A 57,671-nucleotide genomic window follows, 5' to 3' on the forward strand; every position below is an offset into this window, starting at 1 on the left:
AGCTCCTCCTGAAAGGTTGCTTCCAACAATCCGTCACGCGTCCGTTCCACCACCAAACCGAAACCGCCGCGTTAGCGGCTTACTTGAACCAGACGATGCACGCGAGTCGCCGAGTTGATTTCATTGAAGTGGTGAATCGTTCACGGCGACCACGTGATCGTTAACGTTATCCGATTGAGCGAAGACCGTGCCAATCAAACGAACATTCACGCTGCGTTCTCTTGCTCTGTTGATAGTCGCTTCGGCTGTGGTGTGTGTCGCATTGCTCCCAACAAATAACGCTAACCGATTTTGCAATAGCTTTCACAGAGAACTTGACAACAACCATCTTGCTTGGCTCGATCATGAACTCCAAGCACAAATTCTAAACGAGACCGATCGGTTGCAACTTGCTCCGGACACCTGCTGTTTCTATGAAGCTCATTTGGAGCCAGCGACCATTTCCGATTTAGTTCGCTTTCGGCGACGAATTCGGATCGAACATGGTGGTAACTGGGCCATCCGACAACCGCGTAAAGGAGACACAGCGGATCGCACCGAAGATGACGTCTTCGATGACCTGCTCTATGATCGCTTAAACGTCTTGATTGGCGTAACACCGTATGGTTTCAAAGTGATCTGATCCGCGATCGTCTTTGCTGCAATCACGACGGCGGATAACAACGCCGTGAACCGGAGGCGCGTGTCAAGCGTTTTGGCAAATACTAAAATCTCTCGACGCGACCCGGTTACGGCCAGCGTTATGTCGCTAAGCCCCCGAACCGAACACCGCTGCAAAAGGAAACTCGATGACCATCGTAATGAGTCCATGTCCGACGTGTGACAAACCGACCCATCACAAGTCGGCGGGTGTCGATTCCAAGCAAACCGAACCTGATGGTCGCGTCTATCAAGCCATGGATTGCGCGATTTGCGGAACATCGACAAAGGTCTACTTCACTGAAGGCACTAACGAGTTTCAGGAGAACTTAGACACTCCAAACGATTCTGACGCATGAAAGATCATTTCTACTACAAAACGCGTGTCGGTACATTCTGGATCAAACCGCAGCCCCAGTCGCCGGGGCGATTCTGGCTCGGCATTGATGACACCGCGCTTGGCTCGTATGCCTCGGCAATGATGGCTGCCGATGATATGTACATGCATGCCACAGGGTGGGACGACTGGGATTCACTTGATGGCACTGTCGATGGACCCACCGATCTAACTGAATGGCATCGCGGAATTCCTGATCTGTGATTCCGCACGACAAACCCATTATCGCGACATAACCATCGCGTGCACACGGAGCGGCGGTGGCGCGTTTTCACAAACGGTTACCTGGTTTCCGCCGCCCGGTGACGCGTGACGTTATTTGACTGAAGATCCATGCTCGATTGGCTAAAACGCGTCTTTACGCAAACCACCGATCCGTTCGCGGATCTACCTCACCCTTGCCGGGTTTGGCTTTGTGTTGAAACTGCGTCGATCGCCATTCCGCTTTTTAGCAAGCACCGACCCGATGTTCCCAAGCGACAGCTTATTTACCTAAACGCTGCTCATCGCGAAATTCGCAAAGCCCTTGTAACGCCGAACCCACACCTAAAACGATTACGGCGTATTGAACGCAACGGCATCATGTTCGCTGGTCACGCCATCCGACACGGGTGCCCCCGGGCGTCTACAATTCCAAAACTGACCGGTTGGGCTGGGGCTGCACTTCTAAAAGGCGCAGAATCGTCTCAGAACTGCGTCGACGAATGCGCATCGCTTGCGTATGATGCAACGGTGAATTTTGAGTCGCCCGAAATCTGGGCTGCAATCATGGAGCGTGCGAACGAAATTCAGCATCTAGCGGCTACGCACAACTGGCTGGACGACTCTATCCTTCCGGAATCTCTAGTGTTAGCTCAAAATGGCAAATAACAATCGCGTGAACCGGAGAACGCGAGCCACGCGATCTGGCCGTTAGAAACTTTCTCGCGCGTTCCCGGTTACGCGTAGCGTTATTCGATTGACGAACGATCAAAGGGGACGGAGGTAAATTAGCCATACCACGGCACCAGAGAACTGCGGTAGCGTTCTTGCTAACGGATCGTTCGATGCTGCTAGTCAGCAACGTTCCGGTCTGGTTGAGTGGAACGAAGGTAAGTGCTGTCATGCAGAATCCGTCGCTCCGCTGCGATCCGGCCTGCGAAGGGGGGAACTGCTTGTGCCAATGTGGGGCGACGTGTCCGGAATGGCGGACTAGCGTTTGGCGAAGGCTCGTTTGAGTTCGTCGAGGCTGGTCAGTCCTCGCGCGACCGTGAGGACGGTTTCAGATTGGACGGGGCGGAAACCTTCGGATTTGGCGATTGCGGTCAACTGGCCGGCATCTTGAGACTAGGCCAATGCCGCTTTGAGTTGCGGGCCTGGTGTCAGCAGTTCGTACAGCCCGATGCGACCGTGGTAGCCTCGTGAGTTGCAGACGGGGCACGGTGTGATTGGCGCAGGCCGCCCGTCCCCTTTGATCTCGCCCTGTGCCGAGCCAAACCGATTGTCTGATCGGCCGACACTGTTGGCCGCCCGACCGCCTGGCATCTATCCAAATTGTGTGGCTCATCTTTCCCTTTCGCGAGCGGTATCACCGGGAGTGCCGTCGTTGACCGGGGTGTGCCTCACGGCCGTTCCATTGGGCGATTTCGTTTGACCGTCCGAGCCACGGGAATGTCCAGGTTGAACAAAACAGTTGACCCGCGGAAAAATGGCTGTATAGTGCAGGTAACTGTTTGTCTGCAACTCGACCGTGATGAGCGACGAGCCGATGCTTCCTTCTTCCAACTGCGGAGACTGATTCAGGTGATTCAACCAGAAACCCGCCGCGTTCGATTGCCTCGACTTGCGCTGGTCGTGCGGCTGTTGTTTGCTTTGTTCCTGTTTGGCAGCGGGATCATGACGATGAGTCTGGCCATGCGAGGTTTTCCGGCGGATAAGACGCCGGACGAGGTCGGACGATTCATGATCGCGTTGGAACAAACGGGCTACCTGATCTTTTGGGTCGGCTTTTTCAAGACGGTCACTGGCGCGTTGATGTTCGTGCCGCGAACGGCTCCGTTGGCGGTGCTGATGTCGCTGCCCTACGCGTTCAACATCCTGCTGTACGTGACGTTCTTTGCACATCAATTTCTGGTCGTGGGGATCCCTGACTTCGCCGCGTGTGCGCTGCTGATCTATTGCTACTTCGATTGGTACCGGCCGCTTTTCCAAGGCCCCACGCCACTCGAAAACGCGACGACGCCCGAAACCGAAAGTGCACCGGAGGCCGCAAATGCACTTTGACAGCGAATCAACGCCGGGATTCGCGATCGGTCGGGTCGCTTATCTGATGCGAACCCGGATGGCCGCGGTGCTCAAGCAGGCCGATTGGCCATTCACACCGGAAGAGACTCAGACCCTGGTCACGCTGGCCGATGTGGGCGAGCCGCTGAGCATGAGCGATTTGGCGTCGCGAATGGTTCGTGATCCGACGACCGTCAAGCGGCAGTTGGACCGATTGGTTGAACGCAAATTCATCAAGCGAAGTGTCTCGCCCAAGGATGCTCGGATCGTGATGGTTGGATTGACCGCTCGCGGCGAACAACAACTGCAAACCGTCCTGCCGTTGCTCGATGAGCTTCGCAAATGTGCCCTGCAAGGCATCACCAAAACACAGGTGACCGAGATACAGAAGGTGCTTCAGAAAATGCAATCCAACCTCGCGAACCACAAATTGAAAGACTGATCAAGTGGCTCCGAACAACTGCCTCTTCGCTGCACCCACGTGGTGTTCCCCCGACCTTTCTACCCCACCCCGCCTGGCCAATCGGATCGATCCCATTGCACTTGGCGACACGATGGATGCCCGAATGATGGAGACTCGCGTTGGCTGACAAAACTCCAAATAAGATCCTGCAAACGCTCAAGCGATTTGGCATGCGGTCACTGTTCATTCCGCCGTTGGTCGCGGGCATCTTCATCGCGATCTGGATCGTGGGGAACCGCCCGCAACCGCAACGGGAGGTCGCCGACGAAGCATCGCGAATGCTGCGTGTGATCGATGTTCCCGTGGTCGACGTCGTTCCAAGCGTCGTCGGCTACGGCACCGCTACGCCCGGCCAAACGTGGCAAGCCGTCGCTGAGGTGGACGGCCGAATCGTCGAGGTCCATCCGGAACTGGAATCGGGATCGTTCGTCAACAAAGACCAGTTGCTGCTAAGGATTGATCCGACCGAATACGAGTACGCGGTCGCACAATTGGAAGCCGAGATCAAACAGGCCCAAGCGTTGATCGACGAGCTGACGCGGACCGAAGAAAACTTGAAAGCCTCGTTGGCGATCGAACGCGAGGCGTTGACGGTCACTCAGCGGGAGATGGAACGGTTGCGACAACTGGCATCGCGTAGTGCCACGTCACAATCGGAATTGGACGCACAGCAACGATCTGTCTTTACCCAGCAACAACGCCTGCAGGACCAGACCAGCGCGTTGAACTTGTTGCCCGCGCAGAAACAAAGCCAAGAAGCCAACCTGGCACTCAAGCAAGCCCAGTTGGCTCAGGCACACTTGGACCTCAAGCACACCGAGATCCGTGCTCCGTTTCACTGCCGAATCGGCACAGTCACGCTGGACGTCGACCAGTACGTCGGCACGGGGCAAGACTTGTTCGAGGCTTACAACATCGATTTGGTCGAAGTCGAAGCCCAGGCTCCGATGAGTGAGGTGCGGCGGCTGATTCAAAACGAATCGCAAACGGCCTCGCTAGAAGAATTTTCGATGCAGCGTGTGCGTGATGTCTTCAACGTCCGCGCCGTGGTCGAGATGGCATCGTCGGATATCCCTGCCCGCTGGGAAGCCCGGTTCATGCGAGTCCGTGAATCGCTGGACCTGCAAACTCGCAGCCTGAGCATGGTGGTCGGTGTTGACGATCCGTATGAACAAGTCATTCCCGGTATCCGTCCACCGTTGCTGCAGGGCACGTATTGCCGCGTCACCTTGATCGGGCAAGCTCGACCGAACCAAGTCATCATTCCGCGACACACGGTTCACGACAGTCATGTTTATGTGTTGGACGACGAACAACGTTTAAGAAAGCAGCCGGTGGATGTCGCGTTCGTGCAAGGAGAGTTTGCCGTCATCCGCAGCGGGCTGACCGGAGGCGAGAAGTTGATTGTTTCCGATCCAGCGCCAGCCGTTGAGGGGATGTTGATCGATCCGGTTGCCGACGACGAACTGCTCGATCGAGTGGTCACCGACGCCAGTGGTGTCGTTGCTGTTTCGTCGACGCCATCTTCAGAGTCACGTAGGACGGACTTCCAAGTCCGTCCATCTGCCGAACAGGAAATGCTTGACGGACTTGGAAGTCCATCTTACCCAAAGGATCCCAAGGGAAAGCAGCCCGTAGAAGTTGGAGGCAGCGATGATTGATCAGTTCGCTCGCCACCCAACGCTGGCCAATCTGTTGATGCTGTTGTTCATCATCGCGGGCGTGTTTGCGCTTCCCAAACTCGAACGTGAGACCTTTCCCGAGTTCACCGCAACAGAAATCCAAATTCAAATCTTGTATCGCGGCGCGACGGCAGAGGAAGTCGAAGAGGCGGTTTGCCAACGGGTCGAAGACGCGATCGACGGCGTCGAAAACGTTAAAGAAGTCCGCTCCGATGCCCAGGAAGGCGTTGCCGTGATCACGGTCGAAATGCGGGACGGTGCCGACATTTCGATCTTCCAAGACGACATCGAATCCGAAGTCGAAGCGATCACGGAGTTTCCGGTCGACGTCGAAGATCCCGTGATCACGCAACTTGGACGCACCGAAGCGGTGATGGTTCTGCTGGTCAACGGCCCGATGGAGACGGGCGACTTGAAGATCTACTGCGAAGACCTGAAGGACCGCTTGCAACAGGTGCCGCAAGTATCGCTGGTCGCACTGAGCGGATTTTCCGATCGCCAACTTCGCGTCGAGCTGTCCGAAGAAGCCTTGCGACGTTACAGCCTGACCGCGTCCGAAGTGGCCCGAGTGATCGCACGACAAGGCATCGACATTCCAGCCGGTGCGTTGGAAACACGTGACAACGAAGTCCTGTTGCGTTTCGTTGAACAGCGTCGCACGCCGGAGGAGCTGGAAGACTTGATCATCAAAGGCACGCGTGGCGGAGCTGAGCTTCGCTTGCGTGACCTCGGCCAAGTCGTCGATTTGTTCGAAGACGAGGAAGTCAAAAGCTTGCTGGGCGACGAGCGGGCTGGCGTGCTGAGGATTGAAAAGACGAAAACGCAAGACGCGATCCGCGTGACCACGGCGGTCAACGAATTCTTGGAAGCCGAACGCGAACGTCAACCGAACGTGAACATCGCCGTCGTCAACGACATGTCGACGCTGATCAGCGATCGTTTGCAGTTGGTGCTCAAGAACGCGGTGCAGGGAATCATCCTGGTGTTCTTCACGCTGTGGATGTTCTTCAACCTGCGAATGTCGTTTTGGGTGGTGATGAGCCTGCCGGTATCATTCCTTGGCGCGTTGTTCTTGATGCCCACGTTTGGGCTGACTATCAACATGATCACGCTGACGGCAATGCTGCTGGCGACTGGAATTCTGATGGACGACGGGATCGTCATCGCTGAAAACGTCGCCAGGCATCTGAGTCTCGGCAAACCGGCGATGCAGGCCGCCGTCGATGGCGTCAAAGAAGTCGCTGGCGGTGTTGTTTCATCGTTCCTGACCACGATTTGTGTGCTCGGTCCGCTCGCGTCGCTGGCCGGTTTCATCGGGAAAGTGCTGCAGGTCATCCCGATCGTGTTGATCCTGGTGCTGGCGGTCAGTTTGATCGAAGCGTTCATCATCTTGCCTGCTCACCTGGGTCACTCGCTGGGGCATTCCGGCTTGGAAAGGTCCGGGCGAATGCGTGGAGCGATCGACACCGCGTTGAATTGGCTGCGTGAATCGGTGATGGGGCGGTGCGTCGATGCGGCGATCCGTTGGCGTTACCTGTTTCTCGGAAGCATGGCCGGTTTGTTCGTGGCCTCGTTGGCGTTGGTCGTCAGCGGGATCGTTCCCTTTCAAGGCTTTCCCACGACGGAAGGCGAAATCGTCGAAGCCCGCATTTTGTTGCCGCAAGGCACGCCGATCGAACGCACTGAAAAGATTGTCCAGCGGATCACGGCGGGACTGGACAAAGTCAATCAACACTTCACGCCGGATCAACCCGACGGTCGCGAGCTGGTTGAAACGGTTCAGGTTCAATTCGGGACCAACGCGGACGCGTTCGAATCGGGGTCGCACGTGGCAACGATCACGGCCGATTTATTGAGCCCCGAAAATCGATCGACGCGGATCGACGCCGTGGTTCAGGCATGGCGTGAAGAGGTCGGTAACTTGCCCGATGTGATCAGTGTCACGTACGGCGAATCCGCCTTTGGCCCGGCGGGTCGACCGATCGAAATCCGCTTTCAAAGCGACAGTCTTCACGATGCCAAAGCGGCCGCGCAACAGGGCTTGGCGTTCTTTGACCAGTACCAAGGCGTTTACAACCTGACCGATGACTTGCGGCCGGGGAAACAAGAGTATCGCATCCGTTTGGATGAGGGCGCCGTGGGGCTGGGGTTGGATGTGACCACGATCGCCGATCAAGTTCGCGCGGCGTTCCAAGGCACGGTCGCCGATGAAATCCAAGTCGGCACGGAGGCGTATGAGATCGAGGCACGATTGAAAACGTCGGACCGAGACAGCCTCGCTGACTTTGCCGATTTTCATGTTGTCTTGGCCGATGGCAGCCGCGTGCCGTTGTCGGCGGTTGCCAAAGTCGACGTCGCAACGGGCTGGTCGCGGATCGCACGGCTGAATGGTCGCCGCACCGTGACATTGATCGGTGAAGTCGACACGCGGGTGGCCAACACGGCGGCGCTGATGGGGTTGTTTCGTCGCGAAGCGATCCCTGAAATTGAAGAGCAACATCCCAATGTCCGCATTCAGATCGAAGGTGAATCGCAAGAGTCAGCCGAAACGGGGAACTCGATGCTGCAAGCGTTCGTGTTGGGTTTGATCGGTGTGTTCGCAATTCTCAGCTATCAGTTTGAAAGCTGGACCGAACCGTTGATCGTGATGGCAGCGATCCCGATGGCGTTGATTGGCGTGATTTGGGGACACCTGATCACGGGCAACTCGCTATCGATCCCCAGCGTGCTCGGATTTGTGTCGCTGGCGGGTGTGGTCGTGAACGACTCGATCCTGTTGGTGTTGTTTCTGAAACAAGAACGCACGGAGGGAACAGACGTGATCGAGTCGGCACGACAAGCCAGCCGACTTCGCTTCCGCGCGATCCTGCTGACATCGGCCACCACGATTGCCGGCTTGATGCCGCTGTTGTTCGAAACCAGTCGCCAAGCCCAGGTGTTGATCCCGCTGGCCGTCAGCGTGTGCTTCGGCATGCTTGCATCGACGGTCCTCGTGCTGATCGCCCTCCCCGCCGCCTACGTGGTCCTGGCCGACCTTGGTTTAGTGGCCAAGGTGGACAAGCCAGACTCCCACACGTAGCAGAGTCTCTCCGAGACTCTGAATCACAAAACGCCATCTTTCAAAGCCCACCGACTTCCGCAAAGAGAAGCGTCGCGCGATGTTATGTGTCCAACCGCAATTCCATCAGCCGATCGGCGTTAGCCGCGGTTTCGTAATACACACTTCCAAGGGGACGGTGACATGGAACGCCTAGCAATCCAAGAGGAAAAACCTGCACCGCCTTGCGGAGCGCGGTAGGTAGTGGACGAGGCGACGAGTCCTCGATGCACAAATCACGCAAGAGGATTCCTTGCGTCATCCACTACGATTCAATCCAAAAGCCACGCTGCAGTGGAGTGCTAGTCGACCAACAAGTCGATCGTCGTCCCGTCAGCGGTGGTGGCGTCCATTCTGCTGTAGTCCCAGCTTCCATCGGCTTTGGTTCCGATCACATGAACCGTCGCTGATCCGTTTGGTCCGCTCACCGAATAGTTCAAATCCGCGTCGCCGTCATCATTATTGAGTTGGATGTTTCCTTGGACCAGTGCCGAAGGCTCGATCGGTTCTCCGATCATGGTCTGCAATTCCACGTTGGATTGGGCTTTGGCGAGAGATTCGGTGTACGGTTCACTCGATTTGATCATCGCGAAGACACCGAAGACCCCGGTTCCAATCAAACCGCCGCAAACCAACAAAGCGACCAAGCAACCACCGCCCAAGCCAAGCAGGATACAGCCTGTGTTGGACCTCTTGGGTTCGGTGTACGCAGGTTGAGGTTGGAAAGGATCGGAGACTGGCGATTGAGACATCGGTCGACTGCAAAGAGGACGAGGATACGGGCTGTCAGACTGATAGGTTGATCCATTGTCCCATCGGGGCGCGCAAAAGCAAAAGGAACGACGACCTTCCGACTAACCTCTTCACGCAACATAGCCGAGAGGAAAAGAAGTGGGATAGGCTTCCAGCCTTTTACTACCCCACATCTCGAAACACCAAAGATTAGTGTCCAATCAGAGTGGATTAGTGTTCCGCCGGAGCGGTCAATGGAACACTAATCTCCGCTGATCGAACACTAATGGTTCTTGGACAACGGATGTTTGGCTTCGAACCGCTTGTATTCGCAACACACGCCGTCGGATGGTGCCACCCACCAAACCTTGGATGGCGTCGGATTGCCCTCGGATGGTGCCACCCACCAAACGTTGACTCTCGGATGGTGCCACCCACCAAACGTTGACTCTCGAGTGCCGCTGCGTAGGATCCAGTTGTCTTTTCAGTCGGATTCGAGATAGAGAGCACAGCCATGCCGCGGCCTCAGCGATGTGAACAGTTTGATTCCGGTGAAGTTGGGATCGTGCATGTCGTGCAGCGATGTGTCCGCCGAGCCTTTTTGGCTGGTGTCGATCACGCAACCGGCAAGGATTTCTCGTTTCGCAAAGAATGGATTCGACGGCGGATGGAGGCCCTGGCGTCGGTGTTCGCCGTCGACGTTCTTTCGTACGCGGTGATGAGCAACCACATGCATCAGATCCTCCGTAATCGGCCGGATGTTTGTGCTCAGTGGAGCAACGAAGAGGTGGCGATTCGCTGGCTGCGAGTCTTCCCCGGCCGACGTCTCGAAGAACACTTGGCCGAACCCACTGAAAACGACGTTCAGATGCTGGTTCGAGATAAGGAGCGATTGGCTGAAGTTCGCCGCCGCCTGTCCGACATCTCTTGGTTCATGAGAGCCCTGGCCGAACCGATTGCCCGGATGGCCAACAAACAAGACGAATGCACCGGCCGGTTTTGGGAAGGTCGCTTCAAATCCCAACGAATTGTCGATGAAGCAGGCTTGCTCGCGTGCAGCATGTACGTCGACCTGAATCCAGTTCGAGCGGCCATGTCCACCACGCCCGAGACCAGCCCCCACACCAGTGCCTACGACCGGATCGAAGCTTCCAAAGGAGAGCGAATCCCATCAGCCGCGTTTGATCTAAAACCGATCCCCACGGAAGAAGCCGGACGCGAAATTCGAGAGACGCCCGTCGAAGTCCTCCAGGAAAAACGCAAGGCAAAGCGACGCAATCCAACGGGCAAACGCATTCGTCGCGACGGATGGCTCAGCCCGCTGACGTTGAGCAAAACAACGCTTTCAGCAGAACCGGAAGTCCACACGAAAGGCATTCGCAGCAGTGACCGTGGGTTTCTCAGTATTCGCTGGAGCGACTACAAGCGGTTGCTGGACTGGACAGCGGCGCAGTCCGTCGCCGGTCAAGTTGCCGAGCTACCCAAGCGTCTGGCTCGAACGCTCTCGGAGGTCGGCATTGAGGCATCGATGTGGCGTGACCTGGTATGGGACTGGCAAAAGTACTTCGGCAAGACCAGCTGTGTAGGCCGTCCGGAATCAATGAAAGCCGACGCGGAACGAAACGGCCACAGACACCACCGAGGTCAAGCTCAAGCCTCGGCTTGTTTTGGCTGAGCGAACGGGGCTCATGTCTCTTTCAAGCTTTGAAAGAATGGGTGAGCTCCGCGACCATTTCTCAGCGTTTGGCGAAGGCTCGTTTGAGTTCGTCGAGGCTGGTCAGTCCGCGGGCGACCGTGAGGACGGCTTCGGATTGGACGGGGCGGAAACCTTCGGATTTGGCGATTGCGGTCAACTGGCCGGCATCCTGAGACTTGGCCAATGCTGCTTTGAGTTGCGGGCCTGGTGTCAGCAGTTCGTACAGCCCGATGCGACCGTGGTAGCCTCGTGAATTGCAGACGGGGCACGGTGTGATTGGCGCAGGCCGCCCGTTCTCGTCGACTTGCTGTTCGATCGGCGGTGGAATGAACGGCTTGTAAAGCAGAGGAACTCGACCTGCGGGGATGCCCAGTTGAGCGAGCAGCTTTGGAGGCGGTTCAAACCCGACTTTACAGTTGTCGCACAGGCGACGGACCAACCGTTGATGGATCACGCAGCCGAGGTTGTCAGCGATCAAGCTTCGGCACTCAGGGTATCGTCCAAGGAACGTGAGCAAGGCGGGCATGGCACTTTCGGCCGCCATCCGGTGGATGACTTGTCGGTCGGCCGCGACGACTTGTTCCAACGCAACCTTCAGTGATTCAGGCTGCGGCGGGTTGGGGAACATCAACACGTCCGGTTCGCGAAGAACCATTCGGTTGACCATCTCGAGTTCGGTTTTCCCCGTGTCTCCACCAAACAAGTTGGGCGAGATGTTGATGATCTCGGGTTCGGGTGATTCCGCAGGTTCGAACGATTGGAAGTCACGGACCAATCGGTCGGCGGCGCTGATGGCGACGTTCCAGAAAGTCGAAACACCTTCGCTTTTCTTGGCCGTGATGAGGACGATATTGCCCGAACCGTTCAGTTTTTCTTTGAACTGTTCGATCATTTTGTCCCGCATGCCGAGGTCGCCCAATTTCTTGAACGGCATCTCTTCGGCTTCCAGACGGCAGATCACACGTTCGCCCGTGGGCACGCCTTGTGATTGGACGTTGAATTGGTACTTGTCCTTGACCAATTTGACTCGCATGCCGCCTTTTTGGCTGCCGCGACGATCGGCTGGGTTCATCAGGCACAGTTGCTTCAGTGCGTACAGCATCGCGTCGCCGCTTTCGCGATCCAGCGGCGGAAGCTGTTCCCAGGCCCCATCGATTTGATAGCGAATCGCACAAGCGGACTTGGAAAAGTCCATCAGGATGTGCGTGGCTCGCGAGGAAATCGCATGCGAAATCTGGCCGCCGGCGATGGCATAGCCTGCGCCTTGGCGGGTGCTGATCAGCAACGCCTGCAGTTCGTTGTTGTCTTTGATCCGAGGAACAAATTCAACGGGAGCGACGGTTTGCCAGAGTTGTACTTCTTCGTTGGATTTGGCCACTTACAGAATTCCTGGTGCTTTCACGTCGATGCCCTTGAGCGCCATCTTCAGCGCGTCCTTGTTCGGTGCGACTGCGAAGGCGGTCGGCCGATCAATCAATTCGTCGTCGATCAATTGTTTCAAACTCATGGTGAAGTCTTGCATGCCGTCTTCGGCACCGATGCGAATCGCGTCGGGTAGTTTGTTGTCGTGGCCCTCGAGGACCAGTTTGCGAATCATCGGCGAGAATGTCATCACTTCGCAAGTTGGCACTCGCGAGACGCCCGGCTTGATGCTCTTGAGCAGTTTCTGGGCGACGATGCCTTTCATGTTGAAGGCGATGGCGCTGCGGATTGCCCCGTGCATTTCTTCGGGGAACAAGTCCAGAATCCGGCCGATGCAGGTTGATGCACTCGCGGCGTGGATCGTTCCGAAAACCAAGTGACCCGTTTCGGCGGCGTGAATCGCCGTCATGAACGTTTCTTCGTCACGAAGCTCACCGACCAGAATGATGTCGGGGTCTTCCCGCACCGCGTGCTTCATACCGACCGAAAAGTTGACCACATCTTGGCCGACTTCTCGTTGGTTGATCAGCGACTTGTCTTCCGTGAAGATAAATTCGATCGGGTCTTCGAGCGTCAGAATGTGTTTGCGGTAGATGCTGTTGATGTAGTTCAGCATCGAACCGATCGTCGTACTTTTTCCTGAACCCGTGACCCCGGCGAGCAACACCATGCCTTGGTCATAGTGGCACAGGTTTTCGATCGAATCGGGCAGGAACAGACCGCGGAAATCGGGAATGAAGTTGCTGATTCGACGAGCGACCAAACCGATGTTGCCGAGCGATTTCAGCATGTTGATCCGGAATCGCCAGCGGACGTCGTCGACTTCGCACTGATATGAAAAGTCAGCCCCGCCTTCTTCTTCAAAGATGATCAGGTTGCGTTCGTCCATCATCGGGAGCAGCAGCCGCACCATTTCTTCGGCTTCGATGGGGCCCCGATTCAGCGGTTTGAGTTCACCGCCGACCCGCACCAAAGGGGGTTGGCCGACTTTCAGGTGAAGGTCAGAACCCTCGAGTTTGACGAGAGCCCGAAAGATCTTGTCGACTTCCAGTTCCTTTTTTTCCTGCAGCAAACTGCTTTTCAACCGCGCCGCGACCGCATCGGGCGACATGTCGCGGGGGGGGCCTGCGGGAACGGGTTTCGCTGCGCCGTGTGCCATACGTTTTGCTCTCGCGTGACCGGGAAACGTTCGCCCAATCGGCGAAATTTCCCGTGAATCGGAGGAAGGAGGAAAAGAATCTTCAGGTTGAACCCGGGCCCTAGCTTAGTCGATCGCGGCCAATTGTCGAAAGCCAAGCCAGATGTTTGTAGGATGTCAGACGGTGGTTTTCCACCGGGCCTTGGTGCATCGCCTTCACGGCCCGTGCTCGCCCCGTTTGACTCTCTTTTCCTCCCTAGTCTTTCGCAAGGCAAGTGCTCGATGCTGACCGCCAATTTGATCCGCACCAAACGGGACGGAGGGGTGTTGGATGCCGCACAATGGCGTTTTCTGATCGAGGGCTACTGCGGCGGCGAGGTCACGGATTACCAAATGTCGGCTTTGGCGATGGCGATCTTCTTTCAAGGTTTGGATCGCCGTGAAACGGCGGAGCTGACCCGCTGCATGGTCGACAGTGGTGAACGTCTGCCTCGCGTCAACGATCGGCCGCGAGTCGACAAGCACAGCACCGGCGGGCTGGGTGACAAAGTCTCGCTGATCCTGGCTCCGTTGCTCGCGTGCTGCGACGTGGATGTGCCGATGATCAGCGGCCGCGGCCTCGGGCGAACCGGTGGGACACTCGACAAATTGGAAGCCATCGAGGGCTACCAAACTCAGCTGAGCACCGATCAATCCAGCCGAGTCCTGAAAGAGGTGGGATGCTTCATCGTGGGAGCGACCGAGTCGATTGCGCCGGCGGACCGTCGGTTGTACGGCCTGCGAGATGTCACCGGCACGGTCGAATCCGTCGGTCTGATCACGGCTAGCATCCTCAGCAAAAAGCTGGCAGCCAATTTGGATGCATTGGTGATGGATGTGAAAGTCGGGTCGGCGGGCTTCATGCCGACAATCCAGCAGGCAACCGAATTGGCGGACTCACTGCAAGAAGTCGGCGCGGAAGCGGGCTTGCCGACCATCCCTGTTTTGTCCGACATGGATCAGCCACTTGGACGAGCCATCGGAAACGCGAACGAGGTCAATGAATCACTCGACGTGCTTCGTGGTGGCGGACCGGAGGAAGTGCGAGCGTTGACGTTGCGATTGTCGGCGGAGTTGTTGGTGGCAACGAAGCAGTCCAGCGATTTGCACGCGGCCGAGAAGCTGCTGGCAAGCAAACTGGAATCCGGCGAAGCGATGGAGCGGTTCGAGCGAATGGTGCACGAACAAGGCGGCAAGCTTTCCGGTCATTTGCCGCTGGGCAAACAAAGCTCCACTGTGGCGGAGCGTTCCGGGTGGGTCGAATCGATCGACTGCCCCGCGATCGGTGATGCGATCATTGCGATGGGCGGAGGCCGCCGCAAGACAACCGATCCGGTGGAACCAGGCGTTGGAATGGACTTGCACGTTCGGGTTGGAGATCACGTCGAAGTGGGCCAGCCACTATGGACCGTGTATGAAGGTCCAACCGCTTGTCCGCCGATTACCCCCATTCGACTCTCAGAATCGAATGTCCCGGCTCGCCCCTTGATCCTGCAAAGAAAATCCGCTGACTGATTCATTGTCGTCAGTTGCTGTATCGGGCCGCTTGTTCAAAGTTGCCGGAGTTCTCAAAGAACTTTCGGTAGCCAAGACGCACACGAGGTGATCGAGGCTGCAACGAAGCCGCCATATCCAACCATGGTTTGGCATCGTCCCATTTGAACCGCAAGTAGGCTTCCGCCAATTGCATGTAGAACTCAGGATCAGGCGGGCGATTGCCCCGCTTACGCTCTGCTTCCAAAAGCTGGTTCAGTTGTCGGCGGGCCTGCAAGTACTTGGTGATCCACTGATTGGCCTGTGAAACGTTGCCTCGAAGGGTCTCGCCAGTGGCCATCAGATAGTTCAGCGAGATGTCTTCGGGGAAACGATCTAGAATTGGTTGCAGCGTTTCCAGAATCTTATCGCCGTGCCCGTGCAACGCGTGCATGTTGGCGAGCGAATAGCGAATTGCAAAGTCTTCGTCGAACGACGTAAGCAAGCTTTTGAACTGGAGTTCGGCTTCATCGATTCGTCCCTGCTCTTGCAAGACCAACGCACGAATGAATCGGGAGGCATGAAGTTGTTCGCCGTTGATCGAAACACGGTCGCCTGATGGAACGTGCGGCGAAAGCGATTGGATGACGGATTCGAAACCAGCCAAGGCGGCGTCGAAATTTCGCTGCGCGTAATGGTGCTGGGCCAGCAGAAAGCGAGCCGAGATGTGCTCAGGGTTTTCTAAGACGCCATGACTCAACAATTTGCCGGTTTGATCCGCGTCTTTGTATTCTTGCGAGATTAAAGACGCGGTGACGTTGGCAGATGCATCGTGAGGATCCAACTCCTGCCATGCTTCGATGATTTCGGTTGCTTCGTCAAAGTCGCCTTGAACGATGTGCCCCATCGCGATCGCAGCCAGGTCATCTGTTGTGAAGTTTGGGTCCCTGAATTGATCGGCTCGCGAATCCAGTTGTCCACTTTGCCACTTCAATCGCGATTTCATGGCGGAAGCGATCGAAGGGTCAGCTCCGAAGTTTTCAGCTATGACGATCGCCGCCATTGCTTCTTCCCCATACCCCTGCTCTGCCAAGATGCGTGCCTTGGCCAAGTTCACATTGGCGGTCGATGCCCACCATCGTTGGGCAGATTCCAATGATTCAGTTGCCGCCGCGTAGTTTGTATTGCGCAGGTGTGTCTCATAGCGATACCAGTGCCATCGGGACGGCACGGCCAACGCGACTCCCAAACCAAGAATGCAAACAAGAACCATGAGGGCCATTGGTTTTCGGACCCACGAGCTCGACGATGAGCCCTTCACTTCCGCTGCGGAGTCGTTCGCTTTGACGCGGCTTTTTCGTTTGCGAACGCTCAATTGCTAGGTCCCCTCGCCGCGTCTCCTTGATTGATCCAAACGACCAAAGGTTGCACGGCACCAAACGCCATAACCGATTGCGGGACCAACAGATCATCATATCCATCGCCATTCCAATCCACGACTTCCAAGGTCGCCGCTTGGCAGCGATTCATTTCCAAGGTGTGCCGTTGGAAGTTGAATGTTGAATCTTCCGATGTGTTGCCTTCGTTCTCAAACCAAACCAAACCGTCGAACGAATCCGCTGGATAGCGTGCGATTTCCTGGTTGCCCAGCCAGGACGTGGCCGCAATGTCCAAATCACCATCGTGATCGAAGTCAGCAGCTGACGCGTGGTAACAACCCGGCATGGTTCCCACATCGTGTCGCTTCAGCGGATAAGACCCTTCGTTTTCGAGCCACCATACGCCGTGGTAGGGCTTGGCCAATGAATCATCAAATGTGTCGCCATTGGTCGCCAAAACATCCCAATCACCATCTTGATCGAAGTCAACGATTTGCATGCTGCTGGAACCGTAGGCCGGGTTGGACGCCTGATGCAGCACGATCGTCTCGTATGTTCCGTCGCCTAGGTTGCGATGGAACTGGATCGCTTCGTAGTGCTGAGTCAGGAGCGTGAGAAAGTCCTCCTCTCCATCCCCATCGAAGTCCAACACTTCAATCGTGATGATGCCAGGTCGCTCGTCGAGTGTCCGCCACTCAAACTGCGGGACGCCTGTTTCGGCATCGACGCCTTGGTTCAAGCCCAGATGCAATCCACCTTCGAAGTGCAAACCAAAATCGCCGACCAAGATGTCTTGATCCCCATCGCTGTCGAAATCGATCGGTCGAGCGTCTGCGACGCGTGACATGGCGAGTCGCAGGGGGATTCGCTCGTATTCAGATGCCAAATGCCCGGTGGTATGCAGCCGCAGCCACCAAACGTTGCCTTCGTGTTCGGTTTGCGGGTTGTGAGTTCCGAGATCGGCGACCAAGAAATCGGTTATCCCATCACCATCCAAATCTGATTCCGCCACGCGGGATGCGTGTGCGACAGAAGCCAACAGATCGACGTTGATTTGATCGATCCTCGGTTGCTCCGCAGAAAACTGTGCGACGGTGCCTGTCCACATGTCCGTGAGTGCAATCGTTGGATTTCCAACGCGATCCGGCAGTCTCAAAAGACTGGACACGGCGCTGATCGCTGGATTTCTCGGCCAATCGATGACATGTCGTTCAAAACGAATGTCCATTGAACGCTCAGGAATGGGCATGTCCCATTTCTCAGGCGAAGTGTCGCGGTAGTAGGCCAGCGTTGCGTCGCGATCTGGCGGAACCAAATCATCTCGAAGCGATTCGCGGTACAAACGAAATCCTTGATCCACTTCTTCTTCCCAGTGATCCCATTCAAAGATCCCAGGGTCGGGTGAGTCGTGACAATCGCCGCAAAATGCTCGAATCGATTCGGCATCGGTTGGTCGCGAGTCTGCTTGGCTGGCGATCAGGCGTTCAATCAGCTCTGGATTGACGCTGCTACCCGAATTGCATCCGACCAATCCAAACGCTGCTGCGGTCGACAGAGCTGCCGCCAAAAAAAAATGGAACGATTGGGAAGATTTTTGGGAGGAAGGTCGCATGGATCGGAGCAAAGTCCTGGAAACGTTCGGTTCGAATGCCGCAAGGCAGATCACCTATCTTAGCGTCTCTGAGAAACATGACAGTAGCAATGGTTGATCGCTTGACTGGGTCGCACGAGTTACTCTCATGGGACATCATTTTGTCACCGAACATCGCAGACGGTTTTTCTATGCTCGCTTCACCATTCAATCGCCGTTCGTCCAATCTGCGATCCCGAATCTCAACAGGGATCATTTTGGTCCGAGCTGCGGTGACTTTGGGCATTTGCTGTCTCGTGAGCGACGCGTCTTTGGTATTGGCGGCGAACCCGCTGATGAACGTGTTGATCATTCAAACCGATGAGCACAACTTCCGTACTTTGGGGTGTTACCGCGACACGTTGCCGATGGAAGGGGCCGAAATTTGGGGCGAAGGTGCCGTTGTAGAAACTCCCAACATCGATTCCATCGCAGCGCGCGGAGCCATCTGCACATCGTTCTATGCAACGTCGCCGGTTTGCACTCCGTCTCGAGCGGCTTTCTTCACAGGGCGGTACCCGCAGAACACGGGCGCTTACCAAAACGACCGCCCTCTTCGCGGCGACATGGTGACGTTCGCTGAAGTCTTGCGTCAGGCTGGGTACGCGACCGGCTATGCGGGCAAGTGGCATTTGGATGGTCCCGGGAAACCTCAGTGGGGACCCGATCGAAAGTTTGGTTTCTCAGACAATCGATACATGTTCAACCGAGGGCACTGGAAGAAGTTCGATTTCGAAGGCGGTCAGCCGGTCGTGGCCGCGACGAGCAAGAAGGGGCAACCGAACTACAACTTGGCCGGCGCCGACGAGAAGACATTCAGCACGGATTGGTTGTGCGATCGAGCTGCCGATTTTGTACGGGAGCATGCGGCGGAACCGTTCTGCTATCACTTGTCGCTGCCGGATCCGCACGGACCCAACACCGTTCGTGAACCCTACGACACCATGTTCGAGAACATGGCCGTTCGACCACCGACGACGTTCCAGCTCGAGGGGGAACAACCGGGGTGGTTGCCAGCGACCAACCGGAAAGTGGAGCAACAGTTCAACGCTCGGTTGATGACGCAGTACTTTGGAATGGTGCGTTGCATTGACGACAACGTGGGGATGCTTTTGGATCTCTTGGGTGAACTGAATTTGACTGAGAATACCGTGGTGGTGTTCACCTCGGACCATGGCGACCTGTGTTACGAACACGGAAGATTGAACAAGGGCAATCCTTACGAGGGCAGTGCAAAGGTGCCGATGATCATCGCCGCGCCGAGTCTCGTCCCGGCGGGATTGCAAATCGACCAAGCGATGGGCACGGTAGATTTCTCACCCACGTTGCTGTCGTTGCTGCAGCAAGAACTGCCGGAGGGAACGCAGGGCCGCGACCTTTCAGAATGGTTTCGAAAGGCGGAACCGGATGACAAAGAGCTTCCTGGAAACAGCGTCACGTTTCTGCGAGCTGCTTCGAGCAAGGCGGCTTGGGTCGCGGCGGTGACGGATCGCTACAAGCTGATTGTTTCGGCGAGCGATCGACCTTGGCTGTTTGATTTGGAAAAGGACCCACACGAAACCGAGAATCACATTGGCAGACCAGAGAACCAAACGGTCGCCGCGAGGTTGGCGCGATCGATGTTGCAGTACGGCGACCTGATGAAAGACCCGCAACTGACTGAGGGCAAACTGCGAGAGGATCTGTTGAATTTGCAGATTCGCCCCTGAAGTCAGATTCGCGAAACGCGAAAGTTTGCATTCGAGCGTCTGAAGTGCCATGATCATCCTCAGGGTGTATTCGCACTCCCCCTTTTCTGGTTTCTCAAAGGCAGACGAATGAAGCGAGCTTTGTTGGTGATCGATGTCCAGCGTGAATACTTCGATGGCGCGTTCCCCATTCGACATCCCGTCGGACATTTGGAATCGATCTTGGAAGTCATGGATCAGGCCCGGGATGCCAAGGTACCGACAGCGGTGATTCGACATCACCAACCCGATCCGGACTCGCCCGTTTTTTGCAAAGGCAGCGAGATGTGGCAATTGCATCCGGAGGTGGAGTCTCGGCACCGAGACGCTTTGATTGACAAGGCTTTGCCGGGTTCGTTTACCAACACTGACCTCGAGGATTTCTTGAAATCCAACGACATCGACACGGTCAGTATCGCGGGCTACATGACGCAAGTTTGTTGCGACACAACGGCTCGACAAGCCTTTCACCGCGGGTACCAGGTCGAGTTTTTAAGTGATGCAACCGGTACGTTGGATGTGTCCAACAAAGCCGGCTCGGTGACTGCGGAGCAACTGCATGAGTCGATCTTGGTGGCCCAGCAAATGTTCATTAGTGATGTAATCGATCGAGGTGAATGGTCTTCACGTTTGTAGATAGATAGGCGTGTTCCGTTTGGGATCGTAGCGTTTCCAACACGAACGTCTTGCTCGGATTTCTTTTTAGGTCGGGATGAAGTCATGAGAAAGAGTCACTCCACGAAAATGGTTGATGTCGTTGCGATTTGCGTGGCATCGATGGTGGGTTTGGTGTTGTTGGCTGGTTTTGTCCCTCGTATGCGGCAAAACGCGAGGAGGTCGACGTGTGAGATGAATTTCAAGCAGTTGGGTCTGGCACTGCACAATTATCGTTCGGCCTATCGAGTGATGCCGATGGGATGCGGCGGGACATCCTCCGGAAGTGCGGATGAGCCGACATTGGGCAACGCGAATCGTTTGAGTCCGCTGGTGGGTTTGACTCCATTCTTTGAACAACAACCGTTGTGGGAAAAAATTGCCAACCCATTGCGAGCCAATGGGGAGGTCTTCCCTGCGATGGGCCCGGTTCCATGGTTTGATCCCGAGAAGTACACACCTTGGAACGAACGGCCCGAGGTGTTGGTTTGTCCCGCCGATCCAACCGCAAAGGATTTTCCGACGGTTGCCAGTTACACCATCAACTATGGCGACGCGGTGATGAATGTGGGGGCATCTCCGCTAGAAGAAATGCCACCTTATGGTCGAACGCCGGGTGCTCTCAGAGGGGTGTTTGGCTATCAAATGGTCTTTCGTTTTCGCGATGTGCTGGATGGGTTGTCCAATACGTTGCTGATGAGCGAGGCTCGAATCGGCGGCGTGAGAGTCGCCAAAAACATCCCCGGACTGATCGAGCGACCGGCGGTTTGCATCGATGCTCACGAAGACGATCAAACCAAGTACTGGCCCGAGGGACGCGGTGCGTGTTGGGCCGACGGATCGTTGTTATCGATGGGTGTTCAAACCATTCTGCCACCCAATTCTCACTCGGCAACATCGGAGAAAGGTGAACTCGAGGGCGTGATGTCGGCGTCCAGTCTGCACGGCGAGGGAGCTCACGTGTTGATGGCAGATGGAGCCATTCGATTCGCGAGCAGTTCGATCGATGCGGGCGATCAAAAGTCTTCGACCGTTGCCGAAGGACACTTGGACAATGGCAAAACGCTTCCTCCAGGAAGCCCCAGTCCGTTTGGAGTTTGGGGAGCGATGGGAACGCGTGCGGCGCAGGACCGATTTGATCCCAGCGAGCTATCGGAACCCGTGGACACGTTTACGGAAAAGGAATTGGTAGAGTTTGCCGAGTTCGAACTGGAAACGTGGCATGCGGCAAAAGGCACCGGGAAGATTCAAGCTCGGCAAATCGATCTGACGGACAAAGGGGTTTTGGTTCTGATGTCCGAACGAGGTGACATTCGACGGTTGGGGTTGTCAAAATTCAGCAGCCAGGATGCCTACCGAGCGGTGACAACTCAGCGGCAACGCATGCAGGATAAGATGCGATTGTTGGCGGAACATTTGTCGGCGCAGCTTGATTTGTTGGAAGACAAACAGTTCGAAACCTTCGCTCGCCAGTGGATTGCATTCGAGGATGATCAGCAGAAGGAGAATCCTTCAACCATCGCGATGTTGGCGAGAATCTTGAAATCACAGCGAGACGCACTGATTACCCGTTACGATCAAGCACTTGCTCTCGTTAGCACGGCCTCGCCGGAGGTTCTGGGCAAATTGCAGAAGTCTTTAACGAATGGCAAAGGCTCCAATCGCGGCTTCCAATTCGATTTTTCGGAAGGCCATTGGAAGCTAGTCATCGACGGACAAATGAATTAACGCGGTGGACCGCAACCCATTCAGTTCATGCGCGCGATGATGATCGAAGGCGATCCTTTTGGCCCGAATTGAGTGAGCCGCAACGACGATGCCAAGCTTGAAACTTAGTCATCCCCGTGCGGATGCCGCCGCCTTTTCCTTTGGAGTTCTCCGATGAAGTCAAAGCTCACTCTCACAGATCTGATCATCGTCGGTGTGGTGGCGTCGGTCGGATTCAGTTTGTTGTTGCCGGCGGTTTTGCGACAGCGCGCCGCCGCTAGAAGCTTCCATTGCGCGACCAACCTGAAGACTTTGGGATTGGCGATGCACAACTATCACGCCGCCTTCAGACAATTGCCGCCAGGGTTGGGCGGGACGGTTGGCGGGGAAGATGACACATCCAATCAAGGTCGACTCGGTCCGACCGTCGCTCTGACACCGTTTCTGGATGAACAGGCACTGTGGGAGAAGATCGCGAATCCGTATGTGTCCCCTAAGACAGGAAAACAGTTTCCGGCGATGGGACCGGCGCCCTGGTACGATTCCGCAGAATACACGCCATGGTTGTCGGTATTTTCGACTTTGCGGTGCCCCGACGATACGAAAAAACAAGTAGAGGTGCCGGAAAGAGAACCGATTGTGGTGACGACTCTGGCGATGCCCGAGCTTCCGCGCGGCATGATTGGTTCAACAACGTTGTGCAACTATGTGTTTTGCTACGGCGATGGAACCTACTTGATGGGTGAGATGATCGACGTCAACGATGCCGATGTCGTAAGACGAGTGCGAGCTGGTATGCGGGGTGCATTCTGCGGGAATCAGCAGATGAAGTTTCGTGATTTCTTGGACGGGCTATCCAATACGATTGCGATGTCCGAAACGATCACTCCAGGCGAGAATGACGCGAAAGAGTCTCACATAGCCCAGGGGATCAAAGGTCTGAGCTTGAACCCTTCGCTGTGCTTGGAAGCACATGATGGTGAACATGCGGATTGGTGGAACGTCCGTCGGGGATCTCGTTGGGCCGATGGTGCCCTGGCGATCAGTGGATTTCAAACGGTGTTGCCACCCAATTCACCGACTTGTTTGTCGGATTTGGGGATGGAAGATCCGACCGCATCGGCGTCCAGTCGACACGTCGATGGTGTGCATGCTTTGATGCTGGACGGTCGCGTTGTCTATATCAGTGACAGCATTGATTGCGGAGACAGCACGCAGCCGGGAGTTTCCACCGGTGAGGACTATGCTCTTCCAGGATCTCAAAGCCCGTACGGGGTGTGGGGGGCGCTGGGAACTCGAGCTTCTAGAGAAGTGTTGCCGAACCCAAATCCTGATTTGGCGCCAGTTGAAACGGGACCCGTTGGAAATCAACGCCGCCGAGCTCAAGAGGGCATTCCTGGCAATAGCTGGGCGACATGGACCGATCGCGATGGCAAGCATCATTTGAAGGCCAAAATCAACCGCATCATCGATCGCGAAACGGTGGAACTGGAAGACAGCAAAGGCATCCTGCATCGGGTGCCTCTGAACACTCTGTCTGACCGTCACATCATCATGGCGGTGATGATGCACGAATCCCAATTGGAAGCAGCGTCCGCACCGAAGTGATCGAGACCGGTCAGAACTTCAGCGATTCACGTGGCTGCATGGGGTTGGCCTCGTCAAATTGCTCGATCAGTTTCGTGGATTCTTCGTCGATCGATTCAGGCAATTGGATCTGCAGCTCAACGATTAGATCGCCGTCGGTTCCCTTTGGATTGCGAACGCCCTGCCCCTTCAGTCGCAAACGTTTGCCGCTGGAACTGCCGGCGGGCACCGAGAGTGTGATCGTTCCCGCGGGAGTTGGCACATCGACTTTGGCACCCGAAACGGCTTCCGCGATGGTGATCGGGAGTTTGAGTTCCAAGTGGTTGCCGTTGCGTTTGTAGAATGGATGGTCATCGACCTGAATGACCAAAATCAAATCGCCAGCGCCACCGGAACCGGGATGGCCCTGTTCGCGCAATCGGATCTTGCTGCCCGAATTGACGCCGGGCGGAATCGTCACCGATAGCTTCTCTTGTTTGCCACCGCGAGCGAGATAGAACTCGACTTTGTCACCCAGCACCGCGGTGCGAAACGTGACAGACAGCTCGTGACGAATGTTTTGACCGCGTTGTGGCGGTGCGGATCGTTGACCACCACCAAACGGTGACCCCTGGCCGCCGCCGCGTGCGCCCCCGCCGAGAATCTGTTCGAAGAAGTCATTGAATCCGTTCTCGAATCCAGGTTGTCCTCCTCCTCCGCCACCACGACCGGCGGCGCCGAAGATTTGTTCCAAATCCAAACCGTCAAACGATGGGCCCGCTGATCCGCCGCCACCGCCGGCACCAGGATTCCAACCGCCGCGAATTTTTTCGAAGTCGGATCCGTAGCGATCGTAGGCCGCTCGTTTTTGTTCGTCGTTGAGGACTTCGTAGGCTTCCTGAACGCGTTTGAATTTTTCTTGCGCGTCAGGGTTATCGGGGTTCATGTCCGGATGGTACTTCCGGGCCAATTTGCGATAGGCTTTGGTCAGCTCAGCCTTCTCGGCGTCGCGAGAAACTCCCAGCGTTTGATACAGATCTTCAGCCACAGCGTGTCAATGATTTGGAAGGCAATTGTGTCATTTTGACAGGAACAGTCTTTTGTGGATTCACCATAGCAAACACCGAACCACAGACCGATGGGGGAATGGGTTGAAGTCGATTTGTGCCCTTTTGACCCTAGTTTTGTGCGGTTTTGGCTCAGACACAGCAATTTGGGCCGACGGCGATCTGACGCTGCGAGTCGTGGAGGAGTCGACGGGCGAACCGACCATCGCACGGATGGAATTGACTCGCCAGTTGCCCGTCACGACGCGGCGAACTTCGCGACCGAAGTCCGTTTCGGTGGCTCCGCGACGATTTCTGTCGTCGGGTCCCGGGTTTGTGCTGGACGAAGTTGCCGAATTGTCTCTGCAGGATGGAGCGTACGAATTCAAGCTGACACGAGGTCCTGAGTCGCGAGTCCTTCGAGGCACGTTTGATGTTCAGCGAGGCAGCGAGGACGAGCACCAACTCGCGCTTCCGCGAATGGTTCGGATGCGACCGGAAGGTTGGACGAGCGGTGATTGTTTGGTGCCCCGTTCGCCTGAAAGTTTGCCGATGCGAATGACGGCGGAGGATCTGCACGCGGCCTCGGTGATCCGCGATCCCGAGGTTGTCGGTCGCGGAACGGAGAAACCAATTCCACGTCGGAATGCAAAGAACTTGTTTGGGGAAGACGAGCCAATCCAAACTCCGGAGGGTTGGCCGACGACGCCGTTGTGGATCAATTCAAACGTCGACTGTGTCGGTGGACTGGCGTTTTACCGCGAGTTGGCCGATTCCGATTGGAATCCCGTTTCTTCGAAAGACTTCGCATCGCAAGAGCTGGCATCGTTGGGTTGGTTGGCAAGTTTGCCGGCTGATTCTTCGTCGCGAGTTGCGATCGAAAATCCGTTCGCTTGGTTGCTGCCGGTTTGGTTGGCGAGCGAGAGAATCGATGGTGTGTTCGTGCTCGGCGATTGGTTGCAACTGAACGAATCCGTGACACGTGTACCAGAAGGTCGCATGTTACAGCCGGCCAATCGAAACGATGCGACTCAGCTCGGACGGGACGCTGAGCAGATCCACTGGCAATTGTTGGAGGCCGGTTTTCGACTCGCACCAATGGCTGGCTCGGGCGATGACCCTGGCAATTCGCCGGTGGGGTACAACCGGTTGTATGTTGCTGGCCGTTTGCAGGCTTCCTCATTTGATTCGCGAGAAGAAGCGGTCGCGGTTTCGACAATGGGCGATTGGTGGGACGCGGCTTGGGAAGGTTGCAGTTTCGCCACCAATGGTCCGTTGATGCGGACCAATCTGGACGGCCGTTTGCCAGGCCATGTGTTCGAGATCAATTCGGCAGCGGTCGGCGAAGATCAAGCGGTGGAGCTGACCGCCGAAGTGATTTTGAATGTCCGTGACCCGGTCGAGTACCTCGAGGTCATTCACAACGGTCGGTTGCACTATGGAGCCAAGCTGGACGAATTCGCGAAAGCTGGTGGCCGGATTCCTCCGTTGAAAATCAAGGAATCGGGCTGGGCGGCCGTTCGAGTGGTGACGTTGCATGAGGACCACTATCGGGCGGTGATCTCGTCGCCCTGGTACTTCGAAGTCGGCGGGCAACCACGAATCACAGCCCGCAGCGTCGCGTTCTTCAAAGAGTGGCTGGGCGAAACGGAACAGCGTTTGGCGAAGTTGCCACCGGACCAGCTGAAGAAATTTGTGCCCTACGTTCGGGCGGCCCGTAAATTCTGGGCTGAGCGGGCGGAGATCGCAGGTCCGTGATCCATCGGCGGATTGGCCGCTGAATCGCAGTTGGCTGGGGAGTCATCGGCGAACGAGATTTGATTTGCCGCCTCTCGTCAAACTGCCGCGGATCGTCGAAACTGCTCGCTATGACGAATCTTGCTAGCGATCTGTTTCCCCACCCGTCGTCGGAATTTTCCATCGACGGTCACACCCTGCGCTACATCGACACGGCGGCTGACGCCAAGTTTGCTGGTTCCGAAGTCGAAAAACAAAGCGACCAGCCGACGTTTGTTTGTGTGCATGGCAATCCGACGTGGAGTTTTTATTATCGCCGGATCGTCGAGCGGTATGGAAACCAACAACGTGTGATCGCGGTCGATCACATTGGCTGCGGTCGTAGCGACAAACCGTCGACGGACGAGTTCCCGTACACGATGGCAGCGCATCGGGACAACTTGATTCGCTTGGTCGACGAGTTGGATCTGAAGAACGTGATCCTGATCGCTCACGATTGGGGTGGAGCGATTGGTTTGTCAGCCATGCATGCTCGCCGAGAACGTTTGGCTGGGATTGGGTTGCTGAACACGGCTGCGTTTCCACCGCCTTACATGCCGCAGCGAATCGCCGCCTGCCGAATGCCGGTGTTGGGCACCCCGGCCGTTCGCGGTTTGAACCTGTTCGCTCGGGCCGCGGTCACGATGGCGATGTCGCGGACGAAGATGAAACCCGACGTCGCGGCGGGGTTGTTGGCTCCTTATGACAATTGGAAAAACCGAGTCGCGATTGATCGGTTCGTTCGCGACATCCCTTTGAGCGATTCGCATCCGACGATGAAGACGCTTCGTCAGTTAGAGTCCGATTTACCGGACCTGGCTTCGCTGCCGATCTCGCTGATTTGGGGAATGAAGGATTGGTGCTTCCGGCCGGAATGTTTGCGACGCTTCGAAGCGGTCTGGCCCGACGCGGAAGTCACGGAACTGGCCACGACCGGTCACTATGTGATCGAAGATTCGCCTGAAGAAACGTTGCAAGCGATTGACTCATTGCTAAGCCGCGTCAAGGAACGCATCGGTGCGGCATGACCCATGGCAATGGATCGCAAAAACAGTTGGCGGTCCCGTGGATGCGATCCAGTACGCTTGTGTGTTGGAGGCCACTGCACCGAAAGCAGGCAACGTTCATCCGGTCGCGAAGTTCAATGATCTTTGCTTTGCCGACTTCGTGGCTTCCGCAGAAATTGTCGCGAGTGGACTGACCGCCACACCGATGGGTTTGGGTGATCGCATTGAGTCGGTGATCCGACAAACGCGAGTGACAACGAATACGAATGTCAACTTGGGCATCGCGTTGTTATTGGGACCGATCGTGTTGGCGGAGGAAACGCAACGACCGGCAGATGCTGCTTGGACGCTGGATCGATGGCGTGAAGCGACGGCGAATGTCTTGTCGACTCTTTCCGACGAGCAGAGTCACCGAATAGGCCGAGCGATTTCGAAAGCGTCGGCGGGTGGAATGGACGGGGACTATCAACCCGGAGATCCATCGCTGGATGTTCTTGCATCGTCCGAGTCGTTTGATGTGATGGCGGGGATGCGAGACGCGAAAGATCGCGATTTGATCGCGGCTGAATACGCGGGCGGATTTGAAAGCTTCTTTGCGGAAGTCGTGCCTGCCGTGGAAGCATCCGTTGGCGAAACCGGCGATTTGCTATCGGGAATTGCCCTGGCGCATTTGCGATTGCTGGCCGACCGTGGCGACTCTTTGATTGCTCGTAAAAACGGGCGTGATACCGAGCAGGAAATTCGTGATCGAGCCAAGCAATGCCTGAATGCGTTCGCAAGCAACGGCGACTTCGGTTCGATCGCGGAGTTCGATGCTCACTTGCGAAGTGAAGGTCACCTATTCAATCCAGGAACGACGGCGGACTTCATTGCCGCCGCGGTCTACGTTTGTCTGCGAACGCGGGCTTAAGCGTCGACGTCATTCCTTCGCTTGCAACTGTTGCTTCAAGCGTTGAATTTCGCGTTGCAATTCTTCCACCGTTGGCGGCTTGGCTTCGGCGGGCAAGGAGTCTGGTTCAGAAGCGGGAGCCGGCTTTGCGGGAGGAAGACTTTCAACGTTTGGTTCGACGGAATCACTTGGCAACGCCAACGGATCGGCTGTGGTGGAAGGTTCCGCGGCTGGTTTGGGCGACGGCAGCGATTCAGTGGGGGCTGGCAGAGTAAACGTCGCGCTGGGTTCAGCGTTTGGTGGCGGCAGTTCTTCGCTGGCCGGAGTCTGTGAATTGGGCGTGTTGCCCCCGAGCATCTTGCCAAACATCGATCCCATTCCGCCGAGGAAGCCGCCCGAGTTTGCTTCACCGGTGTCGGTTGATTCTGCGTTCGCGTTGGCTGCTGCCGATTCCATGTTCGCGATGGCGGATCGTGTGGGCTGGCCACCGGGACCGCCCATCTCGATTTGCTTTTGAAGCATTGTGTCGCCGCGAATCAAACCGAATTCGATTTCGTCGCCTGGTTGAAGAACCGAGATCTCACGTAGCAAGTCATCGGTTCCGCGAATGAGACGACCGGAGGCCGAGACGATTCGATCTCCCGTCGCGAGACCCGCGACTTTGCCCGCGGTGTCGTCGGGAACGGACACAATCAACACACCACGCTGAGGTGTCGCGTCACGAACTTCGATCCCCAGCGATCCGCGTGAACGAGCGAGCGTGGGACCCGCGTTGCTAGTCGGTGGGGACAGGTTTTCGGTCGCCGGTGCTCGAAGCTGCGGTGCGGGCAACTCGTTGTCCGACGGACGATTTCTTTCTGAATCGAAATCGTCCAAAACGCTTCGGCCAGCATTGGGGAGTGAGATGGGTGGCTTGGCGGCGACACGCGCCGTCGCAATTGCCGGCACGTTTCCGCGATACAAACGTCCGCCTCGGAACAATTGCATGGCGACGGCAGGTTCCTGCCCCGGAGTGGAGCGAATGTCATTCAGTGCCGAGATGGCTTCATCGAGAGTTCGTGTTCGCGAATTGCCGATCGATACGATCAAGTCACCGGGACGGACGCCGGCTTCATCGGCTCGCGATTCGGGCGAGAAGCCATCGACACGCAGGCCTTGGTAACTGCCGACGACCGCGGGTGAAACTCGCATTCCGAACTCGATGTCATCCGATGCGATTTCACCGCTGCGTCCCGTCACAGCGGGTTGGCTGTTCCGTGCGGCTGCACGGCGCTGGTCCGCTGGTGCGGTGCGTTGTGTCGTTGGTGCGCGGCGATCGGCGGACGAATTATTTCTTTGGAACGGTGTCGCCAGCGTTCGAGTTCGTGCTGAATTGGCGCGGTTGGAAGCGGCGGGATTCTGGTACGGTGGTTGTTGAAGCGGCGACGGCGGCGGAGTCTGAATGCGAGTTCGCAGACGTTCTATCAGACGTTGAGCCGACGCATCCGAAGCATCAATCGCATGAATGCACGACACCATCAACAGGCAAACGGCCCAGCGAATCCAGTTCGAGCGTCGACGTGATCGAAGCATTTTTATCTCAATTTTAGGACTGAAGGTTCGTTCGGAGATGTGCTCCCCAGCGGGTGGGAGCGTGCTCGGAAGGATGCGGTCAAACGATCATAGAGAGAATGATGGGGAACGCCAACCAATTCGGGTTTGACCAGGCTGGCAACGGCACTCAGGCGGCCAACCCTGGCGACGCCTCGGAACATGAACCGCTTTTTCGCCCGTTTTCTCTGGTGGAGCTGCCCGCTCTGCTGCCATCGGCACTGGCTCAGATCTCGCCGGATCGGGCGGTGATGGTCGCCGACCAAATTCGATCGGCAATCTCACGCCAAGTCACCGACGACCTGATTTTGCTGGTCAGCGAGGCCTCCGACGCGATCGCCATCGTTCTGGGCACGCCTGACAGCGATATGGCGACGGTGCTGCACGCTGGTCCAATCGCTCTCGCGGGTGAGCAACCTGATTGGTCAAACGAACGCGAATCTCGGAATTCGCAGTTGGCCGATGGGCTCGGCCGGACACTTGGTCAGATTTGCCGGCAGCGGGGCATCGATTTTCTGCAGTGGGCGACTTCCTGGCCGCCGGAACACAGTGAGTCAGACCCAGCCGCCTCAGAGGATTCCTCCCAAGAAAAGACCGACTCAGCCAAGTCCATGAATTCGCCGAGTGCGTGGCCCGAGTGGATGGGGTTTTCCAAAGTCGGCGACCTGGAGTATCTCGCACTCGACCTCACCGATTCGAATTCGTTCGACTCATTGGATACCCCGACGAAGCTGCATGTTCACCCGGTCGACGTCAATGACGAGGAACAAATGCGGATGATTCGAGGCTTGGTCCAGCGGACTTATCACGGGTCGATGGACTGTCCCAATTTGGAGCAGTTTCGGACCGCCGCGCAGATCATGGATGGTTACCAAGTCGTTCCCACCTACGCACCGGATCTGTGGTTCATGTTGTCCGAACGTCCGGGCGACGAACCGATTGGGTGCTTGTTGATGGCGCGGCACGGCGGTGACTCCGCTTCAGTTTTGGAAGTCGTCTACATGGGCGTGGTGCCCGATGCTCGCGGCCGCGGTTTTTCACGTGACATCCTTTCGTTGGCGCTGCGGTGTTGTCGTGATGAATCCGCTTCGCGAATGATTCTGGCTGTGGATCGAACGAATCGGCCGGCTCGCGATGCTTACTTGCGTTTGCCGATGCAAACCGTTCTGCGTGAATCGGTTTGGGCGAGGAATACAACCGTCTAAGAATACGAAACGGGTGTGCATCGATCTTGAATCCCCTCGCTGGAATGAGGTATCGACGTTCTGCAGAACGTGTCTCCTTTTCCGCTCCATGCGCTGTCGTGATTCGCTATGACTGAAACCAATACCTCGCTATCCGCCGTTACCCCCGAGATGAACTTGGGAGCGACCGACATGCCACAAACAAGTTTTGCGGATGCAACGTCGGACTTGGTCACTCAGATGACCGAAGGCAACTTCGATGGCTTGACCGATTACGCCACTACACACTTGGCACCCGCGCTTCTTTCGGCGGGCCTGGGTTTGTTTGTCATCTTCATCGGGTACTTGGTTGCCAAGTATTTGATGCGAGTCATCAGTCGACCTGTTTGTCGACGCGTGGATGAAACGCTTGGCAAGTTTGTCGGCAAGATGGTTTTCTACTCGATCATGTTTGCCGTTGTCGGAGCTGTTCTGACGAAGTTGGGCGCACCGCTGGGTGGATTGGCCGCGATGCTGGCCGCTGCCGGCTTCGCAGTTGGTTTGGCGTTTCAAGGTACGCTCAGCAACTTCGCATCCGGCGTGTTGATGTTGGTGTTTCGTCCGTTCAAAGTCGGTGACGTTGTCAACGCGGCTGGCGTGACGGGCAAGGTCGACGAGATTGATTTGTTCACGACGACCTTGGACACTCCTGACAATCGACGCATCATCGTTCCCAACAGTTCGATCGCGGGCGGCACCATTGAAAACATCAGTCACCACCAACATCGCCGCATCGAAGTCCCCGTCGGTGTGGACTACACCGCCGACTTGCAGACCACTCGCGCCGCACTTCAAAAAGCGATTGATCAGTTGGCGGCCAATGTGATCCAAGGCGAAAACCGTGGCAGCGCAGTCGTGCTGGCTGGTTTGGGCGACAGTGCAGTGAATTGGAAAGTCCGCATGTGGGTCGCCAGTTCAAATTTTTGGCCAATGACAGAAGCATTGACCGGCGAGATCAAAACGCAACTGGATGCAGCCGAAATCGGTATCCCATTCCCTCAAATGGATGTGCATGTGCATCAATTTGCAGATGCCGCTGCAAATGCTGAAAAAGCTGGGCGCACGAGACCAACCCGCCGCGGCGCGGATCGAATGGTTGGCTGAGAATGACTCGCCCTCAATTGAAGAATGAGGAAACGGGGAATCCGTGTTGTGGAAGCGCCGTCGGCTAGCCCGGCGGTGACGCTGTGAAGTATGCTGAGGCCACCGAGTCAGATCGGTGGCCTTTTTTCGTAGATGCCGTTCCATCACACCATCAATCGGTACGACCATGTGGCACACCAGCCAAGGCGATCGCACGCTCGAAGGTGCCGAAGCGGAATTGATGCAGCGATTGATCGAGTCGCTGCTCGAAGACTTGTTGATGCAGTTTGATGAAGATTGGCAACCGGAAGCCGATTGGTCCTGCGACACCGGGATCGAACTATTCGACAATCTGCATAGCGAACAACAAATCGCTTTGCTGCACGATGTCGCGCAGCACTTGCTGGAACCCACGCCAGAAGGCATGCCGCTCAGCGCGATCGCCGAAGCAACCGTGGCAGCTCTCTTCGCGGAACTACACCATCACGTGGAAATGGAGTTAGATCTGTCGCTGGACGTTGACAACGTTTATTGGCGACAACTGATTCGTGATGCGGCGATCGATTGTTTGGTCCGCGATGATTTGCTGGGGACGGAACGAAAGAATGAAGAAGTCATTCAGGTAGACGAAGTGATGCCGACGGAATTTCGCGTTCCCGATCTGCATTCGCTCGACACAATCGCGTGGGATGAATTGATCGAAACTTTGGCGGATCAAATTCTCTGGGATCGCGACTTTGAAATGGCGTCGCTGTTCCTGGACGAAGACCCACGCCGATCGGCCACACGCCGAGAAGTGATGGGAATCGATGCAAATTACTTCGTGCAAATTCCCCCTGATCCTCGTCCCAGCGAAATGCCTTCGTTGGTGTCAGCGACACAAGCGTTGATCCGGCGCAAACCTCGCTGAAGACAACGTCCCCGAAGCTCACGTTTGGCAAAGACTCTGACCCGCTGATGCAACGCAACGCGATTCTGTTGACCAACGATGATGGGATTGATGCACCAGGATTGCTGGCGATGCATCGTGCCATTTCCGATTGGATTCTTTCGACCGGGAACACCCACCGTTATGACATCACGGTGGTCGCGCCAGATCGAGGTCGCAGCGAGTGTGGGCACAGTGTCACGACCACTCGAGATCTCTCCGTCACGGAAACACAAGCCGGATGGTTCGCTGTTGACGGAACACCGGTCGATTGTGTTCGGTCGGCCATGACCGTGTTGTGTCCCAACGCTTCGCTGGTTTTTTCAGGGATCAATGCGGGTGCGAACGTGGGAGTCGATTTGCTGGTCAGCGGAACATTCGCGGCGGCCCGCGAAGCGGCTTTGCATGGCGTTCACAGCATGGCGGTCTCGCACTACCGACATCCCGATGTGCCGAAGACTTGGGATCACACGGGCCGTTGGCTCAAGCCAGTTTTGGATTCGTTCATCCGTGACACCTCTTCGACCGGTGGTGGCAATCACGAACTCTCAGAAGATGAACGTGACCATCGACCGGGACAGTTGTGGAACGTCAATTTGCCAGCAATCGATCCTGACACGGACCTGCCGCCGATGTTCGATTGCGACGTGGAGCGAAAACCGATGCAGCGGGCTGGATCGCTGAAGAAGCAGACCGAGATCGGTTCCAGTTCTCAATCTGCGACGGATGCGAGCTCAAGACCGTCCCTGGTGAATCAGCAACCAATACAAATTCAGTCGGACTTTCATGGTCGGCCCAGATCATCCGGAACCGATGTCGAACGCTGCTTTTCGGGCAACTTGACGATCAGTCGGATCAGTCCCTATCCCGCCTGAGATTTGGCGGAATCAATTGTGGACGCTGGACGCATCATGGGAGGCATCCTGCTATTCGGCGATTGCAACTCGTCGAGGGTTGCTAGCAAAAGTGGCGCGAGCGCGAACAGCTGCGGCAAAATTTGCAAAACTTTGAATGACTACGAGCAAAAGATCTCACGCGGTGGTCGATTTTGCACCAACCGCATGTTCACACTGGTCCCAGAACGCACAACTTTCGTGTCGCATCAGATCAACGCGAAGGCTGGTTCAGCCTCGGGTCCGGCAGCACGAGCTTATTATCCGACTGGCTCGGGCTCAGATGTCATGGAAATGGATCCATGCGCTGAAGAACGAGGGAAGGACGGGACTCAGTGTGAGAGAGCGGCAATCAACGTTCGGCTTGTCCGGCGACGGCAATGTCATGTTCGAGCATCGCCGAGTTAGGAGCACCCGCTTTGTCTTTGCTGGCTCGTGCAACGCTGTCGCGTTCGTCCAATTCGCCTCGCACGATGGAAACTTCGCGAGGAGCTTCGATGCCAATGGCAACGCGATTGCCAGCGATTCGGTTGACGGTGATCACGATGTTGTCACCGATGACCAATTTTTCGCCTTCTTTTCGACTGAGTACCAACATTTCTGAATCCTTTCCCTGCGGGATGCTTATGCGTTTTGAAAATCGTTTCAAGTGTCGGTTGATCGAGAGGAACGTCTCAGGGGAGGGAGGGTCTATCTCGAATCATTTTGCAACGTGAAGACGACGCCCTCACGGAGAAACTTTAAGGAGCAAGAACTGCGCCATAAGGTTCACCTAAACTTCCAAATCATTACAAAACTGTTGCAAATGCTCAGAAAACGCATTGTTAACCGTTTTCAACTGCATTTGAGAATCGATTTGAGTTCGGGGTTGTTTCGGATCGATAACAGACCACTTGGCAGCTATCGTGCCGAACTCATTTCAAAACGAGAGGCCGTCTCACCCTGAGACAACTGTTTCTCTCGCCAACACAAGTAGTATCAGCTCGTGGTGTGACACGTTTGGTCACGCACCCAAATGAGCCAGGACTTTTTCGGTGTTGGGCTCGGGAATCACGCCTTTTTCCGTGATCAACGCGGTGATCAATTCAGCTGGTGCGACGTCGAAAGCGGGGTTCACAACCGCCACCCCCTCGGGAGTTTGCCGAGGTGCGTCGGTTCCGCAGGGGTACGAGACCTCGTCGCCGTTCCGCTGCTCGATCGGAATCAGATCACCCGATTCGAGCTCGGCGTCGAACGTGTTCGTTGGAGCAGCGACGTAGAACGGGATGTCGTGGTACTTCGCCAGCACCGCCAGGGGGTAAGTGCCGATCTTGTTCGCGACGTCCCCGTTGGCGGCAATTCGGTCAGCTCCCACGATGACGGCGTCGACTCGGCCCTGCCGCATCAGGCTGCCGGACATAGAATCCGTGCATACGGTCACTGGAATCCCAGCCTGATGAAGCTCCCAGGCTGTCAAACGAGCTCCTTGGAGCAGAGGGCGTGTTTCGTCGGCGAACACCTCCAGCGTGTGACCGGCCTCGTGCAGGTGGTACATCGGCGCCAAAGCCGTGCCCCACATGGAAGTCGCCAGCGATCCCGCGTTGCAGTGCGTCATGACGCGTTTGCAATCTGCCAAAAGCGGGGCGCCGTTTCGGCCAATTGCCCGGCACATCTCGCGATCGTCTTCGTGGATGCGAATGGCCTCGGTGGCCAGTTGCTTGCGAAGCTCGGAGACTTCGCCGGAGAATCCATCGACGATGGCCCGCATCCGGTCCAGGGCCCAGAACAGGTTGACCGCGGTGGGGCGACTGGTCGCCAAGTGATCGATCGTTTGTCGATACAAAGCCTGCGCGTCTGACAGGCTCGCATTTGCGTCCGCACTGACCGGGGTCAGTGTGACACCGTACGCGGCGGCGATGCCGATGGCAGGCGCGCCGCGGACGACCAATCGTTGGATCGCATCGTACGTTTGGTCGATCGTGGTGCAGACCAAACGCGTCAGCGTTCCGGGCAACTTGGTTTGATCCAGCAGATCCAGTTCTGCCGGCCGCCCATTTTGAGCGGCGTGATATCGAATCGTTTCAGCTTCGTTCACATCAGGGACCGTTGCGAGAGGTTTGGAAAATCAAACGTCAGCCGCACTGGGAACGACGAATCCATCGCGGTACTCACGAGTTTCCATCGCTTTGGCTTCGTCGTTGTCGACAAAGCCTTCCGCCTCGGGATCAAACTTCAGCACGGGACCGAGCGACAGTTGCTCTTTCTCTGGATCAACGTTGTTGTCCCGGAGGTGCTGCAGCGTTCGGTCCAGTGTGGCTTGATCGTCGTCCAACGACGAGATGTTCGCGAGTGACTCGGAGATCGTTTTGGGATCGACCCGGTTTTCTTGACCAACGTAGTACGAAATGTTGCCCAGGTGAGCGATCGCAGCGGACAGGTGACCGCAGCGTGCATCCGCGTGAAGCGTCGAGGCATCTCGAGACTGTACCGCATCGAGGAAGTTCGCAAAGTGGGCGTCCCCCACGCTCGATGTCGCCTTGAATTCACGCACCAATTTGCGTTGTTTGTCGAATACGGCACAGCGGTTGTAGCTGGGACCCTGCACGAGATAGCCGTCTTCGCCGTAGAAGATGACGCCGATCTTGTTGCCTTTGCTGTAACCGAACAACTCGTTGATTTCTTGATCAGCCGATTCATCAACGCTCAGGCCACGTGTTTCAAACACGATGGTTTTGTCGCCGTAATCGTAGATCGAAACTTGCGTGTTGGCTGTGTCGCCCGCATCGACGTAATCGGGGTCTTTGCGTTCGGCTTTGTAGCCCAACCGACCGGCGTAGCTCAGCACAGCATTCGGATGCCGTTCCAGTCCCAATCCCCAACGTGCTACGTCGGTTTGGTGAGGGCCTTGGTTGCCAGAGTCGCCATTGCCGTAGTGACGTTGCCAGTGCCAGTCATAGTGGAAGCGTTGACGGGTCAATTTGGGATCGGTGTAGGTGGCCGGTCCGCTCCACTGATTGAAGTCGACGCCAGCGGGAATTTCATAGTCACCCAATGGGCCGATCGACTTGCGTCGTTTGTAGCACAGGCCACGGGCAAGCTTGACTTCGCCGATTCCACCATCCGCGAGGAACTGCATGCCTTCGCGAATGCCGGAGCTGCTGCGGCACTGGGTACCGGTTTGGAACATGCGTCCGTATTTCGCAGCCGCCGCGACGAGGGCGCGTCCCTCGTGAATGTTGTGGCTGATCGGTTTTTCGATGTAGACATCCTTGCCCGCCTGCATCGCTTCGACGCCCATCAACGCGTGCCAGTGATTGGGCGTGGCGCTGGTCAGGATATGCACGTCATCCATGTCCAAGGCATCGCGAAAATCTTTGACGACTTTCGGACGCAGTCCCTGCAAATCGGCGACTTTGTCAGCGCGGCTGTTGCCGACCTTTTCGTCAATGTCGACCAGCACTCGAATTTCGGTGCGCGGGTCTTTGTCGAATCCGCGGATGTGTTCTCCACCGCGACTGTTGACGCCGCAGATTGCTACACCGAGTTTTTCACTGGGCGAAGTGGCTTGGGCAGAAGCGGATCGGCTGGTGTGGACACCGATGGCCGCCCCGGCCGCGATTCCGGTCGCGGTGAACTGACGACGACTGATTCGCGAGGCACGGGCGGAGGATGGGGCAGGTTTCATGGCGGGCCTGTGGAAGGAGAGAAAGGTGGGACGATGGGAGACATACACATTATGCATGCTTCGTGCGGCGTATTCATCCACCTTACGCCTCCAAAGTCCCAAGACTCGCAATTTTAGCTGTCGGCTAAGGCATCTCTCCGGTCAGGCCGGTTCGACGGTGGACCTCAGATTTCCTCAAGTGGCGGGGCTGCGATTGATCACTTCGACCGCAGGAAACGATTCAGGCCCTCGAGGTCGTCCGTGTTGATCAGATCGACTCCGGCCTCGTGCAGGACCTCCCAGGCGGCTTCGTGATCGGGCGTGGCCCAGAACCGAATCCGGCGATTTTTCTGGTGAGCTTGTTCCAAGATCTTGTTTAACTTTTCACGGTCCTCAGCAGGCAGTTCCCCCTGGCCTCGCCATTTGAAATTGCGGCCCCAATGGTCGCTGATCAACGGCATCAGGTCAGCCGAGTAATCGCTTTCCAAATCACCGAGTCGCCCGTCCACGCCCACGAAACGCGGCGAGTCCGACTGGACCAAGTCGATCGGACGGTTGCCGCTGATGATGGCCGTGACGCCTCGACGATGCACGCCCTCGGAATCAACGTGCGTGAATACATCGTCGTATTTCGAAAGCAGTTGATGGAGTGCCCGGTAGGTGGCCTTCCCTTCCGACTTCAGATCGATCAACAGCGTGATGGGTTGGCCATCGCCTTCGACGCTCTGGAAAGAGTCTGAGGAATCGTCGGCGTGGGATCGCATGCGTTGACGCAGCGGATCGAGGTACAACGCTTTCAACGTTCGTTCGGCGGAAAGTTCTGAGGTGGAGTGAGCGACCCAGAGATCACCATCGACCAAAAAGATGTCCGCTTCGACGCTGCGGAATCCGTTGTCGAGCGCGTCCAGCAGCGGACGCTCATGCAGGTAGTCGTTGTGCGCGTGAGCTTTGGGATGCGACGGACGATCCGTTGAGTTTGAAGCCGGCGTTTGAGCCGAGGATGTCGCCGTGGCAAGGCTGACCAAGCAGGCAGCGATGCAGAAGGGAACGACTGTGCAGAGGTGGGTTCCGCGTCGTAATAGCGATCGAATGTTCACGTGGGGCTCGTGATGAATGCACGGATCTGGGATGTGAGTTCAGACCGAGAATTCTAGCTGGTTTGTTGAGGTGGGGAGTGGAAGCCTATGCCACTTGAGCAGATTGGTCGATGAAGCTCGTGTCCATCCCAAGATCTTGCAGCAACAGACGTGAGCTGATGCGGCTGGATTCATAGATCACCGGCAAACCACTGCCCGGATGCGTGCCGCCGCCGACCAGGTAAACCCCGTCGAGTTCTTCAAATCGATTGCGAGGTCGATTGTGAAGCATCTGGCCCAGGTTGTGTGCCAAGTTGAACGTGGCCCCTTTGTAGATCGCGTAGTCACGTTGCCAATCGTCGGGCGTGATTTGGTGCTCCACACGAATTCGGCTGCGAAGATCTGTCAGGCCCAGTTCGCCAAGTTTGTTCAGCGTGAGCTCGCGAAAACCGGCGGCTTCTTTCGACCAGTCGACGTTTTCAGTGTCATGCGTGACTGGGACCAGTACGTACAGCGAACTGTGTCCGGCGGGAGCCAGCGTCGGGTCGGTCACGCCAGCGTTCTGGACATACACCGAGGGGTCTTGGCTGAGGACATGATCGGTTTCGATTTCGCGAAGGTTGCGGTTGTAGTCGTTGCTGATGTGGATGCTGTGGTGCGGCAGGTCTTCGTACAGACCTTCGATGCCCAAGTACAACATGTATGTGCTGCAGGAAAACTTCTTCTTCGCAATCTGTTCGTCCGACCAACGTTTGCGAGAAGCGTTGGGAACGGTCTTGGTCATCCAGTCCGCGAAGTCGGCGTTGACGACGAACGCATCGGCGTCGTAGCGATCGTTTTGTGTGTGCAATGCACGAACGCGACGGCCTTCCATCTCGATTGAATCGACGGGTTCATTGAGCCGAATCTTGACGCCCATCTCTTCCGCGATCTCGGCCATCTTTTCGCTTACGCGACTGCAGCCTCCAATCGGATGGAACACGCCGTATTCGTATTCGAGGAACGACAGGATGCTGAACAAACTCGGGCAGTTGAACGGCGACATCCCGAGGTACTTGGATTGGAACGCGAACGCGATGACGAGACGCGGGTCACTGAAGTAACGTTCGAGTTCTTTGCCCAGCGTCCGAAACGGATGCAGGTGTTTGGCCGCGCCCAGCAGTGATGGTTTCATCACGTCCATCGCGGAATGAAACGGCGACTCAAGGATCGGACGAAATTTTTCCAGCTTGATCCGGTTGTCGTCCATGTATCGCTTGAGTTGCCCGACGTCTTGCGGTGAGAACTGAGCGATCTGGCGATCCATCTCGTCCATGTCGGGTGTGCAATCCAGCTGCCCACCACCGCCGAAGGTCAATCTGTACTGCGGGTCGAGTCGCTCCATCGGGACCTCTTCCATCAGGTCACGACCGGTCGAATGAAAGATCTCGGCGAGCACGCGTGGGTACAGGAAGAACGTGGGGCCGCAATCGAATCGAAAGCCATCCATTTCGATCGCGGAGGTCCGGCCGCCGACCTGGCCGCGGCGTTCCAAGAGGGTCACGTCGCAACCGCCCGCGGCGAGCTGCATCGCCGACGCCAAACCACCGGGTCCAGCCCCAACGACAACGACTTTCCTTTGGGACATGACAACCTTGATGATCAGACGAAGAACACAACCGATCGCCGCCCCGCGTGGTGGGCTTCAAACGCTCGGTGGGAACAACTGACTTATCTTACGCGTGTGGACAGTCTTACAGATACTGTTGATACGCCGCGACCGCCAGTTGATCGCACATTTCGTTTTCGGTGTGCCCAGCGTGACCTTTGACGTGGTGGTACGTCACGCGGTGAGATTGCATTTGCTGATCGAGCTCTTGCCACAGTTCCACGTTCTTGACCGGAACCAGCTTCGAGCCGTCCTTGCGTTTCCAACCGCGGCTCTTCCAGCCGGCCATCCAGCTCGACATCCCCTGACCCACATACTTGCTGTCAGAGTACAGGTCGACGGCACAGGGTTCTTTGAGCGCCTCGAGCCCGCGGATGACGGCCATCAATTCCATCTGGTTGTTGGTCGTGTGAGGTTGACCGCCTGATCGCTGAATCTCTTTCAGCGTGCGTGGGCATCGCAACACAAACGCCCATCCGCCCGGGCCCGGGTTTCCACTGCAAGCACCATCGGTGTACAGCTCCACGGGTTTCAAATTGGCGGCAGGTTTGGATTCAGTCATGTCGGTTCAGTCCGTTGGGTGGAGATGCGTCCGTGTTGCGGTATCAAATTGCTGGATGGCGTCGCGGATGGAGCCACAGCGATCAAGCGTTCGGCCGTGGTCAGCCGGTGTTGCGACCGATCTGAAGTCCGTCGGGTGCGAAGACGCTGCGTCCGCCATCGACCGGCAAGCAGACTCCGGTGACGAACGTGTTTTCGCAGAAGAAGCCAACCGCGTGAGCGACGTCTTCTGGTGTGCCGACTCGTCGAACCAGGGTGCTGTCGGCCAGCTCGCTCACCGTTTCTTCCGAGACATCATCGGACAGCAGCACCGGCCCCGGTTGCACGCAGTTCACTCGAACGTGAGCGTTCTTACCGCCAAGTTCGACAGCCAACGATCGGGTCATGACCTCGATGGCACCTTTGCTGGGGAAGTACGCGGCGTGTTCGGCGTAGGGTCGTACCGTGGCCCAGTCACCCATGTTGATGATGCAACCACCGCGAGACTGAGCGACCATGTGTCGACCGGCGGCGCGAGCGCACAGCAGCGACGCGACGGAGTTGATTTGGAAGTACCGGCGAATCTCGTCGCCGGTGATGTTTTCCAAACGTGTTGGGGTCCAGATCGCTGCGCTATTGACCAGGATATCGAGTCGGCCAAAGTGCTGGTGCGTTTGACCGACGATTGCGTCGCAGGTCGCGTCTTCGTCAAGCGAACCTTGCACCACCAACGCTTCTCGACCGAATCGCTGCTGCCACTGCGAGGCGGCCTGCTGGGCTTCGTCGACGCTGGTATTCGCGTGCAAAGCAACGTGGCAACCGCGACGAGACAGTTCTTCCGCGATGACACGACCGACTCGCGGCGAACCGCTGCCGGTGACAATGGCAACCGGATCATCGGTATCGAAAACGTCTTGCAATCGTGAACGACGATCGGTGGTTTCCACCTCAGACGCTCATCTCTTCGCACGAACCGGTGACTTCGAAGCCGAGGTCACGAATCATGTCGTAATCCGCTTGGGGTGCTTGGCCTTGCGTCGTCAGGTAGTCACCGACAAACACGCTGTTGGCAACGTACAAACCCATCGGCTGCAGCTGACGCAGGTGCAGTTCGCGACCGCCGGCAATTCGCAGTTCACGATCCGGGTTCACAAACCGGAACATGGCGAGTGCTTTGAGCGCGTCTTGAGGCGTGAGTGCGGCGGTGCCTTCCAAAGGCGTGCCATCAATCGCGTTGAGAATGTTGACGGGAATCGATTGCACACCGAGTTCATTGAGGTCGAAAGCCATCGACACGATGTCGGACTTGGATTCGCCCATTCCAATGATGCCACCGCTACACATTTCCATGCCTGCATCGCGAACGTGACGCAGCGTTTGAACGCGGTCTTCGTAGGTGTGAGTCGTGCAGATCGTTTCGTAGTGAGATTCGCTGCTGTTCAGGTTGTGGTTGACTCGATCGACACCACAGGCCTTCAACCGTGCCGCTTGGGATTCATCCAGCAGGCCCAAGCAGGCGCAGATGTCCAAGTCGTATTTCTGTTTGATCTCGGGAACGATCTGTTCCACCGCTTTCATCTCTCGTTCGTTCGGTCCACGAGCCGAAATTACCAAGCAGTAAGTCTTGGCACCTCGTTCAGCCGCGACTTTGGCGGCGTCCATCAACGCATCGCGTTTCAGGATGTTGTATTTCGGAACGGGAGCGTCAGAGACTTTCGACTGGCTGCAGTAGTGACAATCTTCCGGGCACAGTCCGCTCTTGGCGTTCATCAGGAAATACAGCTGGACCGAGTTGCCAAAGTACTGATGGCGAATTCGATATCCGGCCGAGATGATCGCGGGCACGTCCAGGTCAGACGCTTCCAACATCCCGAGCGCTTGCTCTCGCGTGATTGGTGTGCCGTCGAGGACTTGTTGAGCCAACGCGTCGTAGTATCCCGGAGGAGAAAATGCTCCTGCGGACGATGACAAGTCAGCGGTGTCCGGGGCAGCAACAGAATCAGCAGCACTGGAGTCAGCAACGCTCATGGAAACCAGGGGGTCAGCGGGGAAAGAGAGGAGAAGATCAGGACGTGATTTCGACCTGCATCGTCGGCGTTTGGCTAGCTGGCGACAAGCCGGGGCGTTCCACAGCGGGAGTTTCCGGGATCGCCAGATCTAGAATTTGATCCAACTGGCCCCGCAATTCAATCATCTGGTGGCGGCTCAAACCCTGCCCAATCAAGCTCGCCGCGTGCAATCCACCAATCACGCCGAGGGAAAGCGGCACCAGCCAAAGGCCCGTCATCGATGCACCGAGGCTCCACTGCACGTATCCGATCAACAATCCACCGCACAGAATCATCGCCATCACGAGATACAGGAACATGCAGAATGTCCAGATTTCCGGTCTCGGAGAGAAACGCCCGAACAGCTGACTATGTGCGTGTTGACCTTCTGTATCGGCCGAAACAGTGGCTTCGGTATGAGCGGTGGAGCTGTCGCGCAAGTCTCCGAATTGGACGGACAAGTGCGGCGACCAGAACCGAGTCTCGTTCTTCGGGGGAGCGATTTCGATGCACTTGCCAGCCGCGACAGCTCGCGTGTTCGTGCCAAGCGTCTTGATCGCCGAACGAACTTGACCCGCGAGAACGTCCGATGAGACCGGAAAGTCCATAGAAAACGTGGGCTGCATTTCAAGTGGGGACATCGTGCGAAATCCAAAGTCGCGAACGTTTGGGAGCGGCTCGCCATTGTGACCGGGGAGCAGAACGGAGGCAAATGTGACCAACTGAGGCGTCACCGGTGTGATGCTGGCCGTTGGTGGGCCGACTGCTTGTTTGTGGGGCCGTTGCCCGCGACACTTCGCCGCCTCGTCACTTCTTTTCCGCTCACCGAGACGCAACCGTGCAGGACTACCGTCACACCAAAATCATTGCCACGATCGGACCAGCCACCGAATCCCCTGAAAAATTGGCAGCATTGATCGAAGCGGGTGTCGATGTCATGCGACTGAACATGGCCCATGGTACTCCCGAATGGGTCGGCGAAATCGTCGCGAAAATTCGGAAGGTTTCCAAGGGCATCAATCGTCACGTCGCTGTGATGATGGATGTGAAGGGCCCCGAGATTCGAACCGGGGCGGTCGAAGATGCGATTGAGTTGAAAGCCGGCGATGAGCTGGTCCTGTTCACCGAAAACTGCACCGACCAATCGGCCGTCGAGTCCGACGGAACGCCGCGAGTCAGTGTGAACTATCCCGGACTGCCCGGTGCGATCGATCTCGACAGCACCATCTTGGTCGACAGCGGTTTGTTGCATTGGCACGTGTTGAAGAAAGAGGCCACGACCGTCCGCTGCCGTGTGATCACTCCCGGCATGTTGGAATCGCGACGTCACATCAATTTGCCCGGTGTCCAAGTCAACTTGCCCGCGATCACGGACAAAGACCGAACGGACTTGATCGCCGGCATCAAAGCGGGGATCGACTTTGTCGCGCTTTCGTTTGTTCGCCAAGCGGAAGATGTCGTCATGCTGCGTGAGTTCTTGGACGAACACAACTCACACGCTCGGATCATTTCGAAGATTGAAGACCAAGCCGGCGTTCGCAATATGAAAGCGATCATCCGGCAATCCGATGCGATCATGGTCGCTCGAGGTGACCTCGGTATCGAAATCGACTATCACCGATTGCCGCTCGTGCAAACCGAGTTGATTCGTGCCTGCCAAGAAGACGGCAAGCCCGTCATCATTGCCACGCACTTGCTGGAATCAATGATCCATTCGCCGGTGCCAACTCGCGCCGAAGTGTCGGATGTCTCCAACGCGATTCGCGAACAAGCCGACGCGGTGATGTTGTCGGGTGAGACCACCACCGGCAAATACCCGCTGGAGTCGGTGGGCGTGCTGCAGAACATCATTTCCAGCATCGAACCGACCGTCAGTCGTCAACTCAATTCGAAGATCGTGCTTCGCGAGCCCAAATCGATGATGCTGCGATCGGCGTGCACGTTGGCTCAGGAGATGGGCGAATCAGGTGTTGTTGTCTTCACCCGAAGCGGTTTTCTCGCCTACGTGCTCGGGGCTTTGCGGCCTCGTGGCGTGCCAATCTTTGCCTTCACTGACATCGAGCACACATTCCATCACCTGCTGCTGCCTTGGGGTGTGGAGCCGTTCTTCATGGAGTTTTCCGAAGACCACGACGAAACCATCGCCAACGCTTTGGAAGTTCTCAAAGAAAGCGGTTGGTGCAAATCAGGCGTTTGGTTGGGCGTCATCACCAATGCTCTGGCCGATGAAAAAATCATCGACACGCTGCAGCTCCGGCAAGTTCAGTAGTCGAAGAAAGCCGCGGCGGTTCCGCCACGCGATTGGCTCCCTCACCGAACCAACCCGATAGGCGATTGGTTCGGTGTGTTCTGCATGAAAGGCCGACTTCAGTCGATTACCTTCATCGTTCGCAGAGCGGTTTGAATCTTCGATTTGGTCTCGTCGCAGATGTTGCTGAGCATGGGTTGAATCGGGCCCGTGCTTGCCACACCAGCGAGCGCGACCGCTTCGTGCAGAACCCGAATCGGGTGAATCCCATCGCGAAGGTTTTCGAGCGGCTGGAAGTATTGCCGAATTGATTCTGCCATTTCCATGTCACCGCCTTGGATGGAACCGAGCATGTCCATGCTCTTGCGAGGTGCGACGCAAACGCATCCGCTGGTGAACCCTGTGATTCCGAAGTCGCGCAAGTGAACGATTGCCGGTTGTTCTCCGATGCCGCTGACAACTCTTTCGGATGGGAAGACATCCAAGACTTCGCGAAGGTAGTCGTCTTCCGCCGGATTTTCGCGAACGACCGCGTATTTGATCCAGGAGATCACGCCGTCGTCTTCCAGTGATTTCAGGTCTTCCGGTGACAACCAACGGTCGTGTTTCAGATAGACGACTAAAGGTTTGCCGTATTGTTCGGACAGCATTCGAATGCCCGTTGCGATGCCTGCCGAATCAACAATGTCTCGCGACGGCAACAGCATCGCGGTGCCAAAATCAAACTCTTGAAGAATGTTGATCTGGTCCGACGCGATTCCAAAGGAAGGACCAAACGATGGCACGACGGTCGTGTCCGGACCGGCTGAGTCCGAGATCATTCCCAGCAGGTCATCGAAGTCAGCCAGGCTGGTGTGATAGAGCACTGCGTTGCCACCGTACAGCAACGAACGAACGCCACCGGCTTCGAGGAATCGGATGATCTTTTCGTTTTCATCCGCATCGATTTGGTAATCCGCATCGCGAGCCAATGGCGGCACGGCAAAGACGGATTCCGAAAGCAGGTTGGGATTGAATGGTCCGGTTTTCATGGTGGGAACTCAGGCGGGGAGATTGATCAGTGGGATGCCCGTTGGAAGCCAGCTTGATGGAAGGCAATCCGGTCCAGCATCAGGCGGATGAAGAACAGCCAAATCTTGGCTCACAAAGTAACTTCTCCGTCGCGCCGAAGCGACGGGAGCAGCGTTTCGCCACAGACCGATTCGAAACAAGACGCAGAAGGCAACTGGCAGATTCTGCGACGACGCTTTTGTCCTGTTGCGATGTTCGAGTTCATTGCCAATCGAAAATACCGCGAAAGACGAACGGGAGGTTTGGGCGGGCTGTGCGATGTTGCGAAAACGCAACGTCTGTGTGTCTAACGAGACGGTCTCGGCAAAATAGTGAATTTGCCACCCCGGCGAGGTCTCAAAAGTGTCGTTTTTCAGGGGTTTTTTCTGCAAATGGCTTAAGTCTTGCCTACTCTTATTTGTGCGGCAGTTTTGGGCCCAAGGATGCCTGCCGCGCCAACGGTTCGCCCTTTCCTTTGGGCTCGCCATTGCAACAATCCGGCTGCGACCCACGGTTTGTACACCTGTTCCTCGACTGATCGAGACGTTGGGTGTCGCGACCCGGGTTTTCCTTTTTGAGACACGCCACCATGACCGTTTCGACTCGTATCGGCCTTCGCCTCAAAGACCTCTGTTTGAATGAACGCATGAATCACACTGTTCTGTCATCGAAATTTGCCAAGCTCTCGGCGCTTGCTTGCTTGCTGGCTGCCGGGACCGCATCGGCTCAGGACGCATGCTGTTTCACACCGCAGTATCGCTTGCAGTCTCAAACGATCATGCAACCGGAATTGGTCGAGCGAACACGTTTGACGTACGAAACTCAGTACGTTGAAGAAGAGGTCAAAAGCTATCGACCGATTCTGAAGACTCGTGTCGAAGAACGCGAAGTCACTGTTCCCGAAACGGTCACCGAAACCGCGTATCGAGAAGAGCGTTACACGATCTACAAACCGGTGACCGAGACCTCGTACCGAGACGAAACAGTCACGCAGACTCGCTACGTCAACGAGACCGCTGAACGCGAAGAACGTGTCACGACATATCGCCCCGTGACCGAAACGCAGATGTATCAAAAGCAGTACCAGGTGCAACGCCCGGTCACTGAAACGCAGATGGTCCAAAAACAGTACATGGTCCAGCGACCTGTGACTGAAACTCAGATGCAAACGCAGCAGGTCACTTCCTACCGACCTGTCACTACCGTTCAACAGCAAACCGTCGACGCGGGTGGCTACGTGCCGCAAACGACCGTCACGCCGGGCCAGTTGCAGTACGGTTTGGGTTGGAATCCGCGGGCCTATTACAAACCGGGACCACTCGGATTGTTGGCGTACCCACGTGGTGCCGCGACCACGGTTCCCGTGGTCACGCCGCCACAAGTTCAGACTCAAATGGTCTATCGTCCGAACTACGTCAATCAACAGATTGCTCAGACGCAGTACATGCCTGAGGTTCAGCAAGTCCAACGTCCGATTCAAGTGACTCGGATGCAGTCGGAAATGGTGACTCAAAACGTGCCCGTGACTGTTCAGCGAATGCAGACCGAAATGGTCACGCAGAACGTCCCTGTTCAAACGACGAAAATGGTTCCGCAAACCACTGTGCGGAAAGTGCCCTACATCGTGCAGCGTCCTGTGACGGAAACGTCCACTCGGAAAGTGCCCGTGCAGAGCAAACGTTGGGTCGCCGAAGAAGTGGTTCGCAAAGTGCCTGTGCAAACCAGTCGTGTGGTCTACAAGACTCGTCGCGAACCGATCACAGTGAAGTACTACGAACAAGAAGAAGTCGTGCAAGTCGTTCGCCGACCGGTTTCGGTTCCGCGATACCAAACGTATCAAGTTCATCAAATGGTTCCACGGACCGTGGTCGAGCGTGTGCCATTGTCCTATGCCGATCCATTCAGCCCGGCAATCTCCAATGGTTACTCGTCGTTTCGTCCAATTGTCGAGTCGGCTCCTTATTCCTCGAGCTATTCTGGATCGTCGATCATCACCGAGCCTGGCACGGTGATCCGTTCACGGCCCGTTTTGGAATCGGATGAACCGGAACTGGATGCTCCCTACCAGTCAGGTGATTCCGAACCCAGCTCAACGATGGGCAAGGTCGAAATCGGTGCACCTGAACCAGATTCCAACAGCGATCTGCCAGACAGTTACGACTATCTGTTCGATTCCCAAGATTCGGACGAAGTCGAGCAGCCGCAGTTGGATGACAAAGAAGCCAATTGGAAACGTCGTGGAACGTATGGCCAACCAGCCAGCGTCCGCAACATTTCGCACCGCGTTCGTTGGAATCCAACCTTCGCTCGCGAGCTGTAAGTTCATCATCGAGAAACAGTTCTTACGAACCTGTTGACGCAACAAAGAGGCGAGTCTTTCGAGGCTCGCCTTTTTTCGTTTTCACACGTGTCCAGGTAGTTCATCCCAGCGGAGCGGCGCGAGCCGCCCGGTGCGTCACCATGGGTTTGCCAAACCGAATTTTCGCCCGAGTGTTTCCTGGTCCAAGCAATCGGCACTCAACGATTCATCTGTTCCATCGTGAGGTCGTAGATTTCATCTGCATCCAGCGCGAGTGAGTTTGATGTGAAGAGTTTTGCAATCGCGGCCTTGTGAGTTCGCATTTTCAGTCCGCCCACGCCGATCGGTCCGTATGCCACTGGGCCGTCTTCGGTGCCTTCATGCAGCGGTTTGGCTTTGTCGAACGCTTCCACTCCTCCGAGTCCTGCAGGTGGCACTGCGTTGAGGTCAATGGCGACCCTCAGCTTCGAGAGGCCGTGGATGAGCTCCTTGGAAACCAGTTCCACGCCTGCTGCTCCGCAGGCGATGATCACGTCCGCTCGTTCGAGCAATGTCTTCAGGCCTTCTTGGCTTTCAGGTGCGGCGGCTTCGAGATTGCCGGAGGTGACCTGTGCGCCGATCTCTTTGCAGGCGGTCTCGGCTCGGTTGAGCGAACGACTGGTCAGAAGCACATTGGCGTTTTGCCGAGCCAGCATTTGAGCGACACGTCTGCCAACCGGGCCGGTGCCACCGAGGACGACCGCCGTGCTTCCATCGAGTGTCACGTGTTTGGATGCGGAGACCACTGCTGCCGCGGCAGTGGTGTTGCATCCCGAAGCGTCCAACATCACTGAGACCCGAACGGGACCAAAGAATGCCTTTTGAACGCCGCGAAAAATCGCTTCCGCTTTCACAACATCGTTGCCGCCGATGAACAGAGCTGTGTTCTTCAGGTCGTCGCCGCCTCGAGTGAACATGGCCCCGTGGACAAGTGATTCCACTGAATCGGTCTGCACGCTGCCGTACTGCAGTAATTGGTCGACTCCCGCGTCCACCGCAACCACTGCGTCAAACGAACTGGGATGAGGATCCACGTCCAACTGAAAGAGGATTTTCTTTGGCATTGTCGCAACCGCTGTCGGTAAGAGAAGGTTCGTTGAAGGCAAAAGAAAAGCTCCGGGCTCTCACCCGAAGCTTGTTCGTCATTTGCTTTGGACAAAAGCGTTGGCTCAGAAACCCTTGAATGGGTGAGCAGCGGTGTCCTTCTTGGCCAGCATGTCGTCTGCAGTTGGCTTGCCTTGCATTGCCGACTTCAGCGCGTCCTTGGTGGCTTCGTAGTTGTACTTGTAGATCTTTTCGTCGTCTTCAGCAGCTGGGTGGATGAACACACCGCAGACACAAACCAGATCTTCGCACTGATCCTTTGGAATGATGCCTTCGCTGACGGCGTCAGCAACCGCTTGTGCAACGGCGGCTTGAGCAGGGCCGAACATTTGCACGGCTTGCTTCATGCCTTTGATCGTGACCTTGGTCACCATCACGGTCGAGGGCTTCACGGCCACGTTGGGCTCGAGCACTGCCAACAGGTTGGTGTGACCTTCGCTTTGGTTGGCCAAAGCGTTCGCGAACGCGGCGCCAACTGGTCCGTCCTTGCTGCCGATCATCAGATCGATGTGAGAAATTTCGTTGCCGTCACCGACGAGGGATTCACCAATGTGGAATTGCATGACAAGATGCCTTTGAGAGGGGAAACAAACGCCCAAAGAGTTACCGGTGGGAACACATGGTCCTTACCCCACACGCAGGATGAACACACCAATGGCGATGGGTGGGTCGGGCAGGCTCGAAACGGTAACAAACCCCCGCGACGGTGAAAACCGCCCCGCGATTCTGCTGGTGGGGGCGTCTGTCCGCTGGGCGGCCCAATCGCTGCGGCGTGGCCTGCCGAATTCGCGGATCATTGGCCTGGATTGGTTTGGTGATTTCGACACCCGAATGGTTTGCGACCAATTCCATCGATTCCAGATGGTCAAAGAACCCCAAGGAAATCTTTCCGGACAAATCGATTCGGTCGCGAAAATGTACGACGCGAGAGTGATCCGCGTGGGTGGACTGCAAGTCGCCGGCGTGGGAAATCCATGGGAGGAATGGAGCCGCCTGCAGTCAATCGTCCACGAATTGACCGCTGAATCGGATTGCGGAGAATTCCCGGTGACGTTTCCGATCACCTATCAGTGCTCTGCCGGGCGATGTTGCTTGGCGGGAGCGACTGGTGACGGCATTCCTATGGCCGAGTTCGAAACAGAGAAAAGAGGACGGTCCGACCGCTGGCTTTGGAAGCAAACCAACTCCACCGGAGGAATGGGAATTCGCCGAGTGTCGCCAGCGAACGATTCGGTCTCGGAGCCCGATGACGGATGGTTGCAGCAAAGGGTCCACGGCCGTTCCTATGGATTGGTGGCCATCGCGGGAGCCAACCGGACACGCATGCTCGGGATGACTCTCGGGATGCATCGCCGGTCCGGTGACCGACCCTTCATTCACTCGGGGTCTCGCGGGCCGGTTTTTGCGTTCGGAGACTCCGGCTCGGGCGATGTGCCGTGGCGATCTCTTCAAGCTTTATGTGAACGCGTCGCTCAGCAGTTCTCGCTTCGCGGACTGTTCAACCTGGACTTCATTCGTGATGCGATGGGTCGATGGTGGTTGTTGGAACTGAACGCTCGCCCGAGTGCGTCGTGTGAAGTGATCGAACGTTGGGCCACCGAGGTGGGCAAATTGGATCCCGGTCATTCCTTGATGCGAATGCATCTGGATGCCATCGATGGGCACGATCAGATGGACCTGATGGATTGCCAATCAAACCATGATCCGTTGCCCCTCGCGAAAAATTCTGCTCAGTGGATCAAGCGGATCGTGTTTGCCAATCGTGATGTCTCGGTGGACGTCGAACAGATTCAAAGGCAATTGCGAGCCGAATCGATCGCCGTGGACCTGGCGGATCTTCCCTCGTCTTCCCCTACGCTTGTTGCCGCGGAAGAGCCGATCTTGACGTTGCTGATTGGGTTCGATGACCGCGAAAAAAAAATGGCCGCGACGCAGTTGCGCCGGGCCATTCGAATCGTTCAAGGTGCGAGGTGAACTACTTTCGTAGCAGCACCGCCCAATCTTGATCGGCATCGGCCGGTGGATTTCCGATCTCAACGGTACCGCCGCCCGAGACCGTTTTGACGGAACCCGATTGCAGGTCACCACCGATGCGAGCGTTGTACCACTGCACTTGGAACTCCCCGTCCGCATCACTCAGGTCGATCGAGGTGGAGCCGCCGTTGGGCAGGTAAACCACGTACGCTTCGCCGGTTTTTGCCAAGCAATACTTTGAGTTGTCGTGCTTGTCATTGCCGACCAACTCATCCGCGTTGATCATGTCCCAGAAGGGAACCGAGTTGTTTTGGAAGAACTCGATCGCGACCCGGCATGCATCCCAGCTTTGGTCACGACTTCGCCAATCTTCGCAGCCAAGATCGTTCTCTTCGTATTGGTAGCCGAAGTAATATTCGACTCCGCCACCACCGCCCATGAAGTTACCCCACAAGGTTTGCTTGCGGACTTCGTGCTGGGTGTAGGTCATTTTGCCTGTCTTGTCATGACCGTCGTAGCCGCGGTAGCCAAGGTCAGGGCACTGACCGTGAGCGGCCGATCCAGATTCATCAAACGCGACAACCCAAGGCTTGCCAGCCTCGCGGGCTTTCTCGCTCCACTTCACCGTTTGCCAGTGAGTGTCTTTGATGTGGCTGTTTTGCAGCGACACACCCGTCAGGTTGGATTTGTCACCAAGCAACGGATCGTACTTCTTGTCCTGCTCACCGGGGTAAGTGTGCAAGACGCGGTTGTGACCATAAGGATCCATCTCTTCGATGTAATTCAACATCGCGAGGTGTTCGTCCGTGGTCTGAGTGGTCTCTTCCGAAAGGTTCCAATTCAACGCGAGGTTGTGACCGAAACGGGCAATGATTTCTCGCAAGTACAACTTGCGCTGTGACCCGAGTTTGCCACCATCGAGCGATTCGGGTTTGTAGCCGTTGGCCTTCTGGCCTTGTCGATGGTCATCGTTCTCGGTCTCCTGCAACTTGAAGTGCAGGTACATGCCGTTTTGGGTTCCATGGTCAAAGACGATGCCCCACTGGTCCAGTTTGCTGCAGTCATAGTGCAGCTTGTCATCACGTTGGATGAAAGGCCAGACGTTGTCGCCGTCGCCGCCCGCGTTGTAGGTCAGGAATGAAAACGCGTTGCAACCCTTGGACGAAAGGTAGTTGACCGCACCGATCAAGCCTTTGCCTTGGCCATCTTTCCAAGTTGGATCGCCACGGCGCCAATCACCAATGTGTGGTGCGTACTTCTTCAATGGAACTTTGCCGGGCTTGCCAGCGACGGTTCCATCGAATTCGGCGTAGCCCAACAAGGTTTCCGGGGCGTCAGCACCTGCCTTGAGGAAGTACTGCCCACTGCCCGCGAATTGCAGGTACGGTTTGTTGACATAGGTCAGTCGACCATGAGCACGCAAATCTCGCCCGGACTTGTTGGTCTTGGCAACGGCAAACGTGCCAGACTTGCCGTCGAACGGAGCGACTGCTTCGGCAGATGCGTCACGATCGATCGCGGCGTTCTTTCCGGTTGCGAAGCGAACGGTGTAGGTCCAGCTTCCCGTTTCATCAGGGGCGAAATGAGCTCGCCACTGGGTGCCCGATTCCGCCGATGAATTGGCAGCATCGCCATCAGCGGCGAAGTATCCCGGCACCAAATATTGCTTGCCGCTCTCATGTTTGAACTCGATTTCCATCCGATGGTCCAAGTATGGATTCGGAGCGTTGTCTTGCTCGTGAGCGTACGGGCCATTGAGTGTCAGCGTGATTTTGTGCCACATGCGTTTTTGACCCGTCACCTGAACGCTGCCGTCGCCGTCTTTTTCGCGAGGCATCTGCAAAGGCTGATCGCTGACCGGTTTGGTGGGGCTACCGGTGCGATCTTTCGAGTCAGACTTAGCCGAAGTTTTCGCGACAACGTGCTTGTTCTCTTTCGCGAATTTGGCCGCGGCCTTGGCTGTTGCGTCATTGGCGGGGGTGAAGGTCAATTCACCCCATCGTGCTCGGCTGTATTCTTTTCCGTCCGCCGATGCGATCTTGGAGGTGACTTCGAGTTCAGCCCCTTCGGTGATCTGAACGTTGGCGAAGGTTTTGTGGAACTGTTTTCCTTCGGCGAAGGTTTGGTCCGCCATCGGGCAAGTGAAAGTACCAATCGACTCTTTGTCAGCGGCAACGGTGTAGGTCGATTGCCCGTCGTTCTCACCCACGGCTTTCAACGTGATGTCGTAGCGACCGCTGGGGAAAGGAAACACCTTTTGTGCGGCAGCCGACTTGTTGCGATCTGGATTGATCGCCAACCATTTGCCTTGGTCCAAGTAGTAGCCACCACTCTTGAATTCAAACTCCTTTGCAGGAAGCGAAAGAGTTTGTGCGGTGGCGGCCGCTTTCGGTTTGTTGGACTTGCTGGCCGGAGGTCGTTGGAAGTTGCTGTCGGTGGTCATCAACCATTGGTCGAACTCGAACCCGTCTTCTCGCATCGAGAAATGAATCTTGTGTTCGCCTGGCTCATGAATGTCGAGGAAGATCTTGCCGGGCTCGCCGCAGTGCTGTGCTTCCGTGCGTTGCTTGCTGTCCCAGTACCACGAGTGCTTGCCCTGGCACCATTGCAGGCGTTGTCCGGAATCGGGCCAAGTCCCATCGATGCCAACATGCAGTCCGTTGTCTTCGCTGCCGGTGGAGTAGGCTCGCACCCAAACGTAGTAACGACCGGGGGTCTGCACCTTCACGCGGTAAGTCAGCACGGCCATCTTCCCGGCTTCGGGTGAGAAGTTCGTGCCGCGAATCAATTTGTCGGCATGCGTGCGACGCGTGTCCGGAAGAATTTCTAAGTAGGCACCGCCACTGGCTTCGGCGGCATGAGCGGGATCGCCATCAGGTTTGACCGAAGGAGTCGACTCGGCGGTCGTCAGATAGAAGGCTCGCTTGTCGGTGTTGGATTGCGATGCGAAGTCTTCCGCTTCGACTTTGACAAACCCGTCTGTTTCCGTGAACACAGCGTCGGGTTTTTGGGCTGCGGTGGTGACGCAACAAGCGACCGTCATTGCGAACGCAAAGACGAATTGCAATGGACGAAACCTGCGTAATCTACACACTTGCATGGTGTTGGGACTCCTCTAGGGGGTGATAGGAGCGAACAATCTAGTTCAGTGGTTGCGGAATTAACAGAGATCGCTTGCAAGGTTGTTTTGTCGATCGCAGTCCACTACAAACGGGTGGTCGCTTCCGCTCCTTTTTATTACGAAGTAAAGACCGATGGACATCGAAAAATACTTGGCAAATGTAAAGAAGTACGTCCCCAATCCAAGCGAAGACGCGGTGGAATCCTTGGCCAACCATCTGCGTTTGGCTTTGGCAAACCGTGACTCGGCAACCGTCGCGGCAACCGACCCGGATGAGCTCGCCGGTATCAAGCGAGGTTACTGCTCGGTGAACTTGGATTTGACTTCCGAAGAAGCTGATGCGGCCATCCAAAAGGTCAGCAACATCATGAAAGGTGACAAGGCAAAATGTCGCGTCACGTTCTACTATTTGTTGGCACAAGAAAGCGATACGATGCACCGAGTGGCGGGATAATGGTTCTCTAATGTGTTGAATTTTCTCGAGGTATCGGTTTATGTTTTTTGCGAGTGACAATTGGGCCGGTGCCGCCGATCCAATTGCCGAATCCTTGAGTCGCCACGCGAAGGGTATGTCACCCGCCTACGGGACGAGTGACTTGGACAAGAGACTCGAACAACGCTTCAATGAGTTGTTCGAGACCGAATTGGAAGTCTTTTTTGTCGGTACCGGCACCGCCGCAAATTCGTTGGCCCTGTCCGCCGTGAACCGACCGGGTGGCTTTGTGCTCTGCCACCGAGATGCGCACCTGATTGAAGATGAATGCGGTGCTCCCGAATTCTTTACATCGGGAGCCCGATTGGCGCCTGTCTCAGGTGACCTCGGGCGAATCAACCCGCGGTCTTTGCAAAAGCTGCTGAACCGCTTCGATCCAAACTTTGTTCATCACGGACAACCGATGGCGGTCAGCATCACGCAGGCGACCGAGGTGGGCACGGTCTACAACGTCGATCAGCTGAAAGAGATCAGTGGAATTGTCCATGAGCACAATTTGCCGCTGCATATGGACGGGGCCCGTTTCGCGAATGCACTTGTTCATTTGGACCTGACGCCTGCGGAGATGACTTGGAAGGCAGGAGTGGACGTGTTGTCTTTTGGCGGAACAAAAAATGGTTGCTGGTGTGCTGAAGCCATCATTTTTTTTCGCCCGGAGCTTGCCAAACAAATGCCGTTCATCCGAAAACGAGCGGCGCAGTTGTTTTCGAAAACACGATTCATTGCCGCTCAGTTCCATGCCTATCTCGACGACGATCTTTGGCTCGGTTTGGCTCGTCACGCGAATGACATGGCTTCTCGATTGGCCGATGGGATTGAGAAATCTTCTGCCGCAAACCTTGCCTGGCAAAACGAAACCAACGAAGTATTCGTGGTGATGGAAAAATCGCGAGCGGAAAGCCTGCAAGCCGCCGGCGCTCGTTTCTATCCTTGGCCGACACCGAACGATTCGACGACCGACCCACCCGAGGGGCACGGGATGTATCGACTCGTGACCTCTTTTTGCACGGATTCGGCTGAAGTCGATCAATTCCTGAGTTTGCTGGGGTAGTTCGCGTCTCGGTCCCGATCGTGTCCTAGGTTTGAGCGTACTATTGAATGCCGGCACTCATTTCATGCAACGATCCAAACTCATGCCTATTGAATCACTTCGTTTGTTGTTGGTCGAAGACAACGATTTGGACGCAATGTTCATCACACGGGTGTTTCAACGTTCGACGGTCATCCAAGCCCAGATTGAACGAGCGTCGTCGCTAGGCGAAGCGCTCGAGATGATTGATGAGACTGAATTTGACGTCGTCCTGTTGGACTTGGGATTGCCGGACAGCGATGGACTGCAATCCATTCGCTCGATCCGCGAGAAAGTCACCTCCATTCCGATCGTGGTTCAAACTGGAGACGATCGGGTCGAAACGGGGTTCGCCGCGATCGAAGCGGGGGCGCAAGACTTCTTGTCAAAGAATGACTTGAAGGATCACTTGCTGACTCGTCTGACGATTCATGCAATCTTGAGACAGCGACAGATGTTGGAGCTCCAAGAGGCTTCGCTGCTGGATTCGATGACTGGTATCGCGAATCGTCGTCGATGTGATATTGAATTCAGACGCCGTTTGGAGATGCTTTCCCAAGGCGGTACACCGTTCTGCGTTGCCATCGTCGACATCGATAACTTTAAGTTGATCAATGATTCAGGTGGACATGACTTGGGTGACGAGGTCATTTGTCAGGTCGGTAATGAGCTACGCGACAGATGCCGGCCAGGCGATTTGGTGGCTCGAATCGGCGGCGAAGAGTTCGCGATCATCTTTGCGGACACGACCGTCGACGAACTTGGGAAGCTTCAACAGCGACATCGCCGAGCAATCGAAGCACTGGATTTCCAACGCGAAGGCATCAGTGTGACTGTCAGCATTGGTGGCACATGCGTTCTTTCGTCGGATAACAAACGATCTGCCTTCCGACGTGCCGACTCGGCTTTGTATGCCGCCAAGAAAGGCGGACGCAATCAATGCAAAATTGAAACGGTCGTTCGGCCTGCGATCAACGTTCACATTGCCTGAACTAATTCAGTTGCGAATACCGAGTTTCGCTTCCATCTGTTCCAAAGAGATACCTTTGGTTTCTGGCAGCATCGTGATGACCCAAATTCCTTGCAGGACCATCATGAAGCAGAAGAACCCAAAGATTGCCGCGGGATGAAAAGCGTCGACGACGCTTGGGAAAACCAACGTCAGCAGCGCCGCGAAAATC

General features: G+C 56.2%; 48 protein-coding genes (1 of these 48 running past the window's edge). 27 read left to right on the forward strand and 21 right to left on the reverse strand.

What is annotated here, in order from left to right; genetic code table 11:
- Positions 1 to 187: 187 nt before the first annotated feature.
- From CEE69_RS23705 to CEE69_RS23745, 7 genes are all read left to right on the forward strand, one after another.
- Positions 188 to 622, forward strand: a complete 435-nt coding sequence (locus tag CEE69_RS23705; RefSeq protein ID WP_099263097.1) for a hypothetical protein — start codon at positions 188 to 190, stop codon at positions 620 to 622.
- A 372-nt stretch (positions 623 to 994) separates the two neighbouring features.
- The gene (locus CEE69_RS23715; RefSeq protein WP_099263099.1) at positions 995 to 1,240 is read left to right on the forward strand and encodes a hypothetical protein; all 246 of its coding nucleotides are present in this window, start codon (positions 995 to 997) and stop codon (positions 1,238 to 1,240) included.
- 129 nt (positions 1,241 to 1,369) lie between these two features.
- Positions 1,370 to 1,906 carry a hypothetical protein gene (locus CEE69_RS32160; RefSeq protein WP_143549323.1) on the forward strand — a complete coding sequence of 179 codons (537 nt, stop codon included), beginning with the start codon at positions 1,370 to 1,372 and terminating at the stop codon, positions 1,904 to 1,906.
- Between the two features lie 912 nt (positions 1,907 to 2,818).
- Complete coding sequence (locus CEE69_RS23730) at positions 2,819 to 3,298, forward strand: hypothetical protein (RefSeq protein ID WP_390180001.1); 480 nt, start codon at positions 2,819 to 2,821, stop codon at positions 3,296 to 3,298.
- The gene (locus CEE69_RS23735) at positions 3,288 to 3,740 is read left to right on the forward strand and encodes a MarR family winged helix-turn-helix transcriptional regulator (protein WP_099263101.1); all 453 of its coding nucleotides are present in this window, start codon (positions 3,288 to 3,290) and stop codon (positions 3,738 to 3,740) included. Before CEE69_RS23730 ends, CEE69_RS23735 begins: the two co-directional genes overlap by 11 nt.
- 140 nt (positions 3,741 to 3,880) lie before the next feature.
- Complete coding sequence (locus CEE69_RS23740; protein WP_233215566.1) at positions 3,881 to 5,422, forward strand: efflux RND transporter periplasmic adaptor subunit; 1,542 nt, start codon at positions 3,881 to 3,883, stop codon at positions 5,420 to 5,422.
- Complete coding sequence (locus CEE69_RS23745) at positions 5,415 to 8,522, forward strand: efflux RND transporter permease subunit (protein WP_099263102.1); 3,108 nt, start codon at positions 5,415 to 5,417, stop codon at positions 8,520 to 8,522. The genes CEE69_RS23740 and CEE69_RS23745 overlap by 8 nt, the downstream gene beginning before the upstream one ends.
- A gap of 320 nt (positions 8,523 to 8,842) precedes the next feature.
- On the opposite strand, the gene CEE69_RS23755 is transcribed toward CEE69_RS23745, so the two are convergent.
- Entirely contained in the window at positions 8,843 to 9,292 is a 450-nt protein-coding gene (locus CEE69_RS23755; RefSeq protein WP_233215567.1) for a cytochrome c oxidase assembly factor 1 family protein, read from the reverse strand.
- Between the two features lie 494 nt (positions 9,293 to 9,786).
- On the opposite strand from CEE69_RS23755, the gene CEE69_RS23765 reads away from it, so the two are divergent.
- Positions 9,787 to 10,947 (forward strand): hypothetical protein, encoded by a 1,161-nt coding sequence (locus tag CEE69_RS23765; RefSeq protein ID WP_099263105.1) that lies wholly within the window; start codon positions 9,787 to 9,789, stop codon positions 10,945 to 10,947.
- A 61-nt stretch (positions 10,948 to 11,008) separates the two neighbouring features.
- On the opposite strand, the gene CEE69_RS23770 is transcribed toward CEE69_RS23765, so the two are convergent.
- Entirely contained in the window at positions 11,009 to 12,346 is a 1,338-nt protein-coding gene (locus tag CEE69_RS23770; protein ID WP_099263106.1) for an ATPase, T2SS/T4P/T4SS family, read from the reverse strand.
- The gene (locus CEE69_RS23775; RefSeq protein ID WP_099263107.1) at positions 12,347 to 13,549 is read right to left on the reverse strand and encodes a type IV pilus twitching motility protein PilT; all 1,203 of its coding nucleotides are present in this window, start codon (positions 13,547 to 13,549) and stop codon (positions 12,347 to 12,349) included. It lies immediately after the preceding gene.
- 261 nt (positions 13,550 to 13,810) lie between these two features.
- Here CEE69_RS23775 and CEE69_RS23780 point away from each other — a divergent pair, with 261 nt between their 5' ends.
- A complete protein-coding gene (locus CEE69_RS23780) occupies positions 13,811 to 15,082 on the forward strand; it encodes a thymidine phosphorylase (RefSeq protein WP_099263176.1) in 1,272 nt (423 codons plus the stop codon).
- A gap of 10 nt (positions 15,083 to 15,092) precedes the next feature.
- On the opposite strand, the gene CEE69_RS23785 is transcribed toward CEE69_RS23780, so the two are convergent.
- Positions 15,093 to 16,313 carry a tetratricopeptide repeat protein gene (locus tag CEE69_RS23785; RefSeq protein WP_143549324.1) on the reverse strand — a complete coding sequence of 407 codons (1,221 nt, stop codon included), beginning with the start codon at positions 16,311 to 16,313 and terminating at the stop codon, positions 15,093 to 15,095.
- A 98-nt stretch (positions 16,314 to 16,411) separates the two neighbouring features.
- Positions 16,412 to 18,031: an FG-GAP repeat domain-containing protein gene (locus CEE69_RS23790; protein WP_099263109.1), complete on the reverse strand. Its 1,620-nt coding sequence runs from the start codon at positions 18,029 to 18,031 to the stop codon at positions 16,412 to 16,414.
- A gap of 275 nt (positions 18,032 to 18,306) precedes the next feature.
- On the opposite strand from CEE69_RS23790, the gene CEE69_RS23795 reads away from it, so the two are divergent.
- The 4 genes from CEE69_RS23795 (at position 18,307) to CEE69_RS23810 (ending at position 23,745) form a co-directional block, all read left to right on the forward strand.
- Positions 18,307 to 19,758 carry a sulfatase family protein gene (locus CEE69_RS23795; RefSeq protein ID WP_233215568.1) on the forward strand — a complete coding sequence of 484 codons (1,452 nt, stop codon included), beginning with the start codon at positions 18,307 to 18,309 and terminating at the stop codon, positions 19,756 to 19,758.
- 108 nt (positions 19,759 to 19,866) lie between these two features.
- Positions 19,867 to 20,412 carry a cysteine hydrolase family protein gene (locus CEE69_RS23800; RefSeq protein WP_099263110.1) on the forward strand — a complete coding sequence of 182 codons (546 nt, stop codon included), beginning with the start codon at positions 19,867 to 19,869 and terminating at the stop codon, positions 20,410 to 20,412.
- 84 nt (positions 20,413 to 20,496) lie between these two features.
- On the forward strand, positions 20,497 to 22,158 hold the full coding sequence (locus tag CEE69_RS23805) for a DUF1559 domain-containing protein (protein WP_233215569.1): 1,662 nt from the start codon (positions 20,497 to 20,499) through the stop codon (positions 22,156 to 22,158).
- A gap of 153 nt (positions 22,159 to 22,311) precedes the next feature.
- Complete coding sequence (locus tag CEE69_RS23810; protein WP_099263111.1) at positions 22,312 to 23,745, forward strand: DUF1559 domain-containing protein; 1,434 nt, start codon at positions 22,312 to 22,314, stop codon at positions 23,743 to 23,745.
- 10 nt (positions 23,746 to 23,755) lie between these two features.
- Here CEE69_RS23810 and CEE69_RS23815 read toward each other — a convergent pair whose 3' ends face one another.
- Positions 23,756 to 24,751, reverse strand: a complete 996-nt coding sequence (locus CEE69_RS23815) for a DnaJ C-terminal domain-containing protein (protein ID WP_099263112.1) — start codon at positions 24,749 to 24,751, stop codon at positions 23,756 to 23,758.
- Positions 24,752 to 24,875: 124 nt separating this feature from the next.
- Here CEE69_RS23815 and CEE69_RS23820 point away from each other — a divergent pair, with 124 nt between their 5' ends.
- The 3 genes from CEE69_RS23820 (at position 24,876) to CEE69_RS23830 (ending at position 28,442) form a co-directional block, all read left to right on the forward strand.
- Positions 24,876 to 26,507: a hypothetical protein gene (locus tag CEE69_RS23820; RefSeq protein WP_233215570.1), complete on the forward strand. Its 1,632-nt coding sequence runs from the start codon at positions 24,876 to 24,878 to the stop codon at positions 26,505 to 26,507.
- A 110-nt stretch (positions 26,508 to 26,617) separates the two neighbouring features.
- Positions 26,618 to 27,553 carry an alpha/beta fold hydrolase gene (locus CEE69_RS23825; RefSeq protein WP_099263114.1) on the forward strand — a complete coding sequence of 312 codons (936 nt, stop codon included), beginning with the start codon at positions 26,618 to 26,620 and terminating at the stop codon, positions 27,551 to 27,553.
- Entirely contained in the window at positions 27,543 to 28,442 is a 900-nt protein-coding gene (locus CEE69_RS23830) for a triphosphoribosyl-dephospho-CoA synthase (protein ID WP_099263115.1), read from the forward strand. The genes CEE69_RS23825 and CEE69_RS23830 overlap by 11 nt, the downstream gene beginning before the upstream one ends.
- A gap of 9 nt (positions 28,443 to 28,451) precedes the next feature.
- Here the strand turns inward: CEE69_RS23830 and CEE69_RS23835 are convergent, their stop codons facing one another.
- Complete coding sequence (locus CEE69_RS23835) at positions 28,452 to 29,993, reverse strand: PDZ domain-containing protein (RefSeq protein WP_099263116.1); 1,542 nt, start codon at positions 29,991 to 29,993, stop codon at positions 28,452 to 28,454.
- Positions 29,994 to 30,091: 98 nt separating this feature from the next.
- Between CEE69_RS23835 and CEE69_RS23840 the strand changes: the two genes are divergently transcribed.
- From CEE69_RS23840 to surE, 4 genes are all read left to right on the forward strand, one after another.
- Positions 30,092 to 31,216 (forward strand): GNAT family N-acetyltransferase, encoded by a 1,125-nt coding sequence (locus tag CEE69_RS23840; RefSeq protein ID WP_099263117.1) that lies wholly within the window; start codon positions 30,092 to 30,094, stop codon positions 31,214 to 31,216.
- Between the two features lie 108 nt (positions 31,217 to 31,324).
- Complete coding sequence (locus CEE69_RS23845) at positions 31,325 to 32,338, forward strand: mechanosensitive ion channel family protein (RefSeq protein ID WP_099263118.1); 1,014 nt, start codon at positions 31,325 to 31,327, stop codon at positions 32,336 to 32,338.
- Between the two features lie 166 nt (positions 32,339 to 32,504).
- Positions 32,505 to 33,227: a hypothetical protein gene (locus CEE69_RS23850; RefSeq protein WP_099263119.1), complete on the forward strand. Its 723-nt coding sequence runs from the start codon at positions 32,505 to 32,507 to the stop codon at positions 33,225 to 33,227.
- A 47-nt stretch (positions 33,228 to 33,274) separates the two neighbouring features.
- The gene (gene surE / locus CEE69_RS23855; protein WP_099263120.1) at positions 33,275 to 34,120 is read left to right on the forward strand and encodes a 5'/3'-nucleotidase SurE; all 846 of its coding nucleotides are present in this window, start codon (positions 33,275 to 33,277) and stop codon (positions 34,118 to 34,120) included.
- Positions 34,121 to 34,490: 370 nt separating this feature from the next.
- Here surE and CEE69_RS23860 read toward each other — a convergent pair whose 3' ends face one another.
- The 9 genes from CEE69_RS23860 to CEE69_RS23905 form a co-directional block, all read right to left on the reverse strand.
- Positions 34,491 to 34,736: a carbon storage regulator gene (locus tag CEE69_RS23860; RefSeq protein WP_199169933.1), complete on the reverse strand. Its 246-nt coding sequence runs from the start codon at positions 34,734 to 34,736 to the stop codon at positions 34,491 to 34,493.
- A 405-nt stretch (positions 34,737 to 35,141) separates the two neighbouring features.
- Positions 35,142 to 36,212 carry an S-methyl-5-thioribose-1-phosphate isomerase gene (gene mtnA, locus CEE69_RS23865; protein ID WP_099263122.1) on the reverse strand — a complete coding sequence of 357 codons (1,071 nt, stop codon included), beginning with the start codon at positions 36,210 to 36,212 and terminating at the stop codon, positions 35,142 to 35,144.
- Between the two features lie 30 nt (positions 36,213 to 36,242).
- Positions 36,243 to 37,802 carry a Gfo/Idh/MocA family protein gene (locus CEE69_RS23870; protein WP_099263123.1) on the reverse strand — a complete coding sequence of 520 codons (1,560 nt, stop codon included), beginning with the start codon at positions 37,800 to 37,802 and terminating at the stop codon, positions 36,243 to 36,245.
- A gap of 197 nt (positions 37,803 to 37,999) precedes the next feature.
- The gene (locus CEE69_RS23880; RefSeq protein WP_099263124.1) at positions 38,000 to 38,878 is read right to left on the reverse strand and encodes a phosphatidylinositol-specific phospholipase C/glycerophosphodiester phosphodiesterase family protein; all 879 of its coding nucleotides are present in this window, start codon (positions 38,876 to 38,878) and stop codon (positions 38,000 to 38,002) included.
- Positions 38,879 to 38,963: 85 nt separating this feature from the next.
- The gene (locus CEE69_RS23885; RefSeq protein WP_099263125.1) at positions 38,964 to 40,484 is read right to left on the reverse strand and encodes a phytoene desaturase; all 1,521 of its coding nucleotides are present in this window, start codon (positions 40,482 to 40,484) and stop codon (positions 38,964 to 38,966) included.
- Positions 40,485 to 40,590: 106 nt separating this feature from the next.
- Entirely contained in the window at positions 40,591 to 41,067 is a 477-nt protein-coding gene (gene rnhA / locus CEE69_RS23890; protein ID WP_099263126.1) for a ribonuclease HI, read from the reverse strand.
- Between the two features lie 100 nt (positions 41,068 to 41,167).
- Positions 41,168 to 41,992, reverse strand: coding sequence for an SDR family NAD(P)-dependent oxidoreductase (locus tag CEE69_RS23895; RefSeq protein WP_099263127.1), 825 nt, complete (start codon positions 41,990 to 41,992; stop codon positions 41,168 to 41,170).
- A 1-nt stretch (position 41,993) separates the two neighbouring features.
- A complete protein-coding gene (gene bioB, locus CEE69_RS23900; protein ID WP_099263128.1) occupies positions 41,994 to 43,073 on the reverse strand; it encodes a biotin synthase BioB in 1,080 nt (359 codons plus the stop codon).
- A gap of 37 nt (positions 43,074 to 43,110) precedes the next feature.
- The gene (locus tag CEE69_RS23905) at positions 43,111 to 43,734 is read right to left on the reverse strand and encodes a hypothetical protein (protein ID WP_233215571.1); all 624 of its coding nucleotides are present in this window, start codon (positions 43,732 to 43,734) and stop codon (positions 43,111 to 43,113) included.
- Between the two features lie 197 nt (positions 43,735 to 43,931).
- Between CEE69_RS23905 and pyk the strand changes: the two genes are divergently transcribed.
- A complete protein-coding gene (gene pyk / locus CEE69_RS23910) occupies positions 43,932 to 45,362 on the forward strand; it encodes a pyruvate kinase (RefSeq protein WP_099263129.1) in 1,431 nt (476 codons plus the stop codon).
- Positions 45,363 to 45,460: 98 nt separating this feature from the next.
- Here pyk and CEE69_RS23915 read toward each other — a convergent pair whose 3' ends face one another.
- Positions 45,461 to 46,372, reverse strand: coding sequence for a dihydrodipicolinate synthase family protein (locus tag CEE69_RS23915; protein ID WP_099263130.1), 912 nt, complete (start codon positions 46,370 to 46,372; stop codon positions 45,461 to 45,463).
- An 87-nt stretch (positions 46,373 to 46,459) separates the two neighbouring features.
- Here CEE69_RS23915 and CEE69_RS23920 point away from each other — a divergent pair, with 87 nt between their 5' ends.
- Together CEE69_RS23920 and CEE69_RS23925 are read left to right on the forward strand one after the other, a co-directional pair.
- Positions 46,460 to 46,702, forward strand: coding sequence for a hypothetical protein (locus tag CEE69_RS23920; RefSeq protein ID WP_158231069.1), 243 nt, complete (start codon positions 46,460 to 46,462; stop codon positions 46,700 to 46,702).
- A gap of 278 nt (positions 46,703 to 46,980) precedes the next feature.
- Positions 46,981 to 48,711: a hypothetical protein gene (locus CEE69_RS23925; protein WP_099263132.1), complete on the forward strand. Its 1,731-nt coding sequence runs from the start codon at positions 46,981 to 46,983 to the stop codon at positions 48,709 to 48,711.
- 197 nt (positions 48,712 to 48,908) lie between these two features.
- Here CEE69_RS23925 and CEE69_RS23930 read toward each other — a convergent pair whose 3' ends face one another.
- Positions 48,909 to 49,793: an NADP-dependent methylenetetrahydromethanopterin/methylenetetrahydrofolate dehydrogenase gene (locus CEE69_RS23930; protein ID WP_099263133.1), complete on the reverse strand. Its 885-nt coding sequence runs from the start codon at positions 49,791 to 49,793 to the stop codon at positions 48,909 to 48,911.
- Positions 49,794 to 49,898: 105 nt separating this feature from the next.
- Positions 49,899 to 50,396 carry a formaldehyde-activating enzyme gene (gene fae / locus CEE69_RS23935; RefSeq protein ID WP_099263134.1) on the reverse strand — a complete coding sequence of 166 codons (498 nt, stop codon included), beginning with the start codon at positions 50,394 to 50,396 and terminating at the stop codon, positions 49,899 to 49,901.
- Positions 50,397 to 50,475: 79 nt separating this feature from the next.
- On the opposite strand from fae, the gene CEE69_RS23940 reads away from it, so the two are divergent.
- Positions 50,476 to 51,807, forward strand: a complete 1,332-nt coding sequence (locus tag CEE69_RS23940) for an ATP-grasp domain-containing protein (RefSeq protein ID WP_099263135.1) — start codon at positions 50,476 to 50,478, stop codon at positions 51,805 to 51,807.
- Between the two features lies 1 nt (position 51,808).
- Here CEE69_RS23940 and CEE69_RS23945 read toward each other — a convergent pair whose 3' ends face one another.
- Positions 51,809 to 54,850, reverse strand: a complete 3,042-nt coding sequence (locus CEE69_RS23945) for a DUF5060 domain-containing protein (RefSeq protein ID WP_233215574.1) — start codon at positions 54,848 to 54,850, stop codon at positions 51,809 to 51,811.
- Between the two features lie 211 nt (positions 54,851 to 55,061).
- Here CEE69_RS23945 and CEE69_RS23950 point away from each other — a divergent pair, with 211 nt between their 5' ends.
- The 3 genes from CEE69_RS23950 (at position 55,062) to CEE69_RS23960 (ending at position 57,481) form a co-directional block, all read left to right on the forward strand.
- Positions 55,062 to 55,382 carry a DUF2853 family protein gene (locus CEE69_RS23950; protein WP_099263136.1) on the forward strand — a complete coding sequence of 107 codons (321 nt, stop codon included), beginning with the start codon at positions 55,062 to 55,064 and terminating at the stop codon, positions 55,380 to 55,382.
- A 40-nt stretch (positions 55,383 to 55,422) separates the two neighbouring features.
- Positions 55,423 to 56,472: a threonine aldolase family protein gene (locus CEE69_RS23955; protein ID WP_099263137.1), complete on the forward strand. Its 1,050-nt coding sequence runs from the start codon at positions 55,423 to 55,425 to the stop codon at positions 56,470 to 56,472.
- An 82-nt stretch (positions 56,473 to 56,554) separates the two neighbouring features.
- Positions 56,555 to 57,481, forward strand: coding sequence for a GGDEF domain-containing protein (locus CEE69_RS23960; RefSeq protein ID WP_099263180.1), 927 nt, complete (start codon positions 56,555 to 56,557; stop codon positions 57,479 to 57,481).
- A gap of 6 nt (positions 57,482 to 57,487) precedes the next feature.
- Here CEE69_RS23960 and CEE69_RS23965 read toward each other — a convergent pair whose 3' ends face one another.
- Positions 57,488 to 57,671 carry the end of a sugar porter family MFS transporter gene (locus tag CEE69_RS23965; RefSeq protein WP_261341360.1) on the reverse strand. It continues 1,241 nt past the right edge of the window, so 184 of the gene's 1,425 nt are visible here — the last part of the coding sequence; its start codon lies beyond the right edge, outside the window; its stop codon occupies positions 57,488 to 57,490.

Source organism: Rhodopirellula bahusiensis (assembly GCF_002727185.1).
GTDB lineage: Bacteria > Planctomycetota > Planctomycetia > Pirellulales > Pirellulaceae > Rhodopirellula > Rhodopirellula bahusiensis.

Bases quoted from the DNA above. Each gene is read 5' to 3' on its own strand.
- CEE69_RS23850 (WP_099263119.1), top strand. From the start codon at position 32,505: ATGTGGCACACCAGCCAAGGCGATCGCACGCTCGAAGGTGCCGAAGCG.
- CEE69_RS23825 (WP_099263114.1), top strand. From the start codon at position 26,618: ATGACGAATCTTGCTAGCGATCTGTTTCCCCACCCGTCGTCGGAATTT.
- CEE69_RS23945 (WP_233215574.1), bottom strand. From the start codon at position 54,850: ATGACGGTCGCTTGTTGCGTCACCACCGCAGCCCAAAAACCCGACGCT.
- CEE69_RS23955 (WP_099263137.1), top strand. From the start codon at position 55,423: ATGTTTTTTGCGAGTGACAATTGGGCCGGTGCCGCCGATCCAATTGCC.
- surE (WP_099263120.1), top strand. From the start codon at position 33,275: ATGCAACGCAACGCGATTCTGTTGACCAACGATGATGGGATTGATGCA.
- CEE69_RS23800 (WP_099263110.1), top strand. From the start codon at position 19,867: ATGAAGCGAGCTTTGTTGGTGATCGATGTCCAGCGTGAATACTTCGAT.
- fae (WP_099263134.1), bottom strand. From the start codon at position 50,396: ATGCAATTCCACATTGGTGAATCCCTCGTCGGTGACGGCAACGAAATT.
- CEE69_RS23810 (WP_099263111.1), top strand. From the start codon at position 22,312: ATGAAGTCAAAGCTCACTCTCACAGATCTGATCATCGTCGGTGTGGTG.
- CEE69_RS23860 (WP_199169933.1), bottom strand. From the start codon at position 34,736: ATGTTGGTACTCAGTCGAAAAGAAGGCGAAAAATTGGTCATCGGTGAC.
- CEE69_RS23715 (WP_099263099.1), top strand. From the start codon at position 995: ATGAAAGATCATTTCTACTACAAAACGCGTGTCGGTACATTCTGGATC.
- CEE69_RS23780 (WP_099263176.1), top strand. From the start codon at position 13,811: ATGCTGACCGCCAATTTGATCCGCACCAAACGGGACGGAGGGGTGTTG.
- bioB (WP_099263128.1), bottom strand. From the start codon at position 43,073: ATGAGCGTTGCTGACTCCAGTGCTGCTGATTCTGTTGCTGCCCCGGAC.
- CEE69_RS23765 (WP_099263105.1), top strand. From the start codon at position 9,787: ATGCCGCGGCCTCAGCGATGTGAACAGTTTGATTCCGGTGAAGTTGGG.
- CEE69_RS23950 (WP_099263136.1), top strand. From the start codon at position 55,062: ATGGACATCGAAAAATACTTGGCAAATGTAAAGAAGTACGTCCCCAAT.
- CEE69_RS23735 (WP_099263101.1), top strand. From the start codon at position 3,288: ATGCACTTTGACAGCGAATCAACGCCGGGATTCGCGATCGGTCGGGTC.
- CEE69_RS23775 (WP_099263107.1), bottom strand. From the start codon at position 13,549: ATGGCACACGGCGCAGCGAAACCCGTTCCCGCAGGCCCCCCCCGCGAC.
- CEE69_RS23915 (WP_099263130.1), bottom strand. From the start codon at position 46,372: ATGAAAACCGGACCATTCAATCCCAACCTGCTTTCGGAATCCGTCTTT.
- CEE69_RS23885 (WP_099263125.1), bottom strand. From the start codon at position 40,484: ATGTCCCAAAGGAAAGTCGTTGTCGTTGGGGCTGGACCCGGTGGTTTG.
- CEE69_RS23940 (WP_099263135.1), top strand. From the start codon at position 50,476: ATGAACACACCAATGGCGATGGGTGGGTCGGGCAGGCTCGAAACGGTA.
- CEE69_RS23835 (WP_099263116.1), bottom strand. From the start codon at position 29,993: ATGCTTCGATCACGTCGACGCTCGAACTGGATTCGCTGGGCCGTTTGC.
- rnhA (WP_099263126.1), bottom strand. From the start codon at position 41,067: ATGACTGAATCCAAACCTGCCGCCAATTTGAAACCCGTGGAGCTGTAC.
- CEE69_RS23930 (WP_099263133.1), bottom strand. From the start codon at position 49,793: ATGCCAAAGAAAATCCTCTTTCAGTTGGACGTGGATCCTCATCCCAGT.
- CEE69_RS23755 (WP_233215567.1), bottom strand. From the start codon at position 9,292: ATGTCTCAATCGCCAGTCTCCGATCCTTTCCAACCTCAACCTGCGTAC.
- CEE69_RS23845 (WP_099263118.1), top strand. From the start codon at position 31,325: ATGACTGAAACCAATACCTCGCTATCCGCCGTTACCCCCGAGATGAAC.
- CEE69_RS23840 (WP_099263117.1), top strand. From the start codon at position 30,092: ATGATGGGGAACGCCAACCAATTCGGGTTTGACCAGGCTGGCAACGGC.
- CEE69_RS23960 (WP_099263180.1), top strand. From the start codon at position 56,555: ATGCCTATTGAATCACTTCGTTTGTTGTTGGTCGAAGACAACGATTTG.
- CEE69_RS32160 (WP_143549323.1), top strand. From the start codon at position 1,370: ATGCTCGATTGGCTAAAACGCGTCTTTACGCAAACCACCGATCCGTTC.
- CEE69_RS23870 (WP_099263123.1), bottom strand. From the start codon at position 37,802: ATGAAACCTGCCCCATCCTCCGCCCGTGCCTCGCGAATCAGTCGTCGT.
- CEE69_RS23745 (WP_099263102.1), top strand. From the start codon at position 5,415: ATGATTGATCAGTTCGCTCGCCACCCAACGCTGGCCAATCTGTTGATG.
- CEE69_RS23805 (WP_233215569.1), top strand. From the start codon at position 20,497: ATGAGAAAGAGTCACTCCACGAAAATGGTTGATGTCGTTGCGATTTGC.
- CEE69_RS23785 (WP_143549324.1), bottom strand. From the start codon at position 16,313: ATGGTTCTTGTTTGCATTCTTGGTTTGGGAGTCGCGTTGGCCGTGCCG.
- CEE69_RS23925 (WP_099263132.1), top strand. From the start codon at position 46,981: ATGACCGTTTCGACTCGTATCGGCCTTCGCCTCAAAGACCTCTGTTTG.
- CEE69_RS23905 (WP_233215571.1), bottom strand. From the start codon at position 43,734: ATGTCCCCACTTGAAATGCAGCCCACGTTTTCTATGGACTTTCCGGTC.
- CEE69_RS23790 (WP_099263109.1), bottom strand. From the start codon at position 18,031: ATGCGACCTTCCTCCCAAAAATCTTCCCAATCGTTCCATTTTTTTTTG.
- CEE69_RS23920 (WP_158231069.1), top strand. From the start codon at position 46,460: ATGAAGAACAGCCAAATCTTGGCTCACAAAGTAACTTCTCCGTCGCGC.